The organism is Arcicella sp. LKC2W (genome assembly GCF_034931005.1).
Classification (GTDB): domain Bacteria; phylum Bacteroidota; class Bacteroidia; order Cytophagales; family Spirosomataceae; genus Arcicella.
The window spans coordinates 1-57671 of sequence record NZ_JAYGIN010000011.1; the positions used below are offsets into that span (position 1 = coordinate 1).

Genomic DNA, 57671 nt, shown 5'->3' on the forward strand with positions numbered 1-57671 from the left:
ATTTAATCCCAAAAAGACGTTTACAAATCTTTGGATTGTCTTGCAATAATTTATACTTATCGTTCATAATCAGTTGTTTATAACAAAAGTACCTAAATGTCAATTAAGAAAGTTGTCTAATAGCTCCTCTCGAATATCCAACAAGAGAATAATCTCTGATTTTCAACGATTTCATTAATCCTATTAAATCTTTTACTTCCGCTTCATGCTGATAAAATTTATCTTCATGCGGTTTGTCCGATTTCCCATTTCCACGCATATCTGGAACAATTACTCGAAAACCTTTAGCAATCAAATTTTTATACAACTGAGTTCTTCGCCAATTTTGCCCAGTATTAATGAAACCGTGTAAGAGCAAAATGGGTTTTCCTTTTCCTGTATCTTCAAAAGCAATTCTTTGATTATCAAATGATTGATAGTATTTAATGGTTTGTGCATTTCCTGAGAAAGAATACACACCACAAAGAATTAGCAAGATTGATTGATAAAACGATTTCATGAGGTTTATTGGGAATTAGATGAAAATGAAAATTGAAGATACCTTGATTTACGCAAGAATAATGTGAGGTTTTGCAGGTTATTCATAAAAAACAAAACTATCTACTATTTGTCGCAATCAAGAAAATAACCGCCGACAGGGCGAAAAGCCGCTGTCAGGGTTTCGGACTCAACCCTGACAGCGGCTTTTTGCCCTGTCGGCGGTTGTGCGACGGAAAGTAGATAATTACGTAAAAAATCCCCACAGAAATCAATCTGTGGGGATTTTTTGACAGGTTAGAAACCTGTCTTACTCCACCAAAGCTTTATTAATTTTGACTTTCTTCAAAGCAAAACCATTTACCACACTTTTGTCGATTTTGCCATTTTTAGTTTCAATGTTCAGATTATCAAAATTGAAATTTGATAAAACGCTTTGTTTTGAAATCGCAACGTCAAAAAACACATCACATTTGAGGTCAATATTTTTCAAATTAATATGGTCGCAGTAAGAAACTGGGGCATCTTTACGACCTTGCAAGTCAAAAAATTGTGTCCAAGGTTTTACGTAAATCATGCTTTTTGCTTGTCCTTTGATATTTTCTACGCTGATAAATTCGTACAATTGAGGGGTATCTGGACGCATTTTCAACCATAAAACTCGGCTCGCTTCATTGACATAACAATTACGCATCACGATATTTTTGTTATGAATTGCCTCACTTCCACAAGTCAAAGCCGAGTGACAAAAACCAAACTCGCAATTTTCAATGATAATATTGGTATTTTCACCGTTGTTTGGCACTTTGTCGGCATAAGGTCCTTTTCCTCCTTTCAAGGCAATAGCATCATCATTTACCGACATATAACAACCTTTTATCAAGACATTCGAGCAAACATCCAAGTCGATGGCATCGGTACTTGGGGCTTTCACGGGTTGGTAAGGCGAATAAATATGCACATTCAAGATTTTCACGTTCTGACATTGGTAATAATGACTCGTCCAAAATCCCGAATTATGCAATTTTACATCTTGTACTTGCACGTTTTTACAACCCCAAACAAATACTAAACGAGGACGAGAAACTTCCAAATTTGTACAGTTCGGGTTTTCTTTACGTCTCGCCCAAAAGGCTTCCCAATAATGTAATCCGTTGCCGTCGATTGTTCCTTTCCCCGAAATCGTAAAACCGTCCACTCGGTACGCATTCACCAAAGCCGTGAAATAATCCAAACTTTGCCCTTCCATTCGTGAAGGCATTTTTGGATAATCTGCAATATTATCAGAGCCTTTCAAAATTGCCCCATCCGATACGTAAAGGTGGGTTTTTGGTTTAAAGAACAAAGCCCCGCTCATGAATGTACCTTTGGGAATAATGATTACGCCTCCGCCTTGTTTAGCAGCTTCATCAATCGTTTTTTGAATCGCCTCCGTTTGCACGAGCGTACTGTCATTCACCGCCCCAAACTGCGTAATGACAAACTGTTTGCCCAATTGTTTCAACTGAATTTTAGCAGTATCCGAAAACCATTTAGGGATTTTAGTACCATCAGGAAAAATATTTTGAGTAGATTTTTGAGCCATGATTTGCCAAGAAAAAGTTAGCAAATACGTTAAAATGATAATGTTTTTTTTCATTATTGAATTTGAAAATATTTTTAGGAATGAAGAGATTAATATGTCCTTGCGATTATTAAGCAGTTTGTGGAGGGAACTTACTTATTTTTGAGGAGGAATAATATAAAAATCCCCTTTGAAATTAATCAGAGGGGATTTTTATTCGACTATTTCACGACAAATATTATATCCGATAATGCCGTAAAAGTCTGAGATTTTCCTTTATATCCAAACGTTATTTTCAAGTCTTCGATTTTCTTGTCTTTGAAATTATCCAAATACTTTAAGACTGTTGGTCGTAACAAATCAAGATTCCTCTTTAATTTCCATGAGTTGTTAAAGTCATCGGTATCAACCAATACAAGAAACAATCTGTTTTCTGAACCAAACCGCATTTCACCTTGATTTTCATAAAGCCAGCTTGCCAATATTTTAGGATTATCTTGAACTGCTTGTAATATTTCAAGTTTCTCCCTTTTCAACGTTTCCATAACATCAGCACAGAATTTATCATTTCTGTCTTTCATTTTTTCCGTTATTTCGTAAAAAATATCACTTGCAGAAGCGGTTTTATCAAAGGTGATTCCTGCCTCTTTTGCTTTATTTTTCAGAAACGTTAATTCAACTGGAAATCCTTTTTCCTTACGCTTCTGTTTGATAAACTCTGCGGGCAAATAAGTTACTTTCAAGTCAAATGGAATATTATTAATAAAAAAATCAACGCCTTTAATTTGTCCAACCGTTGGCAAAACCGCTGGGTGAGATTTGAAAATATGTTCAATTAAAATGCTACTCCAATGATTATACCAACTATTCAAAACATAACCTTGAACGGCAGCACTTATTTCAGTTTCAAACTTTGACATCAACGTATCAAAAGATTTATGCACTTTCACATACCGACTTACCAAATATTTATCCAACGAGTTTTGATAATCACCACCCCATTCAAAATTTTTGAGTTTATAGAGTTCCGAAACCAATTGTTTGGTATCAAGCCCTTTGATTTGTTCCTGATTTTCAGACTTTATAAATTCATCTAAAATGGTTTGAGATTTTGAAATATCCAGACAAAGCAAATCAAATAATTCAACAAATTGTTTCGCTAATGAAGTTTCATGAAGGGTAATCTTATTAATTTTGAGAAAATCAGCAATTAATTCTTTCCTGACAATCGACTTGGTTTTGAGCCATAAAAGCCCGACATTATCACTACTAAATTCTTCGAGTTTTTCGCTTTCGTAGAGATTTTTCCAATAATTAAAATCCTTCATTGACTAAGTGTTCTTCCTGTTTTAATGAGATAAAATGTATTTTTTTAGGTTTGCAGACAAACAATATTTCCTGACTTCCCGCAACACTTCCCTTGCCTCCTCTACCATTTTGGTAGGTTTTAGCTTCAACTTTTACCGTTCTATATTTTGAAATTAGTTTTTCAAATTCCTCAATGCCTGGATAACTACGATTGTTATAACTAATTAACCAATGCGGGATTTCTTCCGATACTTCAAAAAGTTTTTCAAATGATGCAATCACATCTCTTTTCTTGTCAAAACCACTAAATCGTTGGGGTTCATAACGCTTAATTCCATTGACAAATTCCTTGTCTTTCCAGTATTCTGTGTAAGTTTCTAATAAGTGATAAAAACCTTGATAATCTGCGTGACTATCACAATAAGGTGGGTCAAAATAGGCTAAATCCACTTTTTTCAAGGTTGGAATAAGGTTTAATACATTTTGATGATAACTTTTATTATCCCGTTTATTATCAAATATTGCTTTATTATATTTTGGTAATATTTCTTCAAAAATCTCTCTAAGCGGTCTTACTAAACTTCTATTTCGTTTCACTCTTTCAGGGTCGTTTGCATACACCAATGCTTGCGTATGACCAAAATGTCCCATCGTTATTTTCCTTGTCATACTTCGGTTCATTACCGTAAAGGCAAGTGCTTGCTTGTATGAATTATCTAACAATGAGATATTTGCTCTAAAATTATCTAAAAACTGGGCTTCACTTTTTTCAAAAAAAATATCCGTAAAAGTATTTTCTATCAGTTCAAAATCTTGCTTATTTTGGGCAGGTTGAAATAGTAATTTTAAATCATTTTGTGTCAATATCTCTTTTTTATTCTCAATTAAAGACAATCCAATTTGATTATTGAAATTAAGAAAATCATTCGTTAGAGTTTTGAAACCTAACTGTTTAAAAAGAAAAGAAACAGATTGAGAACCCGCAAAAGCATCAATGGCAGTGTTTACATTATTGGGAATATACTGATTTATCCAAGGCAAAAAGGTATGCTTTGCCCCTAAGTATTGAGGTTCAGGGAATTGGTAATTAAAATACTGATATTCTTCAAAAAGCATAAGCCCGATTTCTTTGTTTATTTGTGACAAAGTTAATCTATTTTTTGAAGTGTTTGATAAACTTTAATTTTACTATTCTTAAATCTATAAAGTGTAACTTGATTAATAAACCCCACAAAAAAATCCCCTCAGAAAACGCCAAGGGGATTTTTTTACGACTTTATTTATCCTATAAACTCTGTTTTTTCAACTCTTTCACCGCAAAATCTGCTGCACGAGCCGTCAATGCCATGTAAGTTAATGATGGATTCACGCATGATGCAGAAGTCATACAAGCACCGTCGGTCATGAATACGTTTTTCACAGCGTGTACTTGGTTGTGTGCATTCACAACAGACGTTTTAGGGTCACGTCCCATACGAGCCGTTCCCATTTCGTGAATTGCCATTCCTAAATACGAACCGTTGTCATATCCTCTTACGTTTTTCAAGCCCGATGCTTCCAACATTTCTTTGGCATCATTTTGCATATCAATACGCATTTTCTTTTCATTTTCTCTCAATTCTGCATCAAATACCACAATTGGCATTCCCCACTTATCTTTTTCCGTTTTGTGGAGGAACATACGGTTTTCGTAGTACGGTAACGTTTCACCAAAACCACCAAAACCCATTGTCCAAGCCCCTGGTTCGGTTACTTCGTTTTTGTAGTCAGCTCCAAAACTCAACTCGGCAATATTACGTTGCCATCCCTGACGACTACCGCCACCTTGATAACCGAATCCACGTAAATAATCACGTTTATCTGTACCAATATTACGGTAACGTGGCACATAAATACCATTGGCACGACGACCTGAGTAATATTTATCTAAATCTCCTTCCCAAACACCCGATGCACCAGTACGGAAGTGGTGATCCATCAAATTATGTCCTAATTGTTCAGAGTCATTACCCATTCCGTTCGGGAAACGATGTGACGTTGAATTTAACATCAAAGCTGTTGAACCTAATGCACTACCACAAACGAAAATAATTTTAGCAAAATACTCACGGTCTTGCATCGTTACGGCATCACGCACACGTACACCCGTAGCTTTTTGTTTTTTCTCATCGTACATGATTTCCGTTACTACCGAATCAGGTCTTAATGTCAATCTTCCTGTTTTGGCAGCATAAGGTAGCGTACAAGATTGGGTACTGAAATACGCTCCAAAAGGACAACCCAATGAACATTTATTGCGGTATTGACACGCTCCACGACCAATGTCTGTTTGTGCTTTTTTAGCTGCTGAAAGGTTAGCAACACGTCCCATCGTTAAATTACGTCCTGGGAAATTTTTCTCCATACGTTGTTTAACTTCTTTCTCTACACAAAACATTTCCATTGCTGGCAAAAATTCACCGTCTGGTAATTGTGGCAAACCTAATTTTTCCCCAGAAATACCCACAATTTTCTCTACGTAAGAATACCACGGAGCAACATCTTTGTAACGAATTGGCCAGTCAACGGCAATTCCGTCTTTCAAATTGGCTTCAAAGTCAATATCACTCAAACGATAAGACTGACGACCCCACATGATAGATTTCCCGCCTACGATGTTTGGACGATACCAGTCGAAACGTTTTTCTTCTTTGTATAATGAATCAGAATCGTTCATCCAGTATTTTTCCGTCATTTCGTTGTACGGATAATCACGGGCTAATTTGGGGTGCGTTTCTTTTTGCTCAATCGTCAAACGACCATTGTATTTCATTTCCCAAGGGTCTTTCATGGCGTTTTCGTAGCCTGTTACGTGTTCGAGTTGCTTTCCTTTTTCAAGCATTAAAACACGTAAACCCTTTTCTGTTAATTCTTTGGCAGCAAATCCGCCTGATATACCCGAGCCAATTACGATGGCATCGTAGGTCATTGCCTTTACGGCATCTATATTTAAGTTCATGTTGTTAAGTTATGAGTTATGAATGATGAGTTATGAATGATGAGTATTTCAAAATACAGTATGAAGTTAGATATCAATTTACTGTATAAAAATTCATAATTTATAACTCATAATTCATCATTATTTAGAGAGCCCACGCTTTTTGTCCTGCTTTCAAAGGAACACAACTTTCAAATTTCCCTGGAATTGGTAAATATGCCAAAGCTTTGGTTGCTCCGATTTCAGACGTAAAATATCCTGTAACGGTCAATTCTTTCATTCTCAAGAAGAAAGGTTTGTCTTCCGTTGTTGAAAGTTTTACCATTTCGTTTTTCTGAGCAGTATCTAAAGCGATAAAACCTTTACCAAACTTTGTTTGGCTATCAGCCTCTAATTTTGCTAAACCTGCATAAAACTTATCTTGGTCTTCTTTTTTGTAACAATCACGCATAACACGCACGATAAATTTCTCAACGCCTGCTGCCTTTGCTCCTGGGGTATCTGTTGTTGGAATAATAATATCAGCAACTTCCGCTAAAAGTGCTTCTTGTTCGGCTGTAACGGCTACGCTTGTTCCAGTATTGGTTACCTGCCCCATTACGCCCGCCATGAGTGGGGCTGCGAGTACCCCTCCCATCATCAGGGCTACTCTTTGTACGGCTTCTCTACGATTCATATTTTGTCTTGAAAAGATGTTAAATTTCGTTGGTTCAAAAGTAAATTATATTTGTTAAATATTGCGTATGTTTTGTAGGTTTTCAAGAAAGAACTTTACTAAATCGTGAATAACAAATTACCTTTGCACCTGCATACACATTATTTATATCTTCAAAGCTATTATTAAACCCACATTACAACAATAAGTTTAGATGAAATTAAAACTACTGATTTTTACGTGTTTCTTGCTTTCTTTCAATACCAATTTTGCTCAAAGAAAAGGAACATCTACCCAAGCCGATACACTCAATAATATCAACAATTTTGTATTGCAAATGATGACAGAATGGAAAGTTCCAGCCACTTCTATTTCTATCGTAAAAGACGGAAAACCGTATTACACTTTTGCTTTTGGTTTGAAAAACACCCAGAAAAATCTTCCGAATACCGTCAATACTTTATTCCCAATTGCTTCGTGTACTAAGTCTTTTACGGCAACAGCATTGGCAATTTTAGCGGATGAAGGAAAATTGGACTGGAACAAACCTATCAAAGAATATATGCCCGATTTTCAGTTGTATGATGACGAAGCAACGAAAAACATAACGGCACGGGACATACTTTCGCATAGAACAGGCTTACCACGCCATGATTTTATTTGGCTTTTTGCGAATAATGACCGAGAAACTATCTTCAAAAACCTAAAATATCTCAAACCTTCAAAACCATTATACGCTCAATATCAATACAATAACCTCATGTATATGGTGGCGAGTGTATTGGTTGAACGAATTTCTGGAAAAACTTGGGAGACTTTTGTCAAAGAAAAAATTCTAACGCCCTTAGAAATGAAAAGCACGGTTTTGACTTACTCAGAAATGTTTAGAAGCCCAGACTATGCGATGTCTTATAAGTTAGAAAATGAACAATTTGTCGAAGCTGGTTTTGGGAGTAATGTAGATGCGATTGGTTCGGCTGGTTCAATAAAATCTACTGCGGTGGATATGACTAATTGGCTTTTGATGCAATTGCAAAACGGGAAATTTAACGATAAGCAAATTGTGTCAGAAAAGAATCTTCGAGAAAATCACACGCCTCTTCAAGTAGTGTATCCAACCGAAGCAAAATATCCAGAATTAGGTTTTTCTTCTTACGGAATGGGCTGGAATATGAATGTTTACCGAGGCAATCAACGCCGCCAACATAATGGTTCAATTGAAGGTTTTCGCTCACAAATGACCATTTTCCCCAATAGTAATTTAGGCATTTTCATTACTACTAATACAGGTGCGGTAGATTATAATTTTGTTAATATTATCACCAATTATATTTCGGATAATTTACTAAATTTTAATACGATAGATTGGAATTCTCGCTTGAAAAAAGACCGTGATGATGCCAAATTTGAGGAAGAAAAGAAGAAGAAAGAATATAATGCCAGTCGTAAAATGGGGGCAATGATGTCGCACCCAATTGATTATTATGCGGGCGTTTACGAGCATCCTGCGTATGGGACGCTACAAATTTTCAAGACGGATAAAGGTTTGCGAGCATTTTATCACAACAAACAAGTTGAACTGACTCATTTTCATTATGATTATTTTGAAGGAACGGATTTCTTGGAGGGAATAACGTTCAGTTTTCTGACCAATCTCAAAGGGGATATTGATAAAATTATAGCTACCTTCCCGAATGCGGGGGAGGTGGAATTTAAACGGAAGTGATTTTTTAGAGAATAGAGAATAGAGAATAGAGAATAGAGAATAGAGAATAGATTTCAGATGATAGAATTAAGAAATATCTATTCTCTAAAGTCTGTACTTTAACCTCTATCATCTATTCTCTAAAATCTAACCTCTATTCTCTAAATAAAATCACTTCTTCCTACGAAAAATATGTAAAATATACGTTTTTCCATCTTTCGTTTCTTCGTAATTATCAACCAATTCCCACCCATTACGGTCAAGAAGGTTGAAAATATCTACTCTGCTTTTAAAAAACATAGATTTCTTATTAGCATCTGTCATTTCTTGCTCACGTTCGGAAGTTCCTTGTCCATAATCCAAAAATGCCGAAAGGCGAGTTGCCATCCACGTTTTTTGAGCTTTTACCGTAATATAATTTACATTCTTGAGTGTCGTCAAGTTTTGCCCATTTACAAAAATTTGTTGTGCTTTTGTTTGGTAGCAAAGTACCAATAATAGAATAATAAGTCCTTTTTTCATGGTTTAATTGTGTTTGTGTACAAGGTAAGATTTTATCAAGAATTACGCAAAAACAGTTATATATTTTAGGTGGTTATATCGTAATCTCAAATATTATTTAAGACTTTAGAACAAGGAATAAGGAACGGAGAAATGGTGTATTCTATTCGTGATTCTTCTTTATAATATTCCTTTAAAATTCTTACTTCCTTGTTCTGAACTCTGACTTAGTTATCAAAATATAATAGACTTTCCCACATGATAGTACAGGACGGTTAGCATTGGGCGTAATTATAGTTTTGTATCAATTCAATTATAGAAAATCATGAAAACCTACAAACACGTCTCTTACCTTTGGGACGAAGCCAAGGCGGCCGAATTAGCGGGCGACGAAGTGGCATTATTTATCTATCGCTCTAACTTATTAGGGGCAGATTTAAGATTGACAAATTACGGCGGAGGCAACACTTCCGTGAAAATTATAGACAAAGACCCACTCACGGGAAACAACGTTGAGGTGATGTGGATTAAAGGCTCTGGTGGAGACATCGGTACTTTAACCAAGTCGGGCTGTGCTGCTTTGTACATGGAAAGGCTTTTGGCTTTGGAAAATGTTTATCAGGGCATCGAAAAAGAAGATATAATGGTAGAATTATTCAACCACTGTATTTTTGATTTAGCCTCAAAAGCTCCTTCTATTGATACGCCTTTGCACGGATTTCTTCCATTCCAACACATTGACCACCTTCACCCAGATGCTGCGATTGCGATTGCGGCGGCAAAAGACGGTGCAAAAATCACAGAAGAATTATTCAACGGAGAAATCGGTTGGGTAGGCTGGCAACGTCCAGGTTTCGACTTAGGCTTACAATTACGTACTTGTCTGAACGAAGCGGCTGCAAAAGGTATCAAATTAAAAGGTATCATGTTGGGTTCACACGGACTTTTCACTTGGGGAGATACAGCTTATGATAGCTATGTAAATACGCTCGATGTGATTGAAAAATGTGCTGAATATTTAGAATCTAATTACAAAAATGTTTTTGGAGGACAAAAAATTGAGTCTCTTTCTTCGGAAGATAGAACACAAAAAGCAGCAAGCATTGCTCCAACGTTAAGAGGATATTGTTCATCAGAACGTAAAATGATTGGTCACTTTACAGATGATGCACGTGTTTTAGAATTCATCAATTCTAATGACTTAGCGAAACTTGCTCCACTCGGAACATCTTGTCCTGACCACTTCTTGCGTACTAAAATCGCTCCTTTGGTTTTAGACCCAGCACAAGTTGAAGATTCAGCGTATTTAGATAGCGTTTTTGCAGAATACAGAGAAGGATATAAGGCTTATTATGAGGCTTGTAAAAAATCTAATTCTCCTGCCATGCGTGACCCTAACCCAGTGGTAATTCTTTACCCAGGTGTTGGTATGTTTACCTTTGCAAAGGATAAGACAATGGCACGTTTAGCTTCTGAATATTACATTAATGCCATCAATGTAATGAAAGGAGCTGAAGCCATTTCTGAATACACATCTTTACCTCACCAAGAGGCATTTGATATTGAATATTGGTTATTGGAAGAAGCAAAATTACAACGTATGCCTAAACCAAAAGCTCTTTCAGGAAGAATTGCGATGGTAACAGGTTCAGCGGGTGGAATTGGAAAAGCAATTGCTAAGAAATTTGCAGAAGAAGGTGCTTGCGTAATTTTGAATGATATTAACGAAGAACGTTTAGCAGGTGCAAAAGAAGAATTTATCAAGAAATTTGGTAAAGATTCAGTAGCTACAACTTTGTTGAACGTAACTGATAATACAAGTATTGCTTCAGCTATGGATGCCGCTTCTTTGGCATTCGGAGGAGTTGATATTATTGTAAACAATGCAGGAATTAGTACCTCAAAACCAATTGAAAGCCATACCCTTGAAGATTGGGATAAATTGTACGACATCTTGGTAAAAGGACAATTCTTCGTAACACAAGCTGCCGTAGCGGTAATGCGTAAACAAGGAATTGGCGGAGACGTTGTAAATATTGTAAGTAAAAATGCTTTGGTTTCTGGTCCAAATAACGCAGGTTATGGTTCAGCAAAAGCGGCTCAATTGCACCTTTCAAGATTGAATGCGGCTGAATTGGGTGGTGATAAAATCAGAGTAAATACCGTAAATCCAGATGCTGTTATTGCTGACTCAAATATTTGGGCAGGCGGATGGGCAGAAGGTCGTGCGAAGGCTTACGGAATCACGATTGAAGAATTACCAGCTTATTATGCAAAAAGAACGTTATTGAACGAAGCTATTTTACCAGATGATATTGCTAATGCTTGTTTCGCCTTTGTAGGTGGACTTTTAGGCAAATCAACAGGAAACGTATTGAACGTTGATGGCGGTGTAGCGATGGCTTTTGTGAGATAAAAACAAAAAAGGTTTTCCGAATATCATTTCGGAAAACCTTTTACTTTACTTGTGATAGCACGAAGTTCTTCTCTCATTCTAATTACGTCAGGAGAATTTATGGCTTTTTCATATTTACCACTTAATGATGGGTCAAGCGTGAAATTTGAACGGTCTAACTGGAATAAAGATTTGATTTTAGTTTCCATGTTTTTTTGAAATTAAATATGCAAAATAGTGCTTATTGGGACTAAATAACTCTTTTTCTAAATCGAATGTTAGCCCTTCAATAATATACGAATCATCAAGGCTGGCAAGGAGCTTTGAAATTGTAGCCCTGTAAAGTCTGGTACGTGATTGTGTACTACCTGTAAAAATAACAGAAAATTGTGGATTTAGTTCAAGGAAATACATTAAGGTTTGAATTACAGTTGCTAAGACTACTTTCATATCATTATTATTACTTTTATCAACTGTATCAATTCTATTGTCAGGTAAAAGATTTCCAAAAACTAATTGATAAGTGTCAGGCAAAACATCTGGCATTTCATCGAACAAAGTATAAAATACTACTTTCCTAATTATTTTATTTTCGCTTACACTGTCAAATTCGTACCAGTATTCATCTGGTGCAAAATAAATTGGATATACTGGTTTTTCCATAAACAAAATTAATAAAATTTCACCCATGCCCAAAGTTTCCTTCAAAATGCAACTCCACCGAGGTCAGGCAGACGAATACAAGCGTCGGCATGATGAATTGTGGCCAGAACTCACAGAATTGTTAAAAACCACAGGCGTTGAGGATTATTCTATCTTTTTAGACGAAGAAACTTACGCTTTATTTGGTGTACTAACCATCGAAAACCCCGCTGCTTTGGACGAACTTCCCAAGCATCCAGTAATGCAACGTTGGTGGGCATATATGGGCGATATTATGGACGCAAATCCTGATAATTCACCTGTGAGTATTCCATTAAAAGAGGTATTTTATTTAGCTTAAAACCTTGGCTGTCAGCTATCAGCTTTCGGCTAAAAACTAACAAAAAAAATGCAAATCTCAAAATCTTTAATAGAACAATATAACGACGATAATCTAAAAACTCACCAACGAAAATTAGATTTCAGCACTTCTGAAATTGACAATAGTGAGGCAATTATCAAACAATTAGTTGATTTCCAAATTGCTATTCCTTCATGGGCTTTGGGTACGGGTGGAACTCGTTTTGGTCGTTTCCCAGGTGGGGGCGAGCCTCGTTCATTGGAAGAAAAAATTGAAGATGTTGGACTTCTTCATGCCTTGAACCAATCGTCAGGAGCAATTTCATTACACATTCCTTGGGACATCCCAACTGACGCAAATGCTATCAGAAACTTAGCCGCTCAACACGGTTTGAAGTTTGATGCAGTAAATTCAAACACTTTCCAAGACCAAGCAGACCAAGCGTTAAGTTATAAATTTGGTTCGTTACAAAATGTTAATAAAGCCATCCGTAAACAAGCGGTTGACCACAACATTGAAGTAATTAAACACGGTATTGAATTAGGTTCAGACTCATTAACAGTTTGGTTATCAGACGGTTCTTGTTTTCCAGGACAATTAAATTTCAGAAAAGCATTCCAAAATACATTGGAAGGTTTGCAAGAAATTTATGCAGCTTTACCTTCAAATTGGAAAATGTTTGTGGAATATAAATGTGCAGAACCAAACTTCTACTCAACAACTGTTGGAGATTGGGGACAATCACTTTTATACGCAAGCAAATTAGGCGAGAAAGCTTATACATTAGTTGACTTAGGACACCATTTACCAAATGCCAATATTGAGCAAATCGTTTCTTTATTGTTGATGGAAGGTAAATTAGGAGGTTTCCACTTCAACGACTCTAAATATGGTGATGACGATTTAACGGCGGGTGCATTAAAACCTTACCAATTATTCTTGATTTTCAATGAATTAGTGGAAGGAATGAACGCAAGAAATATGAATCATGCCAAAGATTTAGGTTGGATGATTGACGCATCGCACAACGTAAAAGACCCATTAGAAGACCTTTTACAATCTGTTGAGGCTATCATGATGGCGTATGCACAAGCACTTTCTGTGGACAGACAAGCCTTAGAAGTCGCTCAGAATGAGAACGATACGGTTCGTTGCCAAGAGATTTCACAAAATGCTTTCCGTACTGACGTTAGAGCTTTGGTTGCAGAGGCAAGCTTACGTGCGGGTGGTGCATTAAACCCAATCGGACTATTTAGAAATCTGAAAGTTAGAGAAAATCTAATCAAAGAAAGAGGTTTCAAAACGATTGCTACGGGATTATAAAATCCTTTGTTTATAAAATGAAAATTCCCGTATGTGCCATTTTTGATATTGGCAAAACAAATAAAAAAATATTCTTTTTCAACGAAAACTATGAGATAGTTTTCGAGAAATCAATGCAATTTCCTGAAACCCAAGATGAAGATGGCGACCCTTGCGAAGATGTCGATTTGTTAAAATCTTGGGTTACATCTTCATTCGAGGAAGTTTCAGCACTTGATGAATACGAAATAAAAGCACTCAACTTCTCTACTTATGGAGCAAGTTTTGTGCATCTCAATTCAGCAGGAGAAGTTATTACGCCGCTTTATAATTACCTAAAACCATATTCAGAAACGCTCCAAAAGCAGTTTTATGATACTTATGGTGGAGAATTACGCTTTGCCCAGCAAACGGCTTCCCCAGTTTTAGGAAATCTTAATTCGGGTATGGTTTTATATCGTTTGAAATACGAAAAACCTGCTTTATTTGCTCAGATTCACCATTCTTTGCATTTACCTCAGTTTTTACATTTCCTCTTTACGAGTAAATATTTTAGCGATATTACCAGTATTGGTTGTCATACCAATTTGTGGAATTTTGAAAAAAATCAGTACCACGAATGGCTTGAAAAAGAAGAGATTTTGGAGAAATTAGCTCCTATTAATTTTCAAAATGAATCTTTTGTTACCTCTACTTATCCATCACTCAGAATTGGAACAGGTTTACATGATAGTTCTTCGGCATTGATTCCGTATTTGGAAACCTTCAATGAACCTTTCGTTTTGATTTCTACGGGAACTTGGTGCATTAGCTTAAATCCATTCAATCATATTCCACTTACCACTGAGGAATTACAATATGATTGTCTTGCGTATATGCAATACACGGGCAAACCAGTAAAGGCTTCACGTCTGTTTGCGGGTAATGAACATGAGCAACAAACAAAGCGATTAGCGATACATTTTCAGAAACCGAATGATTATTTCAAAACGGTAAAGTATCAAGTTGAGTCGATAGAAAAACTACAACATGAAAATCTGAATACGGGAGAATCGCTCAGAGGTGCAAGACGACCACCCATGCAGGAGTCTTTGTTTGGGCAACGTGATTTAAGCGTTTTTGAAACTTACGAAGAAGCTTACCACCAATTGATTTTAGACATTGTTTCGCAACAATTGCTTTCAACAGAATTGGTTTTGCATAACGCTCCAGTCAATAAATTATTTGTAGATGGTGGATTTGGGAAAAATGAGATTTTTATGAATTTATTGGCCAAAGCTTTTCCAGAAATGGAAGTTTATGCGGCTTCTGTGGCTCAGGCAACTTCTTTAGGAGCAGCTTTGTCGATTCATCAAGATTGGAATACAAAAGCGTTACCGCAAAACCTTATTGAATTGAAGCATTTTGTTGTGTAGAATTAACGCTAAACCCTAAAAGCGTTAAAACAAAGAAAAGAACCCTAATGGCAGGAATTTATCCGTTAGCTGATAAAATTTCTGCAATTAGGGTTCTTCTTTTGTAGTGACTACAAAAAAAAAGTGATTAAACGAATTTGGGGGCGTTTAATCACTTTGCTCTGTTAAATTCACAATTCAATCACTAAATTTGTGAAATCGTTTACAAATGTAGTTATAAATACTTACAAAACAAACTAAGTACATTTACTTATAAAATTATGTACACATTCAATTCACAAATTCTTATTCTACCTGGACTCGGTAATTCAGGTGCAAAACATTGGCAAACAGCTTGGGAAGCCCTTTTCCCTTCATTTATTAGGGTTAATCAAGCAGATTGGGATACGCCAGTTTGTGAAGATTGGATAAAAAAAATTGAGGAAAAAATTCAAGAAATTGGTGCAGAAAATGTCATTTTGGTTGGACATAGTTTGGCTTGTTCAACCATTGGCTATTGGGCAGCCAAATATAAAACACCCATTCAAGGAGCATTATTAGTTGCTCCAAGCGACACAGAGGCAGATTCTTACCCAAGTGGCACAACAGGTTTTGCACCGATGCCAACTTCTCCCCTACCCTTCAAAACCATTACGGTAACGTCTGACGACGATTTTTATGTTTCGGTTGAACGAGCAAAATTCTTCGCTGAAAAATGGAATAGTAAATTGGTTATTCTCAATAATTTAGGGCATATCAATGGCGATTCTAATTTGGGAAATTGGGATTTGGGCTTGTCCCTTTTGAAAGAATTGGATTAAATATAGACCACTGATTTTGTTTTCAGCATAATAAATCCACACTGCTTGTGCAATATTACTCCATAATTTTAATAGACTTTATCAATTATCCATGAGTACGAATTCATTTTCAGTCGTATCTTTACACCAAAATTGAACTTTTATAAGAAATTCCTTCGTATTTAAGGATTTTTTATAGAAAACTCAGAATAACATTTCAATATTCTCTAAATAAATGCCTATCATCTGGTTTATATTATTCACTCCGCTTCTTGGCTTCATTTTGCCAATGATTCTTGGTAGAAAAAATAATACTTTAGCAGGTTGGCTGACGGTCGGACTGACGGGGCTAAATCTTGCTTTTTCCGCTTACTTTCTTCTTCAAAACCTTCATAATCCACAAAATCACCTTGTTTTTGATTGGTTCTCTATCAATGATAAAGCCTACAAATTCGGTTTTTTATTTGATTCACTAACTTTGATGATGTTGGTTTTGGTTAATTTCATTGCCCTTTTAGTGGAGATTTTCTCACTTGAATATATGCACGACGACCCTGACCAATACCGTTATTTTGGTTTTTTGAGTCTTTTTGTGTTTTCAATGTTGGGCATTGTTTTGACGGACAATCTTTTTGTAATGTACGCTTTTTGGGAATTAGTGGGACTAAGTTCTTACTTACTGATTGGTTTTTGGTATAAAAAACCCGAAGCCGTGCAAGCCTCCAAAAAAGCCTTTTTGATGAACAGAATTGGCGATGCAGGATTTTTAATTGGGATTTTTGCAGTCTATTTTTATAATAATCAATCCGTTGATTTAACAACATTATCACAATGTCAATTACCAACGGTTTATTGTATTTTACTTTTTTGTGGTTGTATCGGTAAATCGGCTCAATTTCCATTGCACACGTGGCTACCCGATGCAATGGAAGGTCCAACGCCAGTATCTGCCCTCATTCACGCTGCTACCATGGTGGTGGCTGGAATTTATTTATTGATTCGGACTCAACCCATGTTTAGCATAAATGCTTTAGAGATAGTTGCTGCAATTGGAGCAATTACAATGCTTTTGGGCTCAGTTTATGCTATTTTCCAAACGGATATTAAAAAGACTTTGGCATATTCAACGGTTTCGCAATTAGGCTTAATGGTTTTGGGTCTTGGAACAGAATTTTCTACTTTTCATTTGCTTACACACGCATTTTTCAAAGCAGGACTTTTTCTATCTGCGGGGGCTATAATTCATGCTCTACATCATGCAGGACACGATTTTGACGCTCAAGATATGCGTTTAATGGGTGGATTAAGAAAGAAAATGCCCTTTACTTTTGTATGCTATTTGGTATGTTCTATGGCTTTGATGGGTCTGCCAGTGTTTTCTGGTTTTTTATCGAAAGATGGTATTTTAAGTCTTTGGTTTGATGAGCTGAATCATCTTATTTTTAGTAAAATATTCTTAGGAACAATCCTTTTAGGTGTAATTCTGACAGCCTTTTACATGAGTCGCCAAGTTTGGATGGTTTTCTTTGGAGAGTTTAGAAATGAAAAAGTAAATCCTAATAATATCCATGAAGGCTCATGGAAAATGAAATTACCAATTGGTTTATTGGCTATACTCTCAACAGGCTTTGCTTTTAGCTCAAATCCATTGAGCATTGAACATGGTTGGTTTGGTGATTTTATTGGAGGAAAATTTGAAGAAAATCATTTAATCGCTATTATTTCAACCGTATTCGCTTTCATCGGAATAACGGCTGGATATTTAACTCGCCATAAAACATTCTCAGGTTTACCAACTTTTGATGCTTTTTACCAAAAACTATTTGTAAATCCTACGGTTAGATTATCAGGTTATTTACAAATTTTCGACCAACAGTTTGTGGATAACATCGTGAATTTTTTGGCTGATTTACAAGTATTTATTGCCAAATTTATCGGTTGGTTTGATGCCAAAATTATTGATGGTGTTCCCAATGGATTGGCTTATTCTTCTGGAATTGTCGGGCGGGTTACTCGTTCGACGCAAGGCGGAAAAGTACAACTGTACGTTGCTTTGGCTTTTTTGGGGTTGATTGGTTTAATCCTTTTTACCATTTTGACATAATAATTGTCGCTTGACTACCCCGACTATTCTTTTGATAGTCTGTTAAAATCTTTTAGGCTGGAAGCCTTGTAATAATCGTCACTTGCCAGAGGCAAGCGACTGCATTTAACATTATAAAAATGCCAATTTTATCATTACTCATATTTTTACCCATCGTTGCATCGCTTGTTTTGGCTTTCACGCCCGAGCGTTTTGTTCCGTACTTCAAATGGGTTACGCTGATTATTACGGGTATCGAATTACTCCTTTGTACTTATGTATATTTTCAATTTGATAAACAAGTGGCTGACTATCAGTTTCTTGAACAATACGATTGGATAACCTTACCACTTGGTAACTTAGGCGTTGGCTCAATAGATTACCTTTTGGGAGTGGACGGCATCAGTATGCCAATGGTTTTGTTGACGGGCATTGTGATGTTTATCGGAGCGATTTCTTCTTTTGAAATTGGTACAAAAGAACGTGGTTATTATTCGCTTTATTTACTTTTAACAGGTTCAATTATCGGGTGTTTCATTGCGTTAGATATGTTCTTATTTTATCTATTCTTTGAATTTATGCTTTTACCGATGTACTTCCTGATTGGGCTTTGGGGAGGTCCACGCCGTGAATATGCTTCAATTAAGTTCTTTATTTATACGTTGGTTGGTTCGATTTTTATCCTAATTGTAATGATTGGACTTTACCTTTCAGTAATTGACCCTGTAGAAACGGCAGTACAAATGGGACTTATTAATTCTGCTTCAGACGTTACGCCACAGATTATCACCCAAATTCAGAGTTTATTAGCCGAAGGAGAACTACCCTCACAACAAATTGTCCATACCTTTGACCTCCGTTTTATGCCCGACCAAGGCAATTATGTTTCGGGTTCATGGCTAAATGTTTTCTCTGAAAATCATATCGGAGGGTTTTCGATTAGAGCTTTATCTTTCATCTTTTTGATGATTGGTTTTGGTATAAAATTACCCGCAGTTCCTGTACATACTTGGTTGCCCGATGCTCACGTAGAAGCTCCAACGCCTGTTTCCGTAGTTTTAGCAGGAATTTTGTTGAAAATAGGAGGTTACGGTTTTTTAAGAATTGCCTATCCTATTTTTCCAGAAATTGCCCATGAATATGCCGTTTGGATTGTTGGCTTTGGCGTTTTATCTATTATTTACGGAGCGTTTAATGCTTTAGCCATGAATGATTTGAAGAAAATGATTGCCTATTCTTCGGTTTCACACATGGGTTTTATTTTGGTCGGAATTGGGTCATTGACTAATGAAGGCTTCAACGGAGCAGTTTATCAAATGTTCTCGCACGGAATTTTGTCAGCTATGTTGTTTTTATTAGTGGGCGTTTTGTATTCAAGAACGCACGACCGCCGCATAGATTCGTATCAAGGATTAGCCAGTAAATTGCCATTATTTACGGCAATGACTGCTATTGCTTTTTTTGCGTCTTTGGGTTTGCCAGCTTTTTCTGGATTCATTGGTGAAATTTTTACCTTGATGGGAGGTTTCAATAGTCCTTTAATACCAAAATGGTTAGCTGCTTTGGCAGCTTTTGGTTTGATACTCGGAGCGGCTTATTTCTTGTGGACATTACAACGAATGTTCTTTGGTAACTTCTGGGTAAGACATACAGAAGAGCCTTTACAAGATTTATCATTCCGTGAAAAAATCATGCTTTATCCATTAGCACTTATGGCATTGATTTTTGGTATTTTCCCGAATATAATTTTTGATGTTACCCATCAATCATTATCAGAATTATTGAAGTTATTTTAGAATTAATAAGGCATTTTTACTACGGCTTTTACTTTTTTATTGTCATTTATAATTGTAAAAGAAGCTTTAGCACCGTACTGTAATTCAAGCCTTTTTTGGAGATTATCTAAACCAATACCACCTTCATCACTTTTAGGTTTAGGGTCGTAAGTACCAGAATTTTCAACAGCCAAAGAGATTATATTTTTTTCAGCCGTTGCAGATATTATAATTTCACCTCCAGATTTCAATTGACCGATTCCATGTTTAACCGCATTTTCAAGTAATGTATTTAATGACATTGGCATAATTAACACATTATCTAAGTCACTTTGAATCTTGAAGGTATAATTGAGACGGTGGTCAAAACGGAGTTTTTCAAGAGATAAATAATTCTGAGCTAAACGAATTTCTTCGCTAAGTGTTGCACGTTGCTGTTCTCCTAAATTAAGTGAAAGTCTCAATAAATCAGACAGTTGAATGATTGATTCTCGGGCTAACTTGCCATCAGAAATAGTTAATGCCTTTATGCTATTCAGAGCATTAAAGAGAAAATGAGGATTTAATTGCTTTTTAAGATTTTCTAATTCTGATATTTGTAGGAGATTCTCTGCTTTAATCGTTTGTTGTTGTTTATCTTGATAAATAACAGAAAAGTGATAAAGATGATAAAAGAAAAAGCATGGAACAACCAACCACACATTTTGAATATAAAGTGACAATATTTCAATTAGTGTATCAGGGAAACCAAGCCCTCCCAAAAAATAATCGAGGGCAGTAAAGAATAGCCCAATAGAACAACTACCAAGCAAGGGATATAACAAAAACTGAATGGTTTTAAAGTCATCAGGTTTTATATCTTCTAAAATATAAGAGTAAATATAACCTACTAAAAAGCCTACAAAAAAGTACGACAAGAAGAAAACTAAACGTCCAGTAACGTCATTTTCATGGAGTGGACTATAAGATAAAGCAGTGTAGGCTATTAAAGTCCAGCAGCAAAATTGTGCAAACCAAAACAGTATATTCTTTTTAAGCATCGTGTTATTTTGTAAAAGGATAGTTCAAAAATACTAATAAAAGTAGAATGCAGTAAGTTTATGCAGAAAAATAATGACTAATTTTTTATCACTACCCGACCAACTCGCTCAAATCATTGATAGCCTTCAAGCTCTTTCGCCTGAAGTTTTTCTTTCATTGTCATTTTTAATAATGATTCTGATTGATTTATTCTTGCATCAGGATTTAAAAAATAAGAAACAATTAGTATCAAATTCGCAACAATCCAACCATGTGATGCTTGGGATTTCGGTGATTGTCTTACTTATTGTACTGAATCAAATTGTACAACAATTTTACACGACCAATGATTCTTTTTTATTCGGTAAAATGTTGATTTTAGATTCAAAAGCTATCTTATTCAAATTCCTGATTATTCTATCAGCAATTTTCGTGCTTCTTCATGTTATTGTCACAAAAAAAGATTTTATCGGCGAATTTTATCCCATATTAATTAGTATGGTTGTCGGTCTTTGCTTGATGACAATGTCCGTAAACTTGTTGATGATATACCTTTCAATCGAAATGGTTTCTATCGCTTCTTATATGCTTACTGCTATTGATAAAAATCGAAAAGGTATTGAAGGAAGTTTAAAATATGTACTTTTTGGAGCAACTTCTTCAGCAATTATGCTCTACGGAATGTCATTATTATATGGAATGACGGGAACGCTTGATATTGCATCTCCCGATTTCTCAAGAGGAATTGCTCAAATTGATGGCGTAGCTTCAACAGTTGCTATTATCTTGACAATCAGCGGATTTCTGTTCAAAATTTCTGCAACTCCATTCCACATTTGGACTCCCGATATTTATGAGTCAGCCCCAACACCTGTCGTGGCATTTTTCTCGGTTGCTCCGAAAATTGCAGGTTTTTTAGTAGCAATTCGTTTTTATTCGGCAGTACCTAATAACCTCCAAACAATCACGGCTGTTTTAGCAATGGCAAGTATCACCTTCGGGAATTTTTCGGCTCTTTGGCAAAACAACGCCAAACGATTACTGGCATATTCTACCATTGCACACGCTGGTTTTATGTTGATTGGCTTGGCAACAATGTCGCAATTGGGACTAACAAGTATCGTTTTCTACTTGGTAACTGTCCTTTTTACTAACTTGGCAGCATTTCTTCTGATAGATTATAGTGAAATTGGAAATCAAGCAGCTAAAATTGAAAACCTAAAAGGACTTGGTAGAGTAAACCCTTTTTATGGTGTGATGATGTTAATTGTGATGATTTCTTTGGCGGGGATTCCTCCAACGGCAGGTTTTTTTGCTAAATTAAATATATTCTCAGCACTTTGGGAAACTTATCAAGCAAACAATCAGCCGATTTTACTCTGGTTATTCATTTTCGGATTGTTGAATACGGCTATTGCCATTTTCTTCTATTTGAAAATTCCATTCTTTATGTTTTTCAAAGAATCAACTGAAAATCAGGTTTTTGAACTAAACGCAAAACAGTATTTTTTAGCAATTGTTCTGATATTACCAATTCTAATTTTATTCTTTAAGGCTGACTGGCTAATGGAAATTGTAAGTTTTCTTTAGGGATTAGGTATTAGAGAAATTTCCATGATGGCTAACACCTAAAACCTAACCACTAATACCTAAAATTCACCTCAAATACACACCCATATTTTCATCTTCATCCAACACAACGGATACATATTCGCTAAGGGTTGTTGAGAGTTGATAGCCTACATAATCTGCCAAAATTGGAAATCTACGGTAATTTCTATCAACCATAACCGCCACTTGAATTCTTTTTACGGGAATACTCAAGAATGGCGAAAGGCTATATGCAAAAGTGCGTCCTGTATTCAACACATCGTCCACCACAATAATCGTTTTATGTTCGAGAAAACGCTCATCGCAATCAAATTCTACGGGACTTTCATAGGTCACGTCTTTGTCCACATCAATCAATACTGCCGTTGCTTCAATACTTGAAATTTCGTTTAGGGCAATGGCTAATTTCTTCGCAAAAGCGTATCCCTGCCCTTTTACTCCTGCAATAACGATTTCCGTTTCTTCAAAGTTATTTTCGTAAATCTCGAAGGCAATTCTTCTGATTTTTTGCAAAACTTGCGTATGGCTGAGTATTTGGTTATCGGTCAATTGAGTCATAGAAATTGATTTTATTACAAGATATTTTGCTTGTCATACTTTCCGTAAAATTAAGTATTCGGAATCAAAAAAAATGATTCTGTGGCGATTTATGAAATAAATTCTAAAAAATGAGTTCCCAATGGAAGAGATTTAGGGATTAAGAATGCAAATAATAAGCTCCTAAAGTATAAATTATTCTCTCTTAACTATTAATTATGAACAATTCTTTACCTTTGCAATCCAATTTATCAAAAAATATCATTAAAAAATGGCAAAAGGATTCTCACAAGGACAACAGAGACGAGTACAACAAGCAGTACCAAGCAATCCGTTGGCGATTAAAACCAAGAAATTTGCATTAGAAAAAAATAAATTTATTGGCTTAAATATGATGCAATTAATTAAAAATCAATGGTATTGGGGTTTTGTACCTTTGGCTTTGATTTTGATTAATGCAGGTTTGAACATTTCAAAAGTCTATCCAAACTACTGGATTTACGTTATTACGGTTTTAGGAGCTATTTTATATATCGCTTTCTGGGCAATTCAGTTTACGGGAGTTACACAGTTGGAGCAATACAAGCAACTTTTCCAAAAGTATCGTTATGAGATTGATAGTCGTCAGATTTTGATGAAAATTTCAGATACAGAAGGTGGCGTTATCAAGTGGGATATGATTAAAACTGCTCGTAAAGACAAAGATGCTTACGTGTTGGACATGGGTTCATATCAATTTATTTATCTTCCATTTACCGTTTTCAGTAACGACAATGATAAGAAATTAATGGATAGAATCTTAAAAGATAAAGGTTTTATTACTGCTGAATAATTTTCATGTGATAAAAAAAGCCTCTCAATTGGATTGAGAGGCTTTTTTATGTGATACCAAGTTAAAACTATTTCTTAATCGAATGAGAAATAGTTTCTACCAATTCTCCACGAGCCATTTTTTCGGCTTTATCAAAATACTTTAGAGACTTTTGAAAAGTATCGTCAAACGGTGACATTATTTGGTGGTATTCATTATTTAATCCATCTGATACTTTACGTTGCCAAACGCTACGAGCAATATACGCCTTAATTTGAGCTTTGATATATGGCATCGAACGCTCATAGTCTCTCACTCGCATTTTTACATTGGCTTGTTTTGCTAATCTTTGCATATCAATCAACATGGCATCATTTACTACAAAAAACTTATTGAAGTCTTTAAAAGTGAGTTTTTCTAAAGATTTCATATTATCGTTGGCATAGTTTAAAGCAAATTCACGAATGATATTTTTGCCCCACAAATCACTTAAATATTTGGTAAAATAAGTAGTGTCACGTGCCACAAATACGTCTGGAGTAATACCTCCACCACCATAAACTGTTCTACCTCCGATAGTCTTATATTTCAATTTATCATTAAACTTAATACTATCAGCATTAAAAAACTCCCCACTTTTAAGGCGTTTTTCATAATCTTTTTCATAATCTTCTTCACGCCCTAATACATAAGGTTTTTGAATGCTACGTCCACTTGGTGTATAATATCTTGAAATAGTCAATCGTAATTCTGAGCCATCTTGCAAGTTTACAGGCATTTGTACCAATCCTTTGCCAAATGAACGTCTTCCCACAATCAAAGCACGGTCATTATCTTGTAATGCTCCAGCAACAATCTCAGCCGCAGAAGCACTATTTTCATCCATAATTACCATTACTGCTCCTTTTTCAAAAATACCTTCTCTTTTCGTAAAAGTTTGAGTATCATATTTTGCCCCTTTTCCGTCGGTATAAACAATCATGCGTTCACCTGCCAAAAGTTCGTCAACCATTTTTTCAGCACGGTCTTTATATCCTCCTGGATTACCCCGCAAGTCAATCATTAAACGTTTAATTCCCTGTCCTTTTAAGGTCGTCAAAACGTTTTTGAATTCATCAAACGTCGATTCTGTAAATCTATCTACTTTAATATACCCCGTTTGTGGGTCAATCATATAACCTGCTGTAATTGAATAAGACGGAATTCTATCACGGATTACGGTAAATTTCTTGATTCCTTTTTCTCCATTTCGTAAAATCTCCAATTGTACCTCCGTTCCTCTTGTACCACGAAGTTTACTAAAAATAAGGCTTTGCGTAACTTTTGGTCCTGTTAAAGAAATTCCATCTGCTTTAATTAGACGGTCACCACTTTTGATACCTACCGACTCTGAAGGACCACCTGCCATTGCATTTACGACATAAACGGTATCGCTAAAAATATTAAACTCTACCCCAATCCCATCAAAACCCGATTCTAACTGTGAACGTGCCGAAGCGACTTCGTCAGTTGAAAAATAAGACGTATGAGGGTCAAGTTTTTCTAAGGTTTTTCTGATTGAAAACTCAACTAATGAATCCGTATCAACAGAATCAACATAACTATTCTCAATCAATGAAAGTACCTCTCGATACTTATTAAAACCCCTCAATACATTGTTCATACGGGTTTGTCCACCAAAAAAATTTGCTCCCAACAAAATTCCCCCTACCAATGCAATGGCTATCCAAATGGGTATTTTTACGATGGTTGAATTATTCTTGATGGGTTCTTGTCCTTTTTGCATATTGCTTAATCCTATTTTTTAGAAACTGATATTAAAGTTACGAAAAACTGAAATCTTGCCAATGTTTTTGGCGTAACTTTGTTTTTTTGTAATCATAAAAATGGCACGCAGATGACGCAAATGCTTCGCAACACAGGTTTTCACAGATTTTTAGCGACATTAGCTATCAATTTGTAGAGATAAATTGTATTCTAACTTTAAACAGTGGAATAATAAAATCTGCGGAAATCTGTGTTTCTGAAAGAATCTGCGTCATCTGCGTGCCCACATAACGTAGATGCGAATATTAGCCATAGATTACGGAACGAAGCGAGTAGGTTTAGCCGTTACCGACCCTTTAAAAATTATTGCATCGGCTTTGGATACCATTCATAGCAAAGATGTACTTAATTATTTGAAAGAGTACGTTGAAAAAGAAGAAGTTGAAGCCTTTGTGGTGGGTATGCCCGTAAATTTGGACGGTGAAGATACCAACAACACGCCCCATGTAAAAGGTTTCGTGAAGACTTTGAAAAAGACATTCCCCGACATTCCTGTACATTTGCACGACGAACGTTTTACGTCTTCAATGGCACTTCAAGCCATGATTACGGGTGGTTATTCTAAAAAAGACCGTCGTGAAAAGGGAAATATAGATAAAATTTCAGCAGTAATAATTTTACAATCCTTCATGGAAAAAGAGGGAATTTAATTGTTTGGGATTTTGGATTTTATCTTAAAATTCATGAAATTTTGAGATAAATTTGCGACCCAAAATCCGAAATCTTCAATCGAAAATCCGAAATCAAACAAATGAATATTTACGGTTTAATAGGTTATCCATTGGGTCACTCCTTTTCAAAAGGATATTTTACAGAAAAATTTTCAAATATGGGTCTTGCAGGCAGTCACGTCTATGAGAAATTTGAATTAGAAAATATTAATGATTTACCTGCTTTATTGCAAAACGCTGAGTTGAAAGGATTGAATGTTACGATTCCTCATAAACAAAATGTAATTCCATTTTTGGATGTTATTGATGAAGCTGCGTTGAAAATTGGAGCGGTCAACACTATCAAAATTATGCCCGATGGTTCAACGAAAGGTTTTAATACAGACTATTGGGGTTTCCGTTGGACTTTAGAAAAATGGGAAGATTTTCAAGAAATTAAGCCTAAAAAAGCACTAATTTTAGGCAAAGGTGGAGCAGCAAAAGCCATTATTCAAGCCTTGCAAGACTTGGGTTTGGAAACGCAATACGTTTCTCGCAGAAAAGAAGACGACACTTTAACTTACGAAGAATTGACGGAATCGGTCATGCAAGAACATCTTTTCATCGTGAATACTACGCCTTTGGGAATGTTTCCGAAAGTGGATACTTTTCCAGAAATTCCTTATCAATTACTGACGGATAAACATTTATTGTACGACATTGTGTATAATCCTTTGGAAACAACTTTCTTGAAAAAAGGCTTGGAACATAGAGCAAAGGGCGTACATTTTGGATTAGAAATGTTACACGGACAAGCGGAAAAGGCTTGGGAGATTTGGCAAAGTTGAGAATTGGTTATTGGGGATTGGTTACTGGTTATTGGTTACTCGTTATTGGTTATTGGTTATTGGGGATTGGTTACTCGTTATTGGTTACTTGTTATTGGAAATTGGTAGTATAAGAGTATTCACTAACTGGATAACCAGTAACCAATCCCCGATTACCAATAACCAATTTCCCAATAACCAATCCCCGATTACCAATAACCAGTAACCAATTAATTATACTCCAAAACATCATCAATCAAGAATGCTTTTCCCGAGCGAATCACTTTTACGTCACGATTATATTTTGCTTTCGCTTCTATATCTTCTACAACAATTTTGAAAAAATAACATCCATTTTCAAGCTTATTTTTCAATTGAACCTCAGTCACTTTTATCGTGTTCCAATCTTGGGCATTAATCATAAATCCAATTCCCATTCCTGAATATTTAGTGTCGTATTCTTTACTCCATTTCTTTTTAAAGGCTTTTTCATCCATTCCTCCGTCCATACCTACACCCGTTGCATCAGACTTGTATTCGGCGTATTTCTTCGTGCAGATTTTATCGTACTCACCCATATTATTTTTAAAAGAGTCCTCAATTCTGTAAATGAGCCACTTTTTAGCCATTTCCGAACTATCTACAATTACAGATTTAGCCACAGTATCAACTTTAGCAACGCTTTCTACTTTTAAGGAATCTGTTTGTTGTTCTGCAACTTTATTCTTTTGGCAAGCCGTAAAAATGAGGATACTGAACAATAAAATACTTATTTTTTTCATTGAATTAGTGGTTAATGATATATGTTTTTTCAAATGTAGCTAATAAAAAATTAAAATCAGTTTTCCCCAAATCAAAACCCTTGCAATCGCTGTATCTTCGCAAAACATTATTCAAAAGTCCCTATCCATGTTCAAAAAAGTATTTCTTTTTATTTCAATTACCGTTTCTCTATCGTCTTGTTTGAGTGTTTATGTTCCACCAACAAACACTGGTAAAACAACTTCAACAAATACACAAACTAAAATTGCTCCTAATTTTCCAGAAGGTTTTGATGGTGCATCGAAAAGTAAATACGAAGGTGGAAACATCACTGTTTCGTCGGGGCAATGGTATTTAGAAAATGCCATTATGGGAAGTGCTGAAAATGACCAGAAAAATGGTGCGAAGGCTATCAGAATGAAGGAAACGGCAAAAGTTACGATGAATTTCGACTGCTCGAATGGAATTCAACAAGTTCGTTTAAAATATGGTGTCTATCAATTGGATAAAAGTAGCACTTTTGAATTATGGGTTTCTTCTAACTCGGGTAGTTCGTGGCGACAAGTAAATGCGACCATTACGGCAACGGAAAAAACTTTAAAAGATGCAATATTTTATGTAAATCTTCAACAAGCTGCTCGTATCGAAATTCGTAAAACGGATGGCTCTACAAGTCGTTTGAATATTGACGACATTTCAATAATTACTTACGGAACTTCTTCCAATTCTGTTCCAACGCCAAATCCTCCCATTAATCGTGGCTCGACAGTTGCCTCAAAAGACGACCATTTAACACTGGGCAATCCCTCAAATGCGGTAACAAATACATTCTCTTCGACCAATTATTTGATAAAAAAAGAAGGCTTTGTATTGTCTTATAATAAAAATAAAAATATAGCCAATTGGGTTGCATGGCATTTAAGCACTGCTTGGAAGGGAGATATTGACCGTCAAAATGACTTTCGTCCTGACCCAAGTTTACCACAGAATTGGTACGAAGTTACGCCAAGAGATTATACCAATACGGGGTTCGACAAAGGTCATTTATGCCCTTCTGATGATAGAGATGGCATTTTAGAGGAAAATCAAGAAACTTTTTTTATGACGAATATGATTCCACAAGCACCCGATAATAACCGAGGACTTTGGAAAATATTGGAGGAATATGAAAGAATCATTACTCAAGAAGGAAATGAAGTTTATGTGTTTGCAGGAACACTTGGACAAGGAGGAACAGGAGCAAATGGTTTTGCCAAGACAATCGGTAAAAATGATAATATTACCGTGCCTGCTTCTCTTTGGAAAATTATCGTGGTTTTACCAATTGGGCAAAATGATGCAGCCCGAATCAATGAAAACACCAGAGTTATTGCCGTAAATATCCCAAATGATAATAGCGTTGGGGCGGATAGTTGGCGGAAATACCGAGTTTCAGTAGATGAAATTGAACGCTTAACTGGTTATGATTTTTTATCAAATGTTTCACCTGATATTCAAAGAGTTATTGAAGCGAAAGTGGACAAGTAGTCATGAATAAAGAGTTATGAGTTATGAAAAAATGAGATTATCATCCTTTGTAATTCTTAACTCTTTAAGTAGAAAATTAAAAAAATTGGCATAGAATTTGGCATACCTCTAAAAAAGATACTACTTTTGTTTTTCATAATGCAAAAAACTTCGCACATATCTCGTCTCTTCAGCATCTTTTTGATGTCGTTGATGCTGATGTTTACCGTATTTGGTAAAACATTCTCGGCATCACAAACACGTCAGCAGGCAGTGGAAAAGGCAAAAACAGAGCAGACGAAGCATTCTGAGAAATCTGACAATTGCTCAATTTCGGAACTTTCAGTGATGCAAGTATCCGCCCCTGTTACGATTGATTTTTCACAAGATTTTGTTTTTACTTCGCAAGTATTTTCATTTTTGATGCCTGAAAAACACATTCAGACTATCAAAAGCCTTTTATTTAGACTTCCTCATCTCGAAATTCTTTTCGAACATTTCATCGTTACCAACGCCCCGTAGTTTAGTTATTAGTTATTGGTTATCTGTCGATTAGTAAATACTTGATTGGATATGCCTAATAATACCTTTTGATGATACTTTCGGAATCATTGTGTACAAAAACTGTACTTACTATTCACTTTCATAAATTTTCAGTTTATCGGTTTTGTTGTAATAAAGTTATTTTAAGGCTTCGTATGGTTTACTGATGCTCTTAATAACCCGTTACCAATAGCTAATTCCCGATAACTAACAACCAATTACAAATTATGCGTTACAAAAATGCCATTATTTGGCTGACTGGAATTATTTCAGCCTTATGTTTATTTTTTCTTTCTTTCACTTGGAAAGCAGGTGCTGTTCGTGAAGATGCTACTAAATATGCAACTGTTGCAGGTAAATACGACCCAGCAAGAAGAATCCATTATATTGATTCATTATGGAAACAACCTGTTTATTTAGGATTTACATTACAAGAAGTTACAACGTATGCACTTCACAAAGGTCTTGACCTTGAAGGTGGTCTTCATGCAGTTTTGGAAGTTTCTCCAGTAGAAATCTTACGTGCATTATCAGGAAAAAGTAATGATGTAAATTTTGAGAAAGCTTTAGTTGAAGCATCAAAAGCACAAGCAACTTCTACAAAACCTTTCAACGAATTATTCTTTGAGGCATTCGCTAAAATTGCTCCAAATCAGAAATTAGCATCAATTTTCGCTAATTCAACCAACGTTGGTAAATTGAATTTCTCTTCAAGTGACTCTCAAGTAAAGAAAGTTATCAATGATGAGATTGATGGTGCTGTTGACCGTGTTTATAAAACAATCCAAACTCGTATTGACAAATTAGGTGTTGCCAACCCTAACATTCAACGTTTACCAGGTACAAACCGTATTCAGGTTGAATTACCAGGTGTTGATAACCCAGACCGTGCAAGAAAATTATTATCTGCTGCTTCAAAATTAGAATTTATCGAAGTTGCTGAAATCAGTGAGTGGGGACAAGGCTTAAATTCTTTAGGTGAGTATTTGGCGGCTGAAGAAAAAGCGAAGAAAATTGGAACAATTGCAACAGGTAAAGTTGATACGACAAAAGCAGGTGATTTAGCAGGTCAGTTATCAGGTGCTGCCAAAACGGCTAAAACTGATTCAGCGAAAAAAGATACAACGGCTGGTTCAGCTTTGACAAAATTGTTCTTGCCTTTAGATAATCAAGGAAGAACTTGGGGTGTTTATCGTAAAGATACTGCTCGTGTAAATGAATTGTTCCGTCGTCCAGAAGTGAAGGTAATGTTCCCTTCAAATTTATCTTTCTATTGGAATGCAATCGGTATTCCTGCGGTAAATGGTGACGAAATTATTCAGTTCGAAGCTTTGAAAAAATTACCAGGACAAAAAGCCGTTTTAGATGGTGAGACAATTACAGATGCAGGACAAGATTTTGACCAAAATGGTCGTCCAGAAGTAACAATGGCTATGAATGGCGTAGGTGCAAGAATCTGGAAAAACATGACTGCGGCAAACGTTGGAAAACGTATCGCTATCGTGTTAGATGACTATATCTACTCTGCTCCAAATATCAACGGAGAAATTGCAGGTGGACGTTCTTCAATCTCTGGTTCATTCACTGTTGAACAAGCGAAAGACTTAGCAAACGTAATTAAATCAGGTAAATTATCTGCTCCAACACGTATTGTTGAAGATGCTTTCGTGGGTCCATCATTAGGTGCTGAAGCTATCAATCAAGGATATTTATCAATGTTATTAGGTTTAGTTTTAGTAGTAATTTTTATGATTGGCTACTATGGTTCTCCAGGTTGGATGGCAAACGCAGCCTTGATGTTCAACGTATTCTTTATTGCGGGAGTATTGGTACAAATTCAAGCAGCTTTAACACTACCAGGTATCGCAGGTATCGTGCTTACATTGGGTATGGCAGTTGATGCAAACGTACTTATCAACGAGCGTATTCGTGAAGAATTACACGCTGGAAAAGGATTATTGGATGCTATTAAAATCGGTTATGAAAAAGCACTTTCTGCGATTATTGATGGTAACGTTACCACAATTCTGGTTGGTATTATCTTGATTATCTTTGGTTCTGGTTCTGTAAAAGGTTTCGGTATAACACTTTGTATCGGTTTGGTTACTTCAGTATTTACAGCCGTTTATGTTTCTCATATCTTAGTTGAATGGATGGCAAAACGTGCTATTGCAGCAGGCAAAGAAAAAGAGGTAACTTTCGAAACATTTATTTCAAAAGACCTTTTCAAAAACTTCAACTTTGACTTTATCGGAAAACGTAAATATTCTTATATTTTCTCATGGGCTTTAATTGCCATTGGTATTATTGTATTAACAATTCAAGGTGGTTTCAACTTAGGTCTTGACTTCAAAGGTGGTCGTTCTTACGTAGTAGAAATTGCAAAACCAATTGAAGCTGGAACAATCAAAGATGCTTTGGCAAATAGTTTTGAAGGAAGCGGTGTGGAAGTTAAAACTTTCAATGGCCCTACAAAATTAAAAATCACGACGGCTTATTTAGTAGAAGATGAAAGTGCAGCCGCTAACCAAAAAGTTCGTGCAGCAGTTGAAGCAGGTTTACAAAAATTTGCTGACTCTAAACCAGTAATTGTATCTGAGTCTAAAGTAGGTGCAACCATTGCTGATGATATTTTAACGCAATCGTTCATCTCAATTATTTATGCTCTTATCGCTATCTTTATTTATATCTTATTACGTTTCCGTAAATGGCAATATTCATTAGGCGGTATTGTAGCCTTAACGCACGACGTTCTTGTAGTATTAGGAATGGTTGGTATTTCACGTTTATTTGGTTTCGAATTAGAAGTTGACCAAGTATTTATCGCAGCGGTATTAACCGTAATTGGTTATTCAATTAACGATACAGTGGTAGTATTTGACCGTATTCGTGAAGAAATCGGTATTGATGCAGATTTATCAAATAAAGAATTGATGATTAAAACTATCAACCAATCAATTAACCATACTATGAGCCGTACCGTAATGACAGCTACAACGGTATTCTTAGTAGTAACAGTATTGTTATTATTTGGTGGTGATATTTTGAGAGGTTTCTCATTCGCTATGTTCATTGGTGTTGTGTTTGGTGCTTATTCATCAATTTTCGTGGCAGCTCCAATTGTTATTGACTTTGGTGGTAGCAAGAAAAAAACACCAGCAGTAGAACCTGCAAAATAATGATTTAGATTTTAGGCGGTCGCCGCTGCGGGGTTAGGTTTTAGGAGTTGGTTGGTAGGAATTAGTTTCGGAGAAAATTTGAGTTGTCAAACCCTCCAAATAAAAGCTAATCCCTAAAACCCAAAACCTAATTCCTAACCCCTAAAATTTGATTTAAGACAAAATATTAAGTATCTTGAAGAATGATTTTCAAAAGTATATTTTGAAAATCATTCTATTCACAATCATTTATTGTGAAAAAATAATTCACTTCTAATTCACACGAAAAAACTAAAAAAGTCTATGGAGAACAGTATTTGGCGTAAAAAACCAATGGCAGCTTACGAAGCTGACATGAAAAAATCAGAACTGAAACGAGTATTAACGAAATGGGGACTAACTTCATTGGGAATTGGTGCTATTATCGGGGGCGGAATTTTCACACTTACGGGTATTGCTGCCCACAACCACGCAGGCCCAGCCTTGGCTCTTGCTTTTGTTATCGCAGCCATTGGTTGTACGTTTGCTTCATTGTGCTACGCAGAATTCTCATCAATTCTTCCTGTTGAAGGTTCAGCCTATGCTTATTCTTACGGAACAGTTGGCGAAATTTTCGCTTGGCTCATTGGTTGGAATTTAATTTTGGAATATATGATGGGAGCTACCACTGTTGCCGTTGCATGGTCAGGTTATTTTGAGAAACTCGTCCATCTCTTCGGAATAGAACTACCCATATCGCTAATGAATGACCCTTATACCGCAGGCGAAAAATTGGGTGTAGATGGGCCTGTACCTGCTTTTAACCTTGCTGCATTCTTGATTACGTGGGGTGTAACGTCGGTTTTAGTAAAAGGTATCCAAGAGTCCGCAAAAGCAAATAATATCATCGTTATCATTAAATTATCAGTGGTAATATTCGTTATCATTGTTGGTGCTTTTTATATTAAAGTAGATAACTGGACTCCATTTATTCCAGAAGCAAAAATTGGAGCTGATGGAATCGAACACTTCGGATGGGGTGGAGTAATGACCGCAGCAACCGTAGTTTTCTTTGCATATATTGGTTTTGATGCCGTTTCTACACAAGCTGGAGAAGCAATCAATCCACGAAAAGATGTTCCATTTGCCATTATTGCATCATTAATCGTTTGTACTGTTCTTTATATTTTGGTATCATTGGTTTTAACAGGAATGGTAAGATATGATACCCTTGACTTGAAAGCTCCAGTAGCGGCTGCATTTGCAGACATTGGTTTACCTTGGGCTGTTTTTGTTATCACTATTGCCGCAGTGGCAGGTCTAACATCGGTAATGCTTGTAATGATGTTAGGACAAACTCGTATTTTCTTGGGAATGGCAAAAGATGGTTTATTGCCTGAGTTCTTCAAAACAATACATCCCCAATTTAAAACTCCTTGGAAGAGTACAATTTTGGTAGGTTTAGTTGTTTCAATCGTATCGGCATTAACTCCAATTGACAAAGTTTCTGAAATGTGTTCAATGGGAACATTGTTAGCATTTGCAATGATTTCGGGAGCAGTTTTATTGTTACGTTATCAACAACCAGACATCGAACGTCCTTATAAAGCTCCACTTATTTGGTTTGTAGCACCTATGGGCGTTTTCTTCAATTTAGCGTTAATGACCCAAGCACAAAGTGCCACTTGGAGAGCATTCTTAATTTGGAGTACACTTGGAATTATTGTTTACTTCCTTTACAGTAAAAATAGAAGTAATTTGAATAAGTCAGAATAAGATTTTTGTTAAAACAGAATAGGTCGTTTGATAACTCAAACGACCTATTTTGTTTCGGAATTATCTACAATTTGTCGCAAGACAAAATTAGACCACGGATAGAACAGATAAAACAGATTTACACTGATTTTTCTTTAAATTTATCCGTGTAAATCCGTTGAATCAGTAAAATCTGTGGTCTAATTTTATTCTGCGACAAATTGTAGATAGTTCCGTTTTATTTTATGGCATCAAGGAATTACCCAATCAACATTTCTCTAATTTTGGGAATCAAGGTATCAATATCTCCCGCTCCCACTGTCACTAAAAGTTCTGGTTGTTTCGCTCTTACTAAATCCAATACCTCTGTTTTAGTACAAAGTATTTTTTCATCGAGATTCACCTTATCAAAAATAATACTTGATGTTACACCCTCCATTGGTAATTCACGAGCAGGATAAATGTCCAACAAAATCAAGTCGTCTGCCAATTCTAAACTTTTTGCAAAACCTTCCTGAAAATCATTTGTCCGAGAGAATAAATGTGGCTGAAAAACAACCGTCAATTTACGATTTGGATAAAGTGCTTTTACCGAAGACAAAAACGCTTCAATCTCCGTAGGGTGATGAGCATAATCATCTATATAAACCACTTTCTCAGAACGAACATGATACTCAAAACGTCTTTTTACGCCTTTAAACGTACAAATTCCCTCACGCACATCTTCTGGCGATACACCCACTTCTAAAGATACCGCCGCCGCCGCCAAAGCATTCGTTACATTATGAAAACCTGGAGTAAGTAAACTACAATTTTCTAATTTACCATTTGGATAAACGACATCAAAAATCATTTCTGCATTTTCAATTCTCAAATTTTCAGTTTTATAATCTCCTGATTTCAAACCAAATACCAACGATTCATTTTTAGTATAATCATTCAAATGAATACCATCGTACTGATACAATTTTCCGCCTTCTTTTATCTGTGACACAAATAATTGGAACGACTCTAAAAGCTGAGAATGATCGCCATAAATATCCAAATGGTCAGCATCGGTAGAAGTCACGATGGTTAAATCAGGGAAAAGAGTTAAAAAAGAACGGTCAAATTCGTCAGCTTCTACCACACAAATTACGTTTTCAGAGCCTTCATTTACTAAGAAATTTGTGCCATAATTCTGGGTAATTCCTCCCAAAAATGCCGTTACATTTTTCCCTGCATTCTTCAAAATATGAGCCACCATTGATGAAGTGGTCGTCTTTCCGTGTGTACCCGCAACCGCAATGGTAAAGAAATTTTGCGTTAATAAACCCAATACCTGCGAGCGTTTCATCAAAGTAAAACCATTGTCTTTCAAATAGTTAAATTCTTTGTGGTCTTTCGGGATTGCAGGGGTATAAACGATAAGCGTTTCGGTTGGATTTGCCAAAAACTCCGCTGGAATCAATGAAATATCATCTTCAAAATGGACGGCAATTCCTTCAGCTTGCAAGGCATCGGTGAGGGGAGTTGCAGTTTTGTCGTAACCTGCCAAGGTATAACCATTAGCAATAAACCAACGAGCAATTGCCGACATACCAATGCCACCAATGCCCAAAAAATAGATGTGTTTGAGGGATTTTATGTTCACTTTTTTGTTTTTTAGTCTTTAAGAATAGTCATTTATAATTTATCACTACACCCACTCACTCTGCATATCTTTATCACGTTTGATAATACATTTTTCGTTATCTAATAAATGTACGTTTTCATCAATTTCCATCGTAGTCTTTGCATCGGCTAAAATAGATTTGTAAGATGCCTTAATTTCTTTGCGTTTCATGGCTTCTAAAAACCTACGAATATCCTCATCATTCTCTAAAATCAAACCTGGCACTTGTGCCAATTTGCCATCGTCATCTTTGGCGACCATCGTAAAATAAGACGTATTGGTATGTTTTACCGTAGCCGTTTTGATGTTCTCTGCAACAACTTTTATACCTACAATCAAGGAACTATTACCCACATAATTTACCGAAGCATGAAGAGACACTAACTCGCCAACTTCCACAGGTTGACGAAACTCCACGTTATCAACCGACACCGTAACCACATAAGTACCAGCGTGTTTGGTGGCACAAGCATAAGCGACTTTATCCATCAGCGACAATAAAATCCCTCCGTGTATTTTTCCCCCAAAGTTGGCATAAGAAGGAATCATCAATTCGGTAATGGTTGTTCTTGAATAATTTACTGTTTTTGCGTTATCCATAATTTTTAGTGATTGGGCGGGTATAATTTAGATTTGGGCAATTTATTTAACGCCTGATTCCTCATTTCTCATTACTCATACCTCAATTTTGAATTGTATATTTACACAAAAATTGAACTTTTATAAGAAATTTCCATGTATTTGAGCTTTTTTTTAATTGTACCTGTTTAAACTTTTCATTTTGAACGGTTTGATTTCTATGATTCTTGCAAATGATTTCATACAATTTTCGTTATATTTTTCCTTCTTCACAAGCACCACAAAAATATGAGTGTCCTCAAAAAATTAGCCAGTGAAACCGCCTCTTATGGAGTTAGTACCATTTTGGGACGGTCTTTGAATTTCCTTTTAGTTTTCATACACACTGCTGCTTTTATGCCAGGGGAATTAGGCGTAAATATTAAACTTTATAGTTACGTAGCCGTTGCCAATATTATTTATACTTATGGTATGGAAACGGCTTTTTTCCGTTTTGCGGCGGATGATAAAATGAAATATTACAATATTATTCAAAGTGCAGTTCTGGTCAGTAGTGGCTTTTTCTCTTTGATTCTTATTGTTTTTTCAAAATCCATCATTGCATATCTGGGTTATCCAGGAAAAGAAAGTTTCTTGATTTGGCTCGCCCTAATTTTGGCAATTGATGCCATTACTGCCATTCCTTTTGCACGTTTGAGGTTAGAAAAACAAACTAAAAAATTCGTAAAAGCTAAAATTATTAATATCCTCATTAATGTATTTTTGAACGTATTTTTCTTACTAATTCTCAAAAAAATTGCCGAAGGAGATTATCTCAACAGCCTTGAACCACTCGCAAAAGCACTCTATAATCCTAAAGTTGGAGCAGGCTATATTTTCTTGGCAAACCTCTTAGCCAATGCAACTTTCTTGTACTTTTTGAGGAAAGAACTCTTTGATTTTACTTTTACGATTGATAAGGATGAATTAAAAAAATTATTCAATTACGCTTATCCAGTCATGTTGATGGTTTTGGCAAGTACCTTCAATTTGTTATTCGACAGATTGTTATTGGAACGCCTCCTTCCCGAAGGTTTTTATCCAGAACGTACCTCTGCCGAAGCATTAGGAATTTATGGCAATGTCTATAAACTTTCTATTTTTATGTCACTGGCAACTCAAGCATTTAGGTATGCTGCCGAACCGTTTTTCTTATCAAAAACGGACGATAAAAACTCGCCTGAAACACTTGCCAATGTAACCAAGTGGTTTTTGATAACTTGTATTTTTATCTGGTTGGGGGTTTGTTTGAATCTCGACTGGCTAAAGATGCTTTTCTTACGTAGAAAAATTTATTGGGAAGGAATTGCCGTTGTACCGATTTTATTATTGGCAAATTTATTCTTGGGTGTTTATTATAATATTTCCGTTTGGTTTAAACTCAATAAAAAAACCTATTTTGGTACAATAATCACGCTTATCGGATTGGCAATCACGATATTATTCAACATTATTTTGATTCCACATTTTGGATATTTAGGCTGTGCCATTGCCTTTTTGATTTCGTGTTTTTCAATGACTGCTCTGTGTTATTTACTCGGACAACGTTATTATCCCGTTCCGTATCACATAAATTCAGCACTTGGCTATATAATTTCGGCAGGATTATTGATTTATAGTGTTATGCAGATTCAATTTGATAACCTCTGGTTATCAATTCCTTATCACATTTTGTTATTGGTTTTATATACATTGGGTGTTGTAATTGTTGAGCGAAAGACGATTATTCCGTTGAGAATCAGAGATAAATACGCATTTTTGAAATGAAATGTCATTTTTTTTTGAGAAATTTGCGTTAATACAGTTTTATCATTAAGCAGTTCCCAGTCAACAACTGAATGAACAATGCCAATATTGATAAATTTTCTGATAATTGACAACTGCTTAACATGACTGAATCTCAAATATTTACTCGATTTAGTGCCTTGGAGAAAAAACTTCGAGGGCTGACAGAGAGTTATGTTGAGATAAAAGAGCAACTTGAGGAAGCAAAATTGGATAATGAAAATTTGAGAAGAAGTCTCAGCGAAGCTCAAAAAGAAAACCAAGAATTACAGAAAAAATTAAACCAACAGATAAAAAACTTTAAAAAATCAGATAAATTCACTAAGATTGCAGTAAACAATCTAAAGAGTACAGGCAATACTGCCGAATTGAAAGAAAAACTTGACGAATATATTTTAGAAATAGAAAAATGTATTTCTCAACTTAGTAATTAGTTAGATAGTGATAAAGTTAAAATAATGGCAATGTTAAAGTAATGTATCGTTAGCATTCTTTAATTATTAAACGCTTTGACTTCTCTAACATTTAAAGAAAATGGACAAAAAAATTCCTTGCAATATCATCGTCGGAACAGAGGCTTTTAGTCTTTCTGCTGCCAATGAATTGGAGGAAGAAATTGTCAGAAAATCGGCTAAGTTGATTAATGAAAAAATGCAGTTTTACCAACAAAAAAATGGTATCAAAAGTACACAACGCCTTCTGGCATTGGCTGCATTAGATTTTGTAATGAGCAATCTAAAATTTGACCTCCTACATACAGACCTCCAAGAATCCGTTTTTGATAAGGTTCAGGAATTAGAGAAAATGATAGATAATGTTTCAACAGAATTTTAATACTTTTTCGTTCGTCATCCATAATAAATTAATCGTTATTTGAGACATTCATTTTGAACCTTACTATTAAATTATCCTTACTAAAAGCGGTTTAAAATTGTGTTATCAAGAAATCCAACGATTAAATTTTTAATTAAAAAGACCAAAACTAAGTAATTACGCCATTTTGTGAATACTTAATATTTGAAATCCACTTAGGAAAATAACCCAAAATACGAATCTTGGGAAATTTATAACTTAAACTCTGACTGAAAACGCTCATGACCCATTAAGTTTATCCTTATTTCAAATTATCAAATCTTCCAATTAAGAACTCTCTTTTCAATTAAGGTATCTGCCTGTTTTAGTTCCATTTCTCACTCGATTCACTTCGCATTGTGTCATTGCTTACACACGAAAGAATCAACTAAAACGATATACAAAAATGTTAACTCCCATCATTGCCGCAGTTGTTTCCCTGATAGCAGGACTATTTGTAGGTAAAGCTGTATTTGCAAAAAATACCCAAAAACTCGAAGAAGAAGCAATTGCAAAGGCATCAGATATTGTAAAAACCGCTGAATTACAAGCAGAAACTATCAAAAAAGACCGTGTTCTTGAAGCGAAAGAGAAATTTTTGAAACTCCGTTCAGAGTTTGAAGACGACTCGAATAGAAAAAAACAAATTTTGATTCAGAACGAACAAAAATTGAAGGAGCGTGAACGTCAGATTCAGCAATCAATGGATCAAGCCAAACAAACGATGGATCAAACTAAACGTTTGGAGGCTGATTTGGCATCACAAAAACAATCATTGACTTCAAAGGAAGATAACCTCAGAAAGAAAACTGAAGAGGCTGAAAAAAAACAACTTCAAGCTGAAGAAATGCTGGCTTCGCAAGTAGCTCAATTAGAAAAAATTGCTGGGCTTTCTGCCGCAGATGCCAAACAACAATTGATTGACGCATTGCGTGGAGAAGCCGAAACAAAAGCATCGTCAATGATTAAAAATGCCATTGAAGAAGCAAAATTAACCGCTACCAAAGAAGCAAAAAAAGTAGTTATTGAAACTATCCAACGTACTGCGGCTGAAAATGCTATCGAAAACTGTGTATCGGTTTTCAACATTGAATCAGACGATGTAAAAGGAAAAATCATTGGTCGTGAAGGTAGAAATATTCGTGCCTTAGAAGCCGCAACAGGTGTAGAATTTATCGTAGATGATACCCCAGAAGCGATTATTATTTCTGGCTTCGACCCAGTTCGTCGTGAAATTGCTCGTTTGTCGCTTCACCGTTTGGTACAAGATGGACGTATCCACCCTGCTCGTATTGAAGAAGTTGTGGCGAAAACAAAGAAAAATATAGACGATGAAATCGTTGAAATTGGAGAGCGTACTGTTATTGATTTAGGTATTCACGGATTGCATCCAGAACTAATCAAAATGATTGGTAGAATGCGTTTCCGTTCGTCTTATGGACAAAACCTTTTACAACACTCAAGAGAAGTAGCCAAACTTTGTGCTACTATGGCAGCGGAGTTGGGCTTGAATGCAAAATTGGCGAAACGTGCAGGTTTATTACACGATATTGGTAAAGTTTGGCATGAAGAAGCTGAATTGCCACACGCAATTTTGGGAATGCAATTGGCAGAAAAATATAAAGAAAATGCCGAAGTTTGTAATGCTATTGGAGCTCACCACGATGAAATAGAAATGACTTCCATGATTTCTCCAATCATTCAAGTATGTGATGCCATTTCGGGTTCTCGCCCAGGAGCAAGACGTGAAATGATGGAATCTTATATGCGTCGTTTGAAAGAATTAGAAGAATTAGCCGTTGGCTTTAGCGGTGTTCAGAAATGTTACGCCATTCAAGCAGGACGTGAATTACGTGTTTTGGTAGATGCTGAAAATGTTTCTGATGAAAAAGCAAGTATGATTTCTTATGATATTTCTCAAAAAATCGAAAAAGAAATGCAATATCCAGGGCAAATAAAAGTAACGGTAATTCGTGAAATGCGTGCTGTGAATTATGCGAAATAGATTGATTTGCAATACGTAAAAAAGGCTTCTGGAGTAATTTCCAGAAGCCTTTTTTACGTATTATTACTTTCTAACCATTTTCAAAATACTCCTGCTTTTGACACCTAATTCTACTTGACTTAGCCACAATTCATTGTTTTCAAGTTTTATTACCTCAAACTCTATTTTCCAAATTCCATTAAAAGTAATGGAGTTCTCTTTTTCTGCATATTTTGCAAGCCCTTTCTCTTTAATTTTTACTTCAAAATTTGAAGAATCTAAACCTGAAATAGGATAATAGATTCCGCTATCCTCCATTTGAAAACCTCCTGCATATACCCCAAAAGTATTCATTAATATCAAATTAGTTTTATTAATATTACCATTATTTTCAACGAATTCATCAGGGAACCAATTTCCTTTCATTTTCGAAAAAGATAAAGAAGGTTCAATGGTTTTCTCCTTACAATCTGAGAAAATAAAAATGGCAAAAAGGATTAAGATTAATCGCATATTATTGGAGTTTAAAGAGTTATCGAATGATTCCTATTAAGACAGACGTTATAGCTACCTCTTAGGTTGTATCATCAAATCACGTTTTTAACTAATAATCAAATTACACCCCCGAATATCAGAATTATCAAAACGTCCTAAAATTCTAAATTGGGCAGTCGTCTGTGGGAACACAGACAACGGCAGGTCAGTTTCACTATTTGAGTTTTCTGATAACTGCTCACTGCTCACTGATAACTGCTCACTGCTCACTGATAACTGCTCACTGATAACTGGTAACTGCTCACTGATAACTGGTAACTGCTCACTGATAACTGGTAACTGATAACTGATAACTGGTAACTGATAACTGCCCAAATCTTTCGTCTCAATAAACGAACATGAATCAATATTTGCCAAGTCAATAACGTTTATTCCGCCCGAACGAGCATGACTGATGTACGTAAAAGGGTCGTTTACATCTCTCAAAAGTATTCGCATGGATACTGGCAACTCGAAAATTCCTTCTCCATAAGAATACCCTTGCGACAATAATTCGGTCATTCCATACTCTGAATGAATAGTTTTTACCGAAAAAGCATTGGTCAAAATTTCATGTACTTCCTCACGCAAAAGCTCTTTTCTTCGCCCTTTCATTCCCCCTGTTTCCATCACAATTAAATCATCATGGTCTTTGAGAAAAGATAAATCTATGCCCGATTCTGCAAAATCCAAAAGCCCAAAAGTTACGCCAATTAGTAAAGTCTTTTTATTTCGATATTCATTATCCGATGGTTGAATTTCGGAATTATCCATTTCTTCGCTCTCCTCACTCCTATCTCTAATCAAAGCTTTAGCTAAATTCTCATAATCGTCTAAATAAAAACCTGAATTTGGATTTCCACTTTTACGAATAAAATGCTCAACCATATAAACCAACGAAGAATTGGTTCTTTCCAAATAAGACGGTAAAAGTGCTAAAATCTTGAAATCAGCAAGTTTCCCATAGAATTTTTCAAAAATTTGCTCTGCAACCTTTAAATAAAATTCTGGGTCTTTGACGTAATGATGTGAAGTATTCTGTCCAGTTGTTCCGCTACTTTCAAAGGTAACTTTAGGTTGATTTTCACCCGTTACCACTGTTTGAGTCTTGAAAAATTCAATTGGTAAAAATGGAATTTGTTCAACAGTCCGAACATTATCTATTTGAATTTGAAGACATTGCAGATATTTTTGATAGACCGAATTATATTCTGCCTGATAACGAAAAACGTCCAAAGCCAAAGCATCAAAATCTTTGGATTCCATTTGTAATACTTTTCGTTTGAGTATTTGAGCCTGTTGCATGAATTTTAATATAAACGATTGAGAATCGTATAGCAAAATTACGTCAAATCATTATCTTTACGAGGTTTTCAAACAACAACCGACATTATTTTTCGTTTAATATTCATATTTTAACCACCCCAAAATATGAATATCTATTTAATTTATGAGGGGTAAGCGTTTTTAGTTTATATGAAAAATAAAATACTCTATATCCCAGCGTTTTTACTTTTAATGTTTGCTTGTACCAGCGAACCAGACTTTGATTTTGTGCCTTCAATTGGCTTTAATGGTATTCAATTGATTACGACTGAAACACAAGGACTTTTGGGGGTTTCTAAGAAAGATTCGGTAATTATGACGGTTGATTTTCAAGATGGAGACGGAGATTTAGGCTTTACTCCAGAAGAATTAGCTAAGCTCACAAAATCCACTGGCGATAGTTTGCAAACTTTCATTGTTAATGTTTTGGTATCAAAAAACGGAAAATTTGTTAGAAGTAATCCTAAGGAAAAATTTGGAGGAAACATTCCAATCAGGTTCAAACAAGGTTCAAAAGCAGGACCAATTGAAGGTACAATTGATTACTCAGCGGTGTTTGAATATAATGTATTTCAGGGAATTCCATTGCTAACAGGTAAACGAGATACCATAAAGTTTGAGATACAAATCAAGGATAGAGCCTTAAATGCAAGTAATAAAGTGGAAACAACACCAATCGTTATTTATTCCAAATAATTACGGAAGGATTAAGGAGAGCCAACGCATCAACGTTGGCTTTTTTATTGACTAATTTATAGCAATAGAAACAATGTAGCTCGGCTATATGTCAAAAACGCTGAAATATCTGATTTAAAAATACAATGAACCTGTTTAAATCAAAACAGAAAATTTAAACAGCTCTATCGTTGGTTTACAAAAGCAGGAAAATTATGCCTCAAAGCTCCAGATGGGAAACCGTCAGTTTGTAATTCAAGTTATAATTTTGACGGTGGCTATTTATTTATCCAATGGACTGCTGGAGCAAAAAGGCAGGTTATAAACGGTCTAATTGAACGGTATCGTTCTTTAATCGTACAGGCGAACTGAATTCCATAAAGTTTTTTGCTTTATTTCAGAACCTTTCTTAGTTTGAATAGAAATTAAAAACTACATGAAAAAACTACTACTCTCATTGCTCATTCTAATCACCTTTTCAGCAAATCTTTTCGCTCAAAAACCTCCCCCTATTGAATATGGAAATATTCCCTTAGAAGATTTACAGATGAAAACCTACACTAAAGATTCATCTGCCGAAGCCGTAATTTTGTGCGACTACGGCGAATATTTTTATACTTTCACTGATAATTATCCAACAGTTAACTATCGTCGTCATGTTAGAATAAAAATTCTCAAAAAGTCGGGGTTCAATCAAGCAAATATCAAAATTGGTTATCGAGTTGGTAGAGAAAATTATCAAAATGAAATTATTAGAACAATCAAGGCAACAACTTATAATCTTAAAAGTGATGGTTCTATCGTAAAATACGATTTAGACAACAAAAGCATTTTCGACAATAAAGCTAATCAATACCTTCATTACCAAATATTTACACTTCCACAAATACAAGAAGGCTCTATTATTGAATATACTTATGACCTCGAATCGGGCGTATGGTTCAACCTTCGGAATTGGGAATTTCAGAAAAACATTCCCGTAATTTGGAGTGAATTAAGGGCAAATATTCCTGCCTATTTCGACTTTAATATTACGCTCCGTAGTCTCATTCCCCTTACCTTCAATGAAATAGAGCAAGGTAAGAAACACCAACTACGTAGTGATGTTGAGGATAAATTTTTGCATTATCGTTTCGTGATGCAAAAGGTAGAAGCCTTAAAAGAAGAACCGTATTTAACAACTATTGAGAATTTCAGGTCAACACTTTCATTTGAATTAGCAGCCACCTACTTCCCTAATCAATTGAAAAGAGATTATTCTCAAACATGGAAATCACTAAACGAAACACTCATTACAAATGAAAATTTTGGCAAACAAATCAAGCGTTTTGAACAGGCTGAAACCATTGCTCAATTACTGAAATCGGAAAATAAAGACACTCTTTCCTTGTTAACTGCGGCGTATAAACACATTCAAAAAACGATGCAATGGAATGAGGAACAGGCTTTTACGACCAATAATAATCTTGACAAGGTCTATGAAAAACGCATTGGAAATTCCGCAGAAATCAACCTTATGCTTATTAGATTATTACGTGAATGTGGCTTTGATGCCAACCCCGTTTTACTGAGTACCCGTGATAATGGCGAAGTAAGTGATTTGGTATTAATGGATAAATTTAACTATGTAGTAGCCCATATTTCCCTGAAAGACAATGACTTACTATTGGATGCTACTGACCCATTAATACCCACAGGCATTTTACCTATGCGTTGTTTAAATAAAAGAGGACGATTAATCGTAAGAAAAAATAGTAAATGGGTAGTAATAAATACAGAGCCAATTCGCAAAAAAATTACAATTATTAACATGGATATTCTGACAGACCAAAGTCTTAAAGGTACAATCCGAACATCATTTGCTGGACATAACGCTTCTGAGTTTAGAACGCAAGTCATCAAGAAGGGGAAAGCTAATTATTTGGCTGACTATAAGAAAAATAGACCTAATCAAACGTTTGAGTCACTCCAAATTTTCAACCTTGATACACTTGAAAATTTGGCAGAATTAGCAGTAAAAACAACCTTAAACGAAGTCTATTCTATCGCTGGCGACCGTCTTTATTTTTCACCCATGTTAGGCGAAGCAGAAAAGAGCAACCCATTCCAAACAAAAGAACGTAAATATCCTGTTGATTTTGGCGTTCCACAAGAAGACAATTACATCGCAACATTCTCAATACCAAAAGGTTATATTGTAGAAGAAATGCCTAAAATCGAAAATATCACATTGCCCAATAACGGAGGAAAATTTATTTTCAACTGTACTTTAGATGGTGAACAACTAAAAGTGAACAGTAAAATAACGTTAAGAAAAGCGATTTATACGGAAGCAGAATATTCCACTTTACGTGAATTTTATAACCGAATTGTAAGCAAACACGCAGAACAGGTGGTGTTTAAGAAGAAGTAAGAAATTAAATCCCTTACCAACTAATACAGTTGGCAAGGGATTTTTTTATTTATTGAGCCAATACTGGCAAGTCAATCGCTAAATCATCTCCACAAGACACGCCAAAATCAAAATCTGTTAAAGTGTCAATGATTTTTACGTTTTCTAAAAGTTTGCCCGTAAAATGAAGCGTGATTGATTCGGCATTTTTACGTGTTGAAACGATTAATGGATGAACTGTTCCGTCCAATAATTTCACGATGTCTTCTGCAAATTCTTTAAACATCAAATTAATGGGCAATTGATGGAATTTTCCGTCTTCCGTAACAAAAACAGGAATTGGCAAATAGTCAGAAGAAGCCGCTAATTTCCCAAAAGCTTTACGAGCCTTCACGTAGCTTTCTTCTTGATTTTCAAGAGAATACCCCCCAAAAACAACTGCTACTTTTTTACGGTTTGGTAATATTGCCACTCGTTGAGCAATATCCAAATCCAATTTATCAAGTAATTGCTGAAACTTAAAAGTATTCTTCCCAACTCTGATACGTTCACGAATTGACTGACGAATAAAGTAAGTAATAGCATCGGTTACGTTCATACCAATTTCCGCCATTTGCTTGAAAATCAACGAGGTAGGCGACATTCCAGGAATGGTATTGGGGTCGTGTAAAATAACTCTTCCGTCGGGCGTTAAAAATCCGTCAATACGAGTACAAACACCAAATTTCAACGCATCAAAAGTCGCTTTTACATCATGCTGAATCTGTTGATTATTTTCTAAACTTGTATCAACAGGAATTTTCTTGCGAGTGGCTGAAGATTGATATTTTGCCTTAAAGTCAAAAACTTCAACGGCAGCTATAATCTCAGTTGGAGGTAAAGCAACAGACTCACAATCAGGTGTTTGAATCACACCACAACTAAATTCTTGTCCTTTTACAAAACCTTCAATCAAAACGGCATCTTCCGAATTCATGGAAATTAATGAAGCCGTTTGTGTAGTTCCGTCAAAAATATTATTCAATTTTTCTAACAATTCTTGCGGATGATAAACAACTTCACCATTCAAAGAAACGGGTAAACCAATGCCTTCATCTAAGTTAGCCATGCGTTGAACAAACTCATATTTATCTACGTTACTCCATTCATTTTCAGATACTTCTCTGATAAACAAACATTGTTTTACGGCTTTCTCAAAATCTTCAACTGAATCTTTTTTGACAAAAGCTACCCCAATTGAAGAACCTTGATGCGGTGCTTTTACCACGAAAGGCAAACCTACTGAGGCTTTAATTTCTTCAAAAACCACGTCAGAATCATTAGCTTCAAAATAAGCACGAGTTAGCGTTGTGGTCTTTTTATCAAGTCCAATTGCTAATTTGATTAAATCGTTTTGGGCAATTTTATCAATCCCAATCGACGACCCCATTAAACTTGGTCCAGAATATGGCATTCCGTACCATTCCAAAAGACCTTGAATACTACCATCTTCACAGGCTGGCCCATGCATGGCGATAAAAGCAAATTTAAAATGTTCTGCAAATTTATCAGGCGTAACTCGCACACCCACCGCTGAAACCATCGTATCTAACTCATCATCAGACAATTGCCCTAATGATTCTGAATAAATCTGATAGTCGCCTTGATAAGATTTGGGGGGATAAAAATCTCGAATTGAAGTAGCATAGACCAATTCGGGCTTTAATAAAATGAAGTTTCCGCAACCATCTACAAATACTGGTACGGGTTCAAAAAGAGACTTGTCGATGTTCTCCATGGCAGTCTTACCGCCTGCAAAACTAATCTCTCTCTCACGGGCGGGACCGCCAAAAAAAATGCCTATTTTCATTCTTGATGTTCATTTTTCGATACTTTATGCCTCAGTTTATATTCAACATTTGGAATTACCTTTTAAGCACAATTTCCTAAAATCAACATTTTACAAAAATCGAAAAATAAAACCTAACATCGAATATGTCAAAATGTACTGGACATATTCAACATCGAATATCTAATTAATATTTGTTGCCTCTACTTTCAAAATCTCTGGAACTTCCCTTCTGATGGTGTCTTCAATACCACCTTTAAAGGTCATTGCCGACATCGAACATGAACCACACGCACCTGTTAATTCTAATCGTAGCGTATTTTCTTGCGTAATTTCAAGAACTCGCACGTTTCCACCATCGGCTTTTAGATAAGGGCGAATTTTATCTAATGCCGTTTCTACTTTATCTTGAAGGGGATGCTCAAATATTGCTTCCATTATGTTTCAGACGTTTATAAATAATTATTCAAAGATAATGAGTTTTTTAGTTATTGATGTTTACAAACTATGTAAATGGTTAAATCAAGAATTAAAAGTCACCATGTCGGCTACTTTTAGGAAATTATGTAAAACTGGATTTGTGTCGTCTTTCCGCCAAGCCATCGAAAGATGGGTTCGTTCTGGAATATTAATTAATTCAATAAAATTTAACCGCATTGCTGAACTAAAACGGTAAGAAATTGGCATCAAGGATACGCCCAGATTATGCTCTACTAAACGTAAAATCGTTGCTCCGTAATTTGACTCATGCACTACATTTGGCACAAAACCTTCTCGCTCACACATCCGCACCAGCATATCGTAATAAACCGAGCCTGTATAACGTGGCGGAAGAATAAATGGCTCATCTTTTACCTGACGCAAACTCTCAAAATTATCAGGCGTAATCCGATGATTATCAGGCACTACCAACGAAAAACACTCTTCAAAAATAACTTTACTGGCAATTTGTTTATCAGAAAATGGTTCACGGATAAACCCAACGTCGAGTTGATAATTTTTTAAATTTCCGAATAAATCATCCTCTAAAACTTCTGATAATTTAGATTTTATATGAGGATAATGTAAACGCAAATTAGATAAAAGCGGTGGTATAACAGAATAAATTGCTGAACCTGGATACCCCAATCGGATTTCTCCTTCTTCTCCTTTATGAATAAGCTGAGTTCGCTTACTGATGTTTTCTAATTGCGACAAAACTTGCGAGGCTTCATCTCGTAAATATTCACCTGCTGGAGTCAACTTTACATTACGTTTATCTCTTTCAAATAGCAAAACGCCTAAGTTTTCTTCCAATTGCTGTATTTGCCTACTTAGAGCAGGTTGTGCTATAAATAATTTCTCTGCCGCTTTTGAGAAGTGCAATTCAGAAGCAACGCACAGAAAATTTTGTAACTGACGAAATTCCATTTAATGCGTTTTTGTTATTAATTAATGCAAATTAAGTATTTTTTATTATAAATAGAATTTTATTCTTTTGTACATATAATGAGCAGAAACTACTATATACGCATTGCAACCCTTTCCGATGTTAACATATTGTGTGAAATCGGAGCTAAAACGTTTGTAGAAACCTACGGAAATCAAAATACTCCAGAAAATTTGCAAAATTATCTCCTTGAAAAATTCAGTGAAAAGCAAATTTCAGACGAACTCTCAACGCCACACACGCTATTTTTACTCATTGAATTTGATGATGAAGTCATTGGATATTCTAAAATGCGAGTAAACTTGGTAGAGAATCCAGACCCGAAGGCTTTAGAAATTGAGCGTATCTATATTACAAAGCAATATCACGGACAGAAATTAGGAGCGTTTCTAATGCAAGGTTGCATTGATACCGCCATTAAAAATACTTACACAAGTCTTTGGCTTGGTGTATGGGAACATAACCCAAAAGCTATTGCATTTTATCAAAAGTGGGGTTTTGAAGTATTCGGAACACATATTTTTCAACTTGGTGATGATGCCCAAACCGATTTTTTGATGAAGAAAATATTAAGTGAATAAATCAATTGTATGCGTCTATTCACAAAGGTTATTTACACTTTTCGTGTGAATTTTAGAAAAGGTTAATACACAAAATCCCTGCCTATGGCGGGGATTTTTGTTTTGACATAAAAAAACCCGAAAGTTAGACCTTCGGGCTACTGATTCTTCATAGTAACAGGTTATTTCTTTAAGATTTTCAGATTATGCTTTTTCATCTGTCTTCTTGTCAGTGAAACCTGCCTTATTAGCTACCTTTACAATCATAAAAATAACCCAAGCAATAATCAAGAATTGTACAACCATTTGAATAAAATTACCATACTTAATCGTTGCATCACCGATTGTAACGGCCATTCCTGAGAAGTTTTTTCCACCGATGACAACTCCAACGATTGGCATAATAATGTCATCAACTAAAGACCCTATTATTTTACCGAAAGCTCCGCCAATGATAACTGCAACAGCCAAATCAAGGACATTACCTTGAGCAATAAATTTTTTAAATTCGTTTAACATAGCTTGTTTGGGGATTATGTGAATAAACAGTTTACAATAAATTATATTCCAAAATTCTTAAAACGTATAAAGGAATCCAAGACCAAAATTATGGGCTGTTTGAATTTTTGTGCTTTGATTATCATAATACAAAATGATTAAATCAGCAGTTGCACTAAAATATTTGTTAATTTTTGCTGCCATTTTTGCATCCAATCGATTATCTATGTGTGCAATACGATTGGCATTCATAAACATCTGATAACGCAATTTTAGATTTACATTTTTGGCTACATCTTTGTCAAAATTGGCTACGATTTGCATAATACCTACATCGTTTTGTAACGACTTTCCTACTGGCACGCCATAAGCTGGCAACATATTTCCATCTTTATCTTTTTCTCTAACGTTATCATCTGAAACGATAGTTTGGCGTAATGCACCTGGAGCAAATACTACATTAAAAAACGGTTTCGGTTTCCACTCCAAACCTATATATTCGGTAATGAATGCAGGAGCAAAAATAGCAGAATTCAACATATTTGAACCATCTTTATTTGCACCGTATTTATAACCTTTGGCAAATTGTGTTTGAAAGTTTGCACCACCTACCAAAGACCATGTTTTTGATAATTTATTTCCAACCTTAGTATCAAAGAAAATACGGTCAATACTTTTTCTCATTCCTGTACCGCCTTGTCCATACGTATTGATTATACCAAATTGCAACTGTAAGTCATTCACCCATGTCGTTTTAGCTTTGGCGTATTCGCCTTTGGTATTAAAAAAGGCATTGATACCATAAGAGTTTTGTCCACCACCTGCGAAGTCATTATTTACACCGCCTTCATTAGCTGTAAAACCAAACTGTGTCTTTTTCTTCCAATAAGAGGTGTCTTTTTTTGCTTCTTGAGCGAATAAATTAGACGAAATTAATAAAGCAGTAGCGACAAATAAGGAAATTTGCTTTCTCATAAAATAACTGTTTTTTTATGCAAGGAATTATATGAAACAGACGGACATATCTATCCCTTGCAGTGATTTTTAATAATGGTTTTTGTCCGTCAGATGACGATATTTTGATGTGAATTCAGTTTTCCAAAAGCACTAATTAGGCTCAAATAAACTTGTAAACGAAGAAATGAAAGTGTAAAAGTATTAAAAAATTAATACTCCCAATGTTTTTTAACTAATAAAGTCAGGTTTAGTACCGATAATCTGTTTTATTTTAACAATTGATAAGGAACTTAACTAAAAAGTTCCACTTGTTTATTTTGCAAAACGCTTAATGGAAAAACCGTTTGGGTTTCACCTGTACTCAACGTTATTGAGGTTGTATCCATCGACAGAATTTCACCCTTTACGCCATCAATGGCAATTACTTGCCCTTCTTTAAACTTATTTTTTGTATAAAAACTTGACAAAATATTCGATAAAACATCACGTGAAGCCATACCATAACCTACGGCGAAAGCGAAGATGATTCCACCAATAATTAGGTTGAAACTTGATTCTAACAAACTGGTTTCAATACCTGCCTGTTTCAAGGCAGCAATTGTTGCAATCACTAAAAAGAAGAAGAAAACGATATTCCCCAGCAATTTCCCTGAATCAATTTTCAAAGATTTTGAAACATTAATCACGGCATTTTTCAAGGCATCTGCAATCATGATACCTGCAAAAAGCATAATAGCCGCTGCAATCAGTTTAGGAATAAGATTCACTAATGAAGCCACCATATCGGTAAGCACTTTCATGCCTAAAGTTTCGGTAGCAGCCGTAATAAAAACCAAAAGGATAAAATAATAAAGTGTTTTTGAGATAACTACGCTTAGTTTAAGTTCTCCAAAACGCTTAATAACATCAATTTCATTTAGTTTATCACCCAATTTATCAAAACCTGATTTTTCAAGTGCTTTCTGCAATAATTTAGTAATAAGTTGAGCTACGATTTTACCAACAATTAGTAAAATAATAGCACCAATAAGTTTAGGGACAAAACCTGTAAGTTGTTCTAAGAGTTTTCGGAAGGTATCAATCAGAATATCTTGAATATTTGGCATGGCTTAGCGTAATTAGTTAAGGAAATATTTATGTGGTTTTAATTATAGGGTATTCACCCTTACTTAAATTTTAACTTTGTTGCGTATTTTCTCCTCCAGAAAACGAAGCGGAAAGGGTATTGATAAAATTACCAACAAACAAATCAATCAGTGTTGAAGTGTTTCGGATTGTATCAATTTCTGAAACCAGTGCTTTTTTTAAACTTTCTGGAACTTGCCCCTCAGGTTCAATGAGCTTAAAAGGGTTTTCGTTATCTGTCATTTCTATGGTGTGGTTATTATACAGGAATATTAATCATTTCTAAGAAACAAACTCACTAATTTGGCAATGACAACTCCCCAGAATAAAACACCTTCAAGATAAACTTTACGCAATTTCTCTTTAGCACGTAACAATCTCATTTTCACGGCACTTTCAGAAATATCCAAAGAATCTGAAATTTCTTTGATACTCAAATCATCTTGGTATTTCATCATCAAAATAGATTTCTCTTCTGGCAAAATCTGTTGCATGGCTTTATTGAGGCGTTGGGCTTCTAATTCTGCCATTTGTGCGTCGTCGTCGTCGTCGGGAGCATCAAAATTATCATCTAATCCTACCTCCGAATATTTTTTCGAAACACGAGTTTGGTCAATACAATAATTATAAGTAATTGAATATAACCATGTTGAAAACTTAGCAGTTTCTTTGTAAGATGAAAGATTGAGGACTAATTTTAGGAAAATATCATGCGTAAAGTCTTCCGCTTTCGCATCGTCTTTAACAAACGATAAACACTTCCGATAAACTTTATCAGAATACCTATCATAGAGTTGCTCAAAGTAAGCATTTTTCTGAGTATCAATAAAAAGTGCTACTAATTGTTCGTCTGTTAGCTTTTTTAGATTCATCGTTTTAAAATAATAGCCATTAATTAATGACAAAATAACGAATTTTTTTGTTTACCATTAGCTTTTTCCTAATATAATCATTAAATAACCTTATTTTCAAGATTTTAAATACTATTTTCAAAGAATTTAACGTTGAAATTATACAGTTATGAACATTAAACTGTCTTTAATATTACTATGCTTATGGGCAATTACTGCCTGTAAAAGCTCTCGTAGGATAACCACAAATAATGCCCAAAACATTATTCCAAAGCAGATTTTTTACGTAGAAACTACTCCTTGCTATGGAACTTGTCCATCATATAAAGTAGTTGTTTTTGATAACGATAGTCTTGTTTATGAAGGCTTCAAATATGTAGCCAAAGAAGGAATTTTATCTAAAAAACTTTCAAACGGCACGGTAAAAGCTTTGATAGAAAAATTTAAAAATGCACATTTTTTCAGTTTTCAAAATCAATATACAGCTCAAATTTCCGACTTGCCTACCACTTATATTTCATTTACAGACCAAGGGAAAACCAAAAAGATAATGGACTATTATCATGCACCTGAAAGTCTGAAAAAATTAGAAGGATATATCAACGATTTAGTAAAAACAGAGATTGAAAGAATAGAAAAATAAAACACTTTTAGAATTATTCCTTGAAATTTCATAAATTTAAACACAAAAAAGGAAACAATTTCTTAACCTTAATTCTGATGTAACATCGTAGATTATCTTGTAAATTTGTAGGCTATGAGTGGAATGATTCCAAAATATAATAAACGAAGTAGGGCAAAAGATTCTCTCGTGGGGAATCTTTTTTCTTTTTTAAATAATTTTATGAATACTAAGCAAACGCCAGAGGAGAAACGCCGTCTTGAAAAAGTTATAAACAAGTCGTATGACGTAATTGAAAAATCAGATTATATAAGTCGTGATTTAAGTTGGTTAAAATTTGACGAACGTGTACTTGACCAAGCACGAGATACACGAAGAAATATCTTTGACCGACTAAAATTCTTAGCGATAACAGCTTCTAATCTGGATGAATTCTTTTCAATCCGAGTAGGGTCATTGTATAATTATATTGACTTTGGAAAAGAACGCACCGACTATTCTGGTTTACGTGAAATGCCATTCAAAAAAACCTTAATGGCTGCCACACAAGCATTTATAGAAGAAGCTCAAAGACTTTATCAAGAAGAAATTGTACCCAATTTTTCCGAAAACGGATTTAGAATTGTAAGTATCGCTGATTTGAATAGCGAAGAAACAGAACAAATCCTTGAGTATTTCAATCGTACCATCTACCCAATGCTCACGCCGATGGTTTTTGACCATACGCATACTTTCCCGAGTTTACTGGCAAAGACTTTAATTTTTGGGGTAGTTACAAAAAGTGAAAATGAACGTAGCGACAACGATAAAAACGAAAATAGAAAAATTAGTTTTGTCCAAATTCCACAAAATCTAAAACGCTTCTTTATCTTCGAGCGAGAAGACGAAACCTTATTCGTTCCGATTGAAGAGATTATCCGTCACGAAATCTGGAAACTTTATAAAAATGTTGAGATTGAAGCCGTTTCATTATTCAGACTTACCCGAAATGGAGATTTCGATGTGGTCGAACACGAAGATTCGGAAACAGATTTTATTGATGAAATCAGAAAAAAAATCAAAGACCGCCGTTTGGGTAGAGTAACTCGTGTAGAAATGGAAGCGGGTTGTTCAGAATGGATGTTGGAGGTAATGTTAAAACGTTGGAAATTAGAGAAAAATGGCATCTTTTTCTCCAAAAACCTTTTAGATTTTACTGCTTTTTGGCAAATCATTAAACATCCAGAATTTAAAGGGAAACAAGCCGCTCAACGTTCTCCTGTACCAGCTTTAGGCTTAAGTACCCAAACGCCAGAAGATATTTTTGAAACGATGAGAGCTGGTGATATTTTACTGCATCACCCTTTCAATAATTTTGAGCCCGTTCTACAATTATTAGAACAAGCCGCCGAAGACCCACAAGTTTTGGCGATTAAAATTACCTTGTATCGTATTTCAAAAAATTCTCGCATTGCAGATGCCCTTCTTCATGCTGCTGAAAACGGCAAACACGTTTCGGTATTATTTGAAGTAAAAGCTCGTTTCGACGAAGAAAATAATATTCGTGAAGCTCAAAGATTATCAAAAGCAGGTTGTTTTGTCATTTATGGAATTCCAGGTTTAAAAACGCACACAAAATTATTACAAGTCATTAGAAATGAAGGAGATAGAGTAAGAAGTTACGCTCATTTATCTTCTGGAAATTATAATGAAGATACTGCAAAACTTTATACTGACATCGGACTTTTGACGACTGATGAAGTTTTGACAAGAGATATTTCTGAATTTTTCAATGTAATCACTGGACATTCTCAGCCACATTCTTACGAGCGTTTAATTACTGCTCCGAGAGATATGCGAAATTGTTTAGTAAAAATGATTCGTCATGAAGCTGACAATGCTCGTGCTGGACTACCAAGTGGTATTTGCCTAAAAATCAACTCATTACAGGACAAAATTACGATTGACGAGTTGTATAAAGCCTCGCAAGCGGGTGTTTCTGTGAAGTTAATTGTTCGTGGCATTTGCTGTTTACGTCCACAAAGAAAAGGGCTTTCTGACAATATCACGGTGCGGTCGTTGGTAGGAGATTTCTTAGAACACACTCGAATTTACTATTTCCATAACAATAACGAACCAAAAGTTTATGGAGGTTCGGCAGATATTATGGTGAGAAGTTTCGACCGTAGAATTGAATCTCTTTTTGAAATTCATTCTCAACAAGTCAAACAACAAGCCATTCATATTTTATATTGGAATTTTAAAGACAATGTAAATGCTTATGAAATGCAAGAAGATGGTTCATTCAAACGTTGTGCATCACCTGCGGAATGTGGCGAAGCATCATTTGATGTACATCAAAAGTTCTTCCAAATAACTTTAAAAGATATTCAAGAAGCAAAGTTGTTTGAAGAAGAAAAAATTGAGGAACAGGAAATGGAAGCCTTGCCAGAAGAACACCTTTAGAATACTATTTCGTTATTGTATCAAGTATATTTACAGGCATAAGGCGAAATTAGCTTTATGCCTTTTTAATTTCAAATTATGAAAATCTTCATTTTTTCAATCATAGCTCTTTTTATGATTAATTCTGTAAATGCACAAACATTCGACTTCGAAGGACATCGGGGTTGCCGTGGTTTAATGCCCGAAAATACAATTCCTGCTTTCAAAAAAGCATTGGATTTAGGCGTAACTACTTTGGAATTAGACGTTTGTATTTCCAAAGATAATCAAGTGGTTGTCTCGCACGAGCCGTACATGAATAATCTTTTCTGTACAAAACCTGATGGCTCGCCCGTAACAAAAGCAGAAGAAAAGAGTTTGAATCTTTACACGATGACTTACGATGAAATCAAAAAGTATGATTCGGGGATAAGAGGGAACGTTTTATTTCCAGAACAGCAAAAATTGGCGACTTATAAACCACTTCTAAAAGATATGATTTCTGCTTGCGAAGCCTATATAAAAGAGCATCATTTGAAACCAGTCAAGTATAATATCGAGATAAAATCGGAAGAACAAGAATATGGTATTTCTCAGCCTAAAACAGTTGAAGAGTTTTCTGATTTAGTTTA

General features: G+C 35.4%; 51 protein-coding genes (1 of these 51 running past the window's edge). 26 read left to right on the forward strand and 25 right to left on the reverse strand.

Annotated elements, in window-relative coordinates; translation table 11 throughout:
* Positions 1–103 precede the first annotated feature (103 nt).
* The 6 genes from VB796_RS09750 to VB796_RS09775 all read right to left on the reverse strand — a co-directional run bounded on the left by VB796_RS09750 (position 104) and on the right by VB796_RS09775 (position 7002).
* On the reverse strand, positions 104–499 hold the full coding sequence (locus tag VB796_RS09750) for an alpha/beta hydrolase (protein WP_323346344.1): 396 nt from the start codon (positions 497–499) through the stop codon (positions 104–106).
* A gap of 288 nt (positions 500–787) precedes the next feature.
* Positions 788–2116, reverse strand: coding sequence for a glycoside hydrolase family 28 protein (locus VB796_RS09755; RefSeq protein ID WP_323346345.1), 1329 nt, complete (start codon positions 2114–2116; stop codon positions 788–790).
* 146 nt (positions 2117–2262) lie between these two features.
* Positions 2263–3369, reverse strand: coding sequence for a hypothetical protein (locus VB796_RS09760; RefSeq protein WP_323346346.1), 1107 nt, complete (start codon positions 3367–3369; stop codon positions 2263–2265).
* Positions 3356–4495, reverse strand: coding sequence for a DNA adenine methylase (locus tag VB796_RS09765; protein ID WP_323346347.1), 1140 nt, complete (start codon positions 4493–4495; stop codon positions 3356–3358). Before VB796_RS09765 ends, VB796_RS09760 begins: the two co-directional genes overlap by 14 nt.
* A gap of 139 nt (positions 4496–4634) precedes the next feature.
* Positions 4635–6347 carry a GMC family oxidoreductase gene (locus VB796_RS09770; protein WP_323346348.1) on the reverse strand — a complete coding sequence of 571 codons (1713 nt, stop codon included), beginning with the start codon at positions 6345–6347 and terminating at the stop codon, positions 4635–4637.
* Between the two features lie 124 nt (positions 6348–6471).
* Positions 6472–7002: a gluconate 2-dehydrogenase subunit 3 family protein gene (locus VB796_RS09775; RefSeq protein WP_323346349.1), complete on the reverse strand. Its 531-nt coding sequence runs from the start codon at positions 7000–7002 to the stop codon at positions 6472–6474.
* A gap of 193 nt (positions 7003–7195) precedes the next feature.
* Between VB796_RS09775 and VB796_RS09780 the strand changes: the two genes are divergently transcribed.
* Complete coding sequence (locus tag VB796_RS09780; protein WP_323346350.1) at positions 7196–8707, forward strand: serine hydrolase; 1512 nt, start codon at positions 7196–7198, stop codon at positions 8705–8707.
* A gap of 150 nt (positions 8708–8857) precedes the next feature.
* Here VB796_RS09780 and VB796_RS09785 read toward each other — a convergent pair whose 3' ends face one another.
* Complete coding sequence (locus VB796_RS09785; RefSeq protein ID WP_323346351.1) at positions 8858–9208, reverse strand: hypothetical protein; 351 nt, start codon at positions 9206–9208, stop codon at positions 8858–8860.
* A 304-nt stretch (positions 9209–9512) separates the two neighbouring features.
* Here VB796_RS09785 and VB796_RS09790 point away from each other — a divergent pair, with 304 nt between their 5' ends.
* Positions 9513–11603 (forward strand): bifunctional aldolase/short-chain dehydrogenase, encoded by a 2091-nt coding sequence (locus VB796_RS09790; RefSeq protein WP_323346352.1) that lies wholly within the window; start codon positions 9513–9515, stop codon positions 11601–11603.
* Between the two features lie 23 nt (positions 11604–11626).
* Here the strand turns inward: VB796_RS09790 and VB796_RS09795 are convergent, their stop codons facing one another.
* Together VB796_RS09795 and VB796_RS09800 are read right to left on the reverse strand one after the other, a co-directional pair.
* A complete protein-coding gene (locus VB796_RS09795; RefSeq protein WP_323346353.1) occupies positions 11627–11791 on the reverse strand; it encodes a hypothetical protein in 165 nt (54 codons plus the stop codon).
* Positions 11781–12245 carry a DUF6934 family protein gene (locus VB796_RS09800; protein WP_323346354.1) on the reverse strand — a complete coding sequence of 155 codons (465 nt, stop codon included), beginning with the start codon at positions 12243–12245 and terminating at the stop codon, positions 11781–11783. Before VB796_RS09800 ends, VB796_RS09795 begins: the two co-directional genes overlap by 11 nt.
* A gap of 46 nt (positions 12246–12291) precedes the next feature.
* Here VB796_RS09800 and rhaM point away from each other — a divergent pair, with 46 nt between their 5' ends.
* The 6 genes from rhaM to VB796_RS09830 all read left to right on the forward strand — a co-directional run bounded on the left by rhaM (position 12292) and on the right by VB796_RS09830 (position 19960).
* On the forward strand, positions 12292–12585 hold the full coding sequence (rhaM, locus tag VB796_RS09805) for an L-rhamnose mutarotase (RefSeq protein WP_323346355.1): 294 nt from the start codon (positions 12292–12294) through the stop codon (positions 12583–12585).
* Positions 12586–12633: 48 nt separating this feature from the next.
* Positions 12634–13908 carry a sugar isomerase gene (locus tag VB796_RS09810; protein ID WP_323346356.1) on the forward strand — a complete coding sequence of 425 codons (1275 nt, stop codon included), beginning with the start codon at positions 12634–12636 and terminating at the stop codon, positions 13906–13908.
* Positions 13909–13925: 17 nt separating this feature from the next.
* Positions 13926–15302 carry an FGGY-family carbohydrate kinase gene (locus VB796_RS09815; RefSeq protein WP_323346357.1) on the forward strand — a complete coding sequence of 459 codons (1377 nt, stop codon included), beginning with the start codon at positions 13926–13928 and terminating at the stop codon, positions 15300–15302.
* A 260-nt stretch (positions 15303–15562) separates the two neighbouring features.
* Positions 15563–16102 (forward strand): alpha/beta hydrolase, encoded by a 540-nt coding sequence (locus tag VB796_RS09820; RefSeq protein ID WP_323346358.1) that lies wholly within the window; start codon positions 15563–15565, stop codon positions 16100–16102.
* Between the two features lie 214 nt (positions 16103–16316).
* On the forward strand, positions 16317–18185 hold the full coding sequence (nuoL, locus tag VB796_RS09825; protein WP_323346359.1) for an NADH-quinone oxidoreductase subunit L: 1869 nt from the start codon (positions 16317–16319) through the stop codon (positions 18183–18185).
* A gap of 119 nt (positions 18186–18304) precedes the next feature.
* On the forward strand, positions 18305–19960 hold the full coding sequence (locus tag VB796_RS09830; RefSeq protein ID WP_323346360.1) for an NADH-quinone oxidoreductase subunit M: 1656 nt from the start codon (positions 18305–18307) through the stop codon (positions 19958–19960).
* Between the two features lie 2 nt (positions 19961–19962).
* On the opposite strand, the gene VB796_RS09835 is transcribed toward VB796_RS09830, so the two are convergent.
* Positions 19963–20979 carry a sensor histidine kinase gene (locus VB796_RS09835; RefSeq protein ID WP_323346361.1) on the reverse strand — a complete coding sequence of 339 codons (1017 nt, stop codon included), beginning with the start codon at positions 20977–20979 and terminating at the stop codon, positions 19963–19965.
* Positions 20980–21052: 73 nt separating this feature from the next.
* Between VB796_RS09835 and VB796_RS09840 the strand changes: the two genes are divergently transcribed.
* Entirely contained in the window at positions 21053–22549 is a 1497-nt protein-coding gene (locus VB796_RS09840; RefSeq protein ID WP_323346362.1) for an NADH-quinone oxidoreductase subunit N, read from the forward strand.
* Positions 22550–22615: 66 nt separating this feature from the next.
* Here VB796_RS09840 and VB796_RS09845 read toward each other — a convergent pair whose 3' ends face one another.
* Complete coding sequence (locus VB796_RS09845; protein ID WP_323346363.1) at positions 22616–23128, reverse strand: phosphoribosyltransferase family protein; 513 nt, start codon at positions 23126–23128, stop codon at positions 22616–22618.
* 250 nt (positions 23129–23378) lie between these two features.
* Here VB796_RS09845 and VB796_RS09850 point away from each other — a divergent pair, with 250 nt between their 5' ends.
* A complete protein-coding gene (locus VB796_RS09850) occupies positions 23379–23939 on the forward strand; it encodes a YcxB family protein (protein ID WP_323346364.1) in 561 nt (186 codons plus the stop codon).
* 67 nt (positions 23940–24006) lie between these two features.
* Here VB796_RS09850 and VB796_RS09855 read toward each other — a convergent pair whose 3' ends face one another.
* Positions 24007–25704, reverse strand: coding sequence for a S41 family peptidase (locus tag VB796_RS09855; protein ID WP_323346365.1), 1698 nt, complete (start codon positions 25702–25704; stop codon positions 24007–24009).
* 277 nt (positions 25705–25981) lie between these two features.
* On the opposite strand from VB796_RS09855, the gene ruvX reads away from it, so the two are divergent.
* Both ruvX and aroE read left to right on the forward strand, forming a co-directional pair.
* Positions 25982–26395 carry a Holliday junction resolvase RuvX gene (gene ruvX / locus VB796_RS09860; RefSeq protein ID WP_323346366.1) on the forward strand — a complete coding sequence of 138 codons (414 nt, stop codon included), beginning with the start codon at positions 25982–25984 and terminating at the stop codon, positions 26393–26395.
* A 101-nt stretch (positions 26396–26496) separates the two neighbouring features.
* Entirely contained in the window at positions 26497–27243 is a 747-nt protein-coding gene (gene aroE / locus VB796_RS09865) for a shikimate dehydrogenase (protein ID WP_323346367.1), read from the forward strand.
* Positions 27244–27452: 209 nt separating this feature from the next.
* On the opposite strand, the gene VB796_RS09870 is transcribed toward aroE, so the two are convergent.
* Positions 27453–28004: a hypothetical protein gene (locus tag VB796_RS09870; RefSeq protein WP_323346368.1), complete on the reverse strand. Its 552-nt coding sequence runs from the start codon at positions 28002–28004 to the stop codon at positions 27453–27455.
* A 127-nt stretch (positions 28005–28131) separates the two neighbouring features.
* Between VB796_RS09870 and VB796_RS09875 the strand changes: the two genes are divergently transcribed.
* From VB796_RS09875 to VB796_RS09890, 4 genes are all read left to right on the forward strand, one after another.
* Entirely contained in the window at positions 28132–29511 is a 1380-nt protein-coding gene (locus tag VB796_RS09875) for a DNA/RNA non-specific endonuclease (RefSeq protein ID WP_323346369.1), read from the forward strand.
* Positions 29512–29649: 138 nt separating this feature from the next.
* Positions 29650–30012 carry a hypothetical protein gene (locus tag VB796_RS09880; protein WP_323346370.1) on the forward strand — a complete coding sequence of 121 codons (363 nt, stop codon included), beginning with the start codon at positions 29650–29652 and terminating at the stop codon, positions 30010–30012.
* Between the two features lie 248 nt (positions 30013–30260).
* Positions 30261–33212 (forward strand): protein translocase subunit SecDF, encoded by a 2952-nt coding sequence (secDF, locus tag VB796_RS09885; RefSeq protein ID WP_323346371.1) that lies wholly within the window; start codon positions 30261–30263, stop codon positions 33210–33212.
* 282 nt (positions 33213–33494) lie between these two features.
* Positions 33495–34946: an APC family permease gene (locus VB796_RS09890; RefSeq protein ID WP_323346372.1), complete on the forward strand. Its 1452-nt coding sequence runs from the start codon at positions 33495–33497 to the stop codon at positions 34944–34946.
* Between the two features lie 238 nt (positions 34947–35184).
* Here the strand turns inward: VB796_RS09890 and murC are convergent, their stop codons facing one another.
* Positions 35185–36558, reverse strand: a complete 1374-nt coding sequence (gene murC / locus VB796_RS09895) for a UDP-N-acetylmuramate--L-alanine ligase (RefSeq protein ID WP_323346373.1) — start codon at positions 36556–36558, stop codon at positions 35185–35187.
* A gap of 45 nt (positions 36559–36603) precedes the next feature.
* Positions 36604–37179, reverse strand: coding sequence for an acyl-CoA thioesterase (locus VB796_RS09900; RefSeq protein WP_323346374.1), 576 nt, complete (start codon positions 37177–37179; stop codon positions 36604–36606).
* A gap of 267 nt (positions 37180–37446) precedes the next feature.
* Between VB796_RS09900 and VB796_RS09905 the strand changes: the two genes are divergently transcribed.
* The 4 genes from VB796_RS09905 to rny all read left to right on the forward strand — a co-directional run bounded on the left by VB796_RS09905 (position 37447) and on the right by rny (position 41839).
* Complete coding sequence (locus tag VB796_RS09905) at positions 37447–38964, forward strand: polysaccharide biosynthesis C-terminal domain-containing protein (protein WP_323346375.1); 1518 nt, start codon at positions 37447–37449, stop codon at positions 38962–38964.
* A 122-nt stretch (positions 38965–39086) separates the two neighbouring features.
* A complete protein-coding gene (locus VB796_RS09910) occupies positions 39087–39416 on the forward strand; it encodes a hypothetical protein (RefSeq protein WP_323346376.1) in 330 nt (109 codons plus the stop codon).
* Positions 39417–39516: 100 nt separating this feature from the next.
* Complete coding sequence (locus VB796_RS09915; RefSeq protein ID WP_323346377.1) at positions 39517–39816, forward strand: cell division protein ZapA; 300 nt, start codon at positions 39517–39519, stop codon at positions 39814–39816.
* Between the two features lie 424 nt (positions 39817–40240).
* Positions 40241–41839, forward strand: coding sequence for a ribonuclease Y (rny, locus tag VB796_RS09920; protein WP_323346378.1), 1599 nt, complete (start codon positions 40241–40243; stop codon positions 41837–41839).
* Between the two features lie 63 nt (positions 41840–41902).
* Here the strand turns inward: rny and VB796_RS09925 are convergent, their stop codons facing one another.
* Both VB796_RS09925 and VB796_RS09930 read right to left on the reverse strand, forming a co-directional pair.
* Positions 41903–42331, reverse strand: a complete 429-nt coding sequence (locus VB796_RS09925) for a hypothetical protein (protein ID WP_323346379.1) — start codon at positions 42329–42331, stop codon at positions 41903–41905.
* Between the two features lie 87 nt (positions 42332–42418).
* Entirely contained in the window at positions 42419–43657 is a 1239-nt protein-coding gene (locus tag VB796_RS09930) for an acyl transferase (protein ID WP_323346380.1), read from the reverse strand.
* Positions 43658–43828: 171 nt separating this feature from the next.
* On the opposite strand from VB796_RS09930, the gene VB796_RS09935 reads away from it, so the two are divergent.
* A complete protein-coding gene (locus tag VB796_RS09935) occupies positions 43829–44374 on the forward strand; it encodes a hypothetical protein (RefSeq protein WP_323346381.1) in 546 nt (181 codons plus the stop codon).
* Positions 44375–44789: 415 nt separating this feature from the next.
* The gene (locus VB796_RS09940; RefSeq protein WP_323346382.1) at positions 44790–46766 is read left to right on the forward strand and encodes a DUF3857 domain-containing protein; all 1977 of its coding nucleotides are present in this window, start codon (positions 44790–44792) and stop codon (positions 46764–46766) included.
* Positions 46767–46815: 49 nt separating this feature from the next.
* Here VB796_RS09940 and VB796_RS09945 read toward each other — a convergent pair whose 3' ends face one another.
* The 3 genes from VB796_RS09945 to VB796_RS09955 all read right to left on the reverse strand — a co-directional run bounded on the left by VB796_RS09945 (position 46816) and on the right by VB796_RS09955 (position 49983).
* Positions 46816–48594, reverse strand: a complete 1779-nt coding sequence (locus VB796_RS09945; RefSeq protein ID WP_323346383.1) for a D-alanine--D-alanine ligase — start codon at positions 48592–48594, stop codon at positions 46816–46818.
* Between the two features lie 162 nt (positions 48595–48756).
* A complete protein-coding gene (locus tag VB796_RS09950) occupies positions 48757–49011 on the reverse strand; it encodes a NifU family protein (RefSeq protein ID WP_323346384.1) in 255 nt (84 codons plus the stop codon).
* A gap of 84 nt (positions 49012–49095) precedes the next feature.
* A complete protein-coding gene (locus tag VB796_RS09955; RefSeq protein WP_323346385.1) occupies positions 49096–49983 on the reverse strand; it encodes a LysR family transcriptional regulator in 888 nt (295 codons plus the stop codon).
* Between the two features lie 78 nt (positions 49984–50061).
* Here VB796_RS09955 and VB796_RS09960 point away from each other — a divergent pair, with 78 nt between their 5' ends.
* Positions 50062–50583 (forward strand): GNAT family N-acetyltransferase, encoded by a 522-nt coding sequence (locus tag VB796_RS09960; protein WP_323346386.1) that lies wholly within the window; start codon positions 50062–50064, stop codon positions 50581–50583.
* A gap of 183 nt (positions 50584–50766) precedes the next feature.
* Here the strand turns inward: VB796_RS09960 and mscL are convergent, their stop codons facing one another.
* The 5 genes from mscL to VB796_RS09985 form a co-directional block, all read right to left on the reverse strand.
* Positions 50767–51081, reverse strand: coding sequence for a large conductance mechanosensitive channel protein MscL (gene mscL / locus VB796_RS09965; protein ID WP_323346387.1), 315 nt, complete (start codon positions 51079–51081; stop codon positions 50767–50769).
* Between the two features lie 57 nt (positions 51082–51138).
* Positions 51139–52035 (reverse strand): DUF3078 domain-containing protein, encoded by an 897-nt coding sequence (locus tag VB796_RS09970; protein ID WP_323346388.1) that lies wholly within the window; start codon positions 52033–52035, stop codon positions 51139–51141.
* Positions 52036–52307: 272 nt separating this feature from the next.
* Entirely contained in the window at positions 52308–53123 is an 816-nt protein-coding gene (locus VB796_RS09975; protein WP_323346389.1) for a mechanosensitive ion channel family protein, read from the reverse strand.
* 70 nt (positions 53124–53193) lie between these two features.
* Positions 53194–53385: a hypothetical protein gene (locus VB796_RS09980; RefSeq protein WP_323346390.1), complete on the reverse strand. Its 192-nt coding sequence runs from the start codon at positions 53383–53385 to the stop codon at positions 53194–53196.
* Positions 53386–53414: 29 nt separating this feature from the next.
* Positions 53415–54014: an RNA polymerase sigma factor gene (locus VB796_RS09985; RefSeq protein ID WP_323346391.1), complete on the reverse strand. Its 600-nt coding sequence runs from the start codon at positions 54012–54014 to the stop codon at positions 53415–53417.
* 148 nt (positions 54015–54162) lie between these two features.
* Between VB796_RS09985 and VB796_RS09990 the strand changes: the two genes are divergently transcribed.
* From VB796_RS09990 to VB796_RS10000, 3 genes are all read left to right on the forward strand, one after another.
* Positions 54163–54636 carry a DUF6438 domain-containing protein gene (locus tag VB796_RS09990; RefSeq protein WP_323346392.1) on the forward strand — a complete coding sequence of 158 codons (474 nt, stop codon included), beginning with the start codon at positions 54163–54165 and terminating at the stop codon, positions 54634–54636.
* Between the two features lie 201 nt (positions 54637–54837).
* Positions 54838–57060, forward strand: coding sequence for a polyphosphate kinase 1 (ppk1, locus tag VB796_RS09995; RefSeq protein WP_323346393.1), 2223 nt, complete (start codon positions 54838–54840; stop codon positions 57058–57060).
* A gap of 78 nt (positions 57061–57138) precedes the next feature.
* On the forward strand, positions 57139–57671 hold the 5' portion of the coding sequence (locus VB796_RS10000; RefSeq protein ID WP_323346394.1) for a glycerophosphodiester phosphodiesterase family protein. Its footprint extends 352 nt past the window's final position; 533 of the gene's 885 nt are visible here — the first part of the coding sequence; its start codon is at positions 57139–57141; the stop codon falls past the right edge of the window.

What these genes read in the sequence shown, in the direction of transcription:
- VB796_RS09830 (WP_323346360.1), top strand. Translation starts at nt 18,305, where the DNA reads ATGCCAATTTTATCATTACTCATATTTTTACCCATCGTTGCATCGCTT.
- VB796_RS09850 (WP_323346364.1), top strand. Translation starts at nt 23,379, where the DNA reads ATGGCAAAAGGATTCTCACAAGGACAACAGAGACGAGTACAACAAGCA.
- VB796_RS09750 (WP_323346344.1), bottom strand. Translation starts at nt 499, where the DNA reads ATGAAATCGTTTTATCAATCAATCTTGCTAATTCTTTGTGGTGTGTAT.
- VB796_RS09835 (WP_323346361.1), bottom strand. Translation starts at nt 20,979, where the DNA reads ATGCTTAAAAAGAATATACTGTTTTGGTTTGCACAATTTTGCTGCTGG.
- VB796_RS09930 (WP_323346380.1), bottom strand. Translation starts at nt 43,657, where the DNA reads ATGCAACAGGCTCAAATACTCAAACGAAAAGTATTACAAATGGAATCC.
- VB796_RS09990 (WP_323346392.1), top strand. Translation starts at nt 54,163, where the DNA reads ATGAACATTAAACTGTCTTTAATATTACTATGCTTATGGGCAATTACT.
- VB796_RS09915 (WP_323346377.1), top strand. Translation starts at nt 39,517, where the DNA reads ATGGACAAAAAAATTCCTTGCAATATCATCGTCGGAACAGAGGCTTTT.
- rhaM (WP_323346355.1), top strand. Translation starts at nt 12,292, where the DNA reads ATGCAACTCCACCGAGGTCAGGCAGACGAATACAAGCGTCGGCATGAT.
- VB796_RS09880 (WP_323346370.1), top strand. Translation starts at nt 29,650, where the DNA reads ATGCAAAAAACTTCGCACATATCTCGTCTCTTCAGCATCTTTTTGATG.
- VB796_RS09800 (WP_323346354.1), bottom strand. Translation starts at nt 12,245, where the DNA reads ATGGAAAAACCAGTATATCCAATTTATTTTGCACCAGATGAATACTGG.
- VB796_RS09890 (WP_323346372.1), top strand. Translation starts at nt 33,495, where the DNA reads ATGGAGAACAGTATTTGGCGTAAAAAACCAATGGCAGCTTACGAAGCT.
- VB796_RS09910 (WP_323346376.1), top strand. Translation starts at nt 39,087, where the DNA reads ATGACTGAATCTCAAATATTTACTCGATTTAGTGCCTTGGAGAAAAAA.
- VB796_RS09940 (WP_323346382.1), top strand. Translation starts at nt 44,790, where the DNA reads ATGAAAAAACTACTACTCTCATTGCTCATTCTAATCACCTTTTCAGCA.
- VB796_RS09985 (WP_323346391.1), bottom strand. Translation starts at nt 54,014, where the DNA reads ATGAATCTAAAAAAGCTAACAGACGAACAATTAGTAGCACTTTTTATT.
- mscL (WP_323346387.1), bottom strand. Translation starts at nt 51,081, where the DNA reads ATGTTAAACGAATTTAAAAAATTTATTGCTCAAGGTAATGTCCTTGAT.
- VB796_RS09760 (WP_323346346.1), bottom strand. Translation starts at nt 3,369, where the DNA reads ATGAAGGATTTTAATTATTGGAAAAATCTCTACGAAAGCGAAAAACTC.
- VB796_RS09905 (WP_323346375.1), top strand. Translation starts at nt 37,447, where the DNA reads ATGAGTGTCCTCAAAAAATTAGCCAGTGAAACCGCCTCTTATGGAGTT.
- VB796_RS09815 (WP_323346357.1), top strand. Translation starts at nt 13,926, where the DNA reads ATGAAAATTCCCGTATGTGCCATTTTTGATATTGGCAAAACAAATAAA.
- VB796_RS09820 (WP_323346358.1), top strand. Translation starts at nt 15,563, where the DNA reads ATGTACACATTCAATTCACAAATTCTTATTCTACCTGGACTCGGTAAT.
- VB796_RS09775 (WP_323346349.1), bottom strand. Translation starts at nt 7,002, where the DNA reads ATGAATCGTAGAGAAGCCGTACAAAGAGTAGCCCTGATGATGGGAGGG.
- VB796_RS09935 (WP_323346381.1), top strand. Translation starts at nt 43,829, where the DNA reads ATGAAAAATAAAATACTCTATATCCCAGCGTTTTTACTTTTAATGTTT.
- VB796_RS09980 (WP_323346390.1), bottom strand. Translation starts at nt 53,385, where the DNA reads ATGACAGATAACGAAAACCCTTTTAAGCTCATTGAACCTGAGGGGCAA.
- ruvX (WP_323346366.1), top strand. Translation starts at nt 25,982, where the DNA reads ATGCGAATATTAGCCATAGATTACGGAACGAAGCGAGTAGGTTTAGCC.
- rny (WP_323346378.1), top strand. Translation starts at nt 40,241, where the DNA reads ATGTTAACTCCCATCATTGCCGCAGTTGTTTCCCTGATAGCAGGACTA.
- VB796_RS09755 (WP_323346345.1), bottom strand. Translation starts at nt 2,116, where the DNA reads ATGAAAAAAAACATTATCATTTTAACGTATTTGCTAACTTTTTCTTGG.
- VB796_RS09950 (WP_323346384.1), bottom strand. Translation starts at nt 49,011, where the DNA reads ATGGAAGCAATATTTGAGCATCCCCTTCAAGATAAAGTAGAAACGGCA.
- VB796_RS09945 (WP_323346383.1), bottom strand. Translation starts at nt 48,594, where the DNA reads ATGAAAATAGGCATTTTTTTTGGCGGTCCCGCCCGTGAGAGAGAGATT.
- VB796_RS09790 (WP_323346352.1), top strand. Translation starts at nt 9,513, where the DNA reads ATGAAAACCTACAAACACGTCTCTTACCTTTGGGACGAAGCCAAGGCG.
- VB796_RS09870 (WP_323346368.1), bottom strand. Translation starts at nt 28,004, where the DNA reads ATGAAAAAAATAAGTATTTTATTGTTCAGTATCCTCATTTTTACGGCT.
- VB796_RS09900 (WP_323346374.1), bottom strand. Translation starts at nt 37,179, where the DNA reads ATGGATAACGCAAAAACAGTAAATTATTCAAGAACAACCATTACCGAA.
- VB796_RS09970 (WP_323346388.1), bottom strand. Translation starts at nt 52,035, where the DNA reads ATGAGAAAGCAAATTTCCTTATTTGTCGCTACTGCTTTATTAATTTCG.
- VB796_RS09855 (WP_323346365.1), bottom strand. Translation starts at nt 25,704, where the DNA reads ATGCAAAAAGGACAAGAACCCATCAAGAATAATTCAACCATCGTAAAA.
- VB796_RS09975 (WP_323346389.1), bottom strand. Translation starts at nt 53,123, where the DNA reads ATGCCAAATATTCAAGATATTCTGATTGATACCTTCCGAAAACTCTTA.
- ppk1 (WP_323346393.1), top strand. Translation starts at nt 54,838, where the DNA reads ATGAATACTAAGCAAACGCCAGAGGAGAAACGCCGTCTTGAAAAAGTT.
- aroE (WP_323346367.1), top strand. Translation starts at nt 26,497, where the DNA reads ATGAATATTTACGGTTTAATAGGTTATCCATTGGGTCACTCCTTTTCA.
- VB796_RS09795 (WP_323346353.1), bottom strand. Translation starts at nt 11,791, where the DNA reads ATGGAAACTAAAATCAAATCTTTATTCCAGTTAGACCGTTCAAATTTC.
- VB796_RS09780 (WP_323346350.1), top strand. Translation starts at nt 7,196, where the DNA reads ATGAAATTAAAACTACTGATTTTTACGTGTTTCTTGCTTTCTTTCAAT.
- VB796_RS09925 (WP_323346379.1), bottom strand. Translation starts at nt 42,331, where the DNA reads ATGCGATTAATCTTAATCCTTTTTGCCATTTTTATTTTCTCAGATTGT.
- VB796_RS09960 (WP_323346386.1), top strand. Translation starts at nt 50,062, where the DNA reads ATGAGCAGAAACTACTATATACGCATTGCAACCCTTTCCGATGTTAAC.
- VB796_RS09770 (WP_323346348.1), bottom strand. Translation starts at nt 6,347, where the DNA reads ATGAACTTAAATATAGATGCCGTAAAGGCAATGACCTACGATGCCATC.
- secDF (WP_323346371.1), top strand. Translation starts at nt 30,261, where the DNA reads ATGCGTTACAAAAATGCCATTATTTGGCTGACTGGAATTATTTCAGCC.
- VB796_RS09810 (WP_323346356.1), top strand. Translation starts at nt 12,634, where the DNA reads ATGCAAATCTCAAAATCTTTAATAGAACAATATAACGACGATAATCTA.
- nuoL (WP_323346359.1), top strand. Translation starts at nt 16,317, where the DNA reads ATGCCTATCATCTGGTTTATATTATTCACTCCGCTTCTTGGCTTCATT.
- VB796_RS09785 (WP_323346351.1), bottom strand. Translation starts at nt 9,208, where the DNA reads ATGAAAAAAGGACTTATTATTCTATTATTGGTACTTTGCTACCAAACA.
- VB796_RS09875 (WP_323346369.1), top strand. Translation starts at nt 28,132, where the DNA reads ATGTTCAAAAAAGTATTTCTTTTTATTTCAATTACCGTTTCTCTATCG.
- VB796_RS09845 (WP_323346363.1), bottom strand. Translation starts at nt 23,128, where the DNA reads ATGACTCAATTGACCGATAACCAAATACTCAGCCATACGCAAGTTTTG.
- VB796_RS09955 (WP_323346385.1), bottom strand. Translation starts at nt 49,983, where the DNA reads ATGGAATTTCGTCAGTTACAAAATTTTCTGTGCGTTGCTTCTGAATTG.
- VB796_RS09840 (WP_323346362.1), top strand. Translation starts at nt 21,053, where the DNA reads ATGACTAATTTTTTATCACTACCCGACCAACTCGCTCAAATCATTGAT.